Source organism: Bradyrhizobium sp. Ec3.3, assembly GCF_000472925.1.
Classification (GTDB): domain Bacteria; phylum Pseudomonadota; class Alphaproteobacteria; order Rhizobiales; family Xanthobacteraceae; genus Bradyrhizobium.
In genome coordinates, this window is record NZ_AXAS01000002.1 from 340,866 (window position 1) to 398,536 (window position 57,671).

General features: G+C 62.6%; 52 protein-coding genes (1 of these 52 only partly in view). 32 read left to right on the top strand and 20 right to left on the bottom strand.

Annotated features, from left to right (window positions below; genetic code table 11):
- Positions 1–43 precede the first annotated feature (43 nt).
- Both oxc and frc read left to right on the top strand, forming a co-directional pair.
- Positions 44–1,777 (top strand): oxalyl-CoA decarboxylase, encoded by a 1,734-nt coding sequence (gene oxc, locus YUU_RS0104065; protein WP_027521218.1) that lies wholly within the window; start codon positions 44–46, stop codon positions 1,775–1,777.
- A gap of 63 nt (positions 1,778–1,840) precedes the next feature.
- Positions 1,841–3,118, top strand: a complete 1,278-nt coding sequence (gene frc, locus YUU_RS0104070; RefSeq protein ID WP_027521219.1) for a formyl-CoA transferase — start codon at positions 1,841–1,843, stop codon at positions 3,116–3,118.
- A 295-nt stretch (positions 3,119–3,413) separates the two neighbouring features.
- On the opposite strand, the gene YUU_RS50010 is transcribed toward frc, so the two are convergent.
- The 4 genes from YUU_RS50010 to YUU_RS0104095 form a co-directional block, all read right to left on the bottom strand.
- Entirely contained in the window at positions 3,414–4,124 is a 711-nt protein-coding gene (locus YUU_RS50010; protein WP_051389614.1) for an alpha/beta fold hydrolase, read from the bottom strand.
- Between the two features lie 538 nt (positions 4,125–4,662).
- Positions 4,663–5,310: a septal ring lytic transglycosylase RlpA family protein gene (locus YUU_RS56065; protein WP_245287939.1), complete on the bottom strand. Its 648-nt coding sequence runs from the start codon at positions 5,308–5,310 to the stop codon at positions 4,663–4,665.
- 323 nt (positions 5,311–5,633) lie between these two features.
- A complete protein-coding gene (locus YUU_RS0104090) occupies positions 5,634–6,626 on the bottom strand; it encodes an ABC transporter substrate-binding protein (protein WP_027521220.1) in 993 nt (330 codons plus the stop codon).
- Positions 6,627–6,869: 243 nt separating this feature from the next.
- Positions 6,870–7,550 carry a response regulator transcription factor gene (locus tag YUU_RS0104095; protein WP_027521221.1) on the bottom strand — a complete coding sequence of 227 codons (681 nt, stop codon included), beginning with the start codon at positions 7,548–7,550 and terminating at the stop codon, positions 6,870–6,872.
- A 361-nt stretch (positions 7,551–7,911) separates the two neighbouring features.
- Between YUU_RS0104095 and YUU_RS0104100 the strand changes: the two genes are divergently transcribed.
- From YUU_RS0104100 to YUU_RS0104150, 10 genes are all read left to right on the top strand, one after another.
- Positions 7,912–8,880 (top strand): GAF domain-containing protein, encoded by a 969-nt coding sequence (locus YUU_RS0104100; protein WP_027521222.1) that lies wholly within the window; start codon positions 7,912–7,914, stop codon positions 8,878–8,880.
- Positions 8,881–9,017: 137 nt separating this feature from the next.
- Positions 9,018–10,535: an aldehyde dehydrogenase gene (gene adh / locus YUU_RS0104105; RefSeq protein ID WP_027521223.1), complete on the top strand. Its 1,518-nt coding sequence runs from the start codon at positions 9,018–9,020 to the stop codon at positions 10,533–10,535.
- 71 nt (positions 10,536–10,606) lie between these two features.
- Positions 10,607–10,966, top strand: coding sequence for a DUF779 domain-containing protein (locus YUU_RS0104110; RefSeq protein ID WP_027521224.1), 360 nt, complete (start codon positions 10,607–10,609; stop codon positions 10,964–10,966).
- Between the two features lie 40 nt (positions 10,967–11,006).
- Positions 11,007–12,956, top strand: a complete 1,950-nt coding sequence (gene acs / locus YUU_RS0104115; RefSeq protein ID WP_035661143.1) for an acetate--CoA ligase — start codon at positions 11,007–11,009, stop codon at positions 12,954–12,956.
- A 28-nt stretch (positions 12,957–12,984) separates the two neighbouring features.
- Positions 12,985–13,572 (top strand): adenylate kinase, encoded by a 588-nt coding sequence (locus YUU_RS0104120; protein ID WP_027521226.1) that lies wholly within the window; start codon positions 12,985–12,987, stop codon positions 13,570–13,572.
- Between the two features lie 48 nt (positions 13,573–13,620).
- Positions 13,621–13,959, top strand: a complete 339-nt coding sequence (locus YUU_RS50020) for a hypothetical protein (RefSeq protein ID WP_198031692.1) — start codon at positions 13,621–13,623, stop codon at positions 13,957–13,959.
- Positions 13,960–14,386: 427 nt separating this feature from the next.
- Entirely contained in the window at positions 14,387–14,689 is a 303-nt protein-coding gene (locus tag YUU_RS0104135; protein WP_027521228.1) for a DUF485 domain-containing protein, read from the top strand.
- Positions 14,686–16,377: a cation acetate symporter gene (locus YUU_RS0104140; RefSeq protein ID WP_027521229.1), complete on the top strand. Its 1,692-nt coding sequence runs from the start codon at positions 14,686–14,688 to the stop codon at positions 16,375–16,377. Before YUU_RS0104135 ends, YUU_RS0104140 begins: the two co-directional genes overlap by 4 nt.
- A gap of 106 nt (positions 16,378–16,483) precedes the next feature.
- Complete coding sequence (locus YUU_RS0104145; RefSeq protein WP_027521230.1) at positions 16,484–18,286, top strand: putative nucleotidyltransferase substrate binding domain-containing protein; 1,803 nt, start codon at positions 16,484–16,486, stop codon at positions 18,284–18,286.
- A gap of 2 nt (positions 18,287–18,288) precedes the next feature.
- Positions 18,289–18,960: a 3'-5' exonuclease gene (locus YUU_RS0104150; protein ID WP_027521231.1), complete on the top strand. Its 672-nt coding sequence runs from the start codon at positions 18,289–18,291 to the stop codon at positions 18,958–18,960.
- A 158-nt stretch (positions 18,961–19,118) separates the two neighbouring features.
- On the opposite strand, the gene rpsU is transcribed toward YUU_RS0104150, so the two are convergent.
- From rpsU to YUU_RS58350, 3 genes are all read right to left on the bottom strand, one after another.
- Positions 19,119–19,406, bottom strand: a complete 288-nt coding sequence (gene rpsU, locus YUU_RS56070; RefSeq protein ID WP_084801323.1) for a 30S ribosomal protein S21 — start codon at positions 19,404–19,406, stop codon at positions 19,119–19,121.
- A 94-nt stretch (positions 19,407–19,500) separates the two neighbouring features.
- Complete coding sequence (locus tag YUU_RS0104155; protein WP_027521232.1) at positions 19,501–19,707, bottom strand: cold-shock protein; 207 nt, start codon at positions 19,705–19,707, stop codon at positions 19,501–19,503.
- A 697-nt stretch (positions 19,708–20,404) separates the two neighbouring features.
- Entirely contained in the window at positions 20,405–20,593 is a 189-nt protein-coding gene (locus YUU_RS58350) for a hypothetical protein (RefSeq protein WP_156944081.1), read from the bottom strand.
- A gap of 82 nt (positions 20,594–20,675) precedes the next feature.
- On the opposite strand from YUU_RS58350, the gene YUU_RS0104165 reads away from it, so the two are divergent.
- Complete coding sequence (locus YUU_RS0104165) at positions 20,676–21,128, top strand: universal stress protein (RefSeq protein WP_027521233.1); 453 nt, start codon at positions 20,676–20,678, stop codon at positions 21,126–21,128.
- Between the two features lie 507 nt (positions 21,129–21,635).
- On the opposite strand, the gene YUU_RS0104170 is transcribed toward YUU_RS0104165, so the two are convergent.
- The 6 genes from YUU_RS0104170 to YUU_RS60075 all read right to left on the bottom strand — a co-directional run bounded on the left by YUU_RS0104170 (position 21,636) and on the right by YUU_RS60075 (position 27,022).
- A complete protein-coding gene (locus YUU_RS0104170; protein ID WP_035661147.1) occupies positions 21,636–22,703 on the bottom strand; it encodes an HAD family phosphatase in 1,068 nt (355 codons plus the stop codon).
- 218 nt (positions 22,704–22,921) lie between these two features.
- Positions 22,922–24,253, bottom strand: a complete 1,332-nt coding sequence (locus tag YUU_RS0104175; protein WP_027521235.1) for an Hsp70 family protein — start codon at positions 24,251–24,253, stop codon at positions 22,922–22,924.
- An 88-nt stretch (positions 24,254–24,341) separates the two neighbouring features.
- The gene (locus tag YUU_RS0104180) at positions 24,342–25,238 is read right to left on the bottom strand and encodes a YncE family protein (protein WP_027521236.1); all 897 of its coding nucleotides are present in this window, start codon (positions 25,236–25,238) and stop codon (positions 24,342–24,344) included.
- Between the two features lie 14 nt (positions 25,239–25,252).
- Positions 25,253–25,999, bottom strand: coding sequence for a sulfite exporter TauE/SafE family protein (locus tag YUU_RS0104185; RefSeq protein WP_027521237.1), 747 nt, complete (start codon positions 25,997–25,999; stop codon positions 25,253–25,255).
- Between the two features lie 72 nt (positions 26,000–26,071).
- Positions 26,072–26,764: a glutathione S-transferase family protein gene (locus tag YUU_RS0104190; RefSeq protein ID WP_027521238.1), complete on the bottom strand. Its 693-nt coding sequence runs from the start codon at positions 26,762–26,764 to the stop codon at positions 26,072–26,074.
- A gap of 33 nt (positions 26,765–26,797) precedes the next feature.
- Positions 26,798–27,022 carry a DUF1127 domain-containing protein gene (locus tag YUU_RS60075; RefSeq protein WP_198031693.1) on the bottom strand — a complete coding sequence of 75 codons (225 nt, stop codon included), beginning with the start codon at positions 27,020–27,022 and terminating at the stop codon, positions 26,798–26,800.
- A gap of 122 nt (positions 27,023–27,144) precedes the next feature.
- Between YUU_RS60075 and YUU_RS0104200 the strand changes: the two genes are divergently transcribed.
- A complete protein-coding gene (locus tag YUU_RS0104200) occupies positions 27,145–28,062 on the top strand; it encodes a transcriptional regulator GcvA (protein WP_027521239.1) in 918 nt (305 codons plus the stop codon).
- Positions 28,063–28,197: 135 nt separating this feature from the next.
- Here the strand turns inward: YUU_RS0104200 and YUU_RS0104205 are convergent, their stop codons facing one another.
- The 3 genes from YUU_RS0104205 to YUU_RS0104215 form a co-directional block, all read right to left on the bottom strand.
- Positions 28,198–29,172 carry a YncE family protein gene (locus YUU_RS0104205; RefSeq protein WP_245287942.1) on the bottom strand — a complete coding sequence of 325 codons (975 nt, stop codon included), beginning with the start codon at positions 29,170–29,172 and terminating at the stop codon, positions 28,198–28,200.
- Positions 29,173–29,383: 211 nt separating this feature from the next.
- Entirely contained in the window at positions 29,384–29,980 is a 597-nt protein-coding gene (locus YUU_RS0104210; protein WP_027521241.1) for a superoxide dismutase, read from the bottom strand.
- A 53-nt stretch (positions 29,981–30,033) separates the two neighbouring features.
- The gene (locus YUU_RS0104215; protein ID WP_027521242.1) at positions 30,034–30,930 is read right to left on the bottom strand and encodes a DUF1259 domain-containing protein; all 897 of its coding nucleotides are present in this window, start codon (positions 30,928–30,930) and stop codon (positions 30,034–30,036) included.
- Positions 30,931–31,412: 482 nt separating this feature from the next.
- Here YUU_RS0104215 and YUU_RS60080 point away from each other — a divergent pair, with 482 nt between their 5' ends.
- The 9 genes from YUU_RS60080 (at position 31,413) to YUU_RS0104260 (ending at position 39,287) form a co-directional block, all read left to right on the top strand.
- Entirely contained in the window at positions 31,413–31,550 is a 138-nt protein-coding gene (locus YUU_RS60080; RefSeq protein ID WP_198031694.1) for a hypothetical protein, read from the top strand.
- Between the two features lie 239 nt (positions 31,551–31,789).
- Entirely contained in the window at positions 31,790–33,079 is a 1,290-nt protein-coding gene (gene oxlT / locus YUU_RS0104225) for an oxalate/formate MFS antiporter (protein WP_027521243.1), read from the top strand.
- A 261-nt stretch (positions 33,080–33,340) separates the two neighbouring features.
- On the top strand, positions 33,341–34,663 hold the full coding sequence (gene oxlT, locus YUU_RS0104230) for an oxalate/formate MFS antiporter (protein WP_027521244.1): 1,323 nt from the start codon (positions 33,341–33,343) through the stop codon (positions 34,661–34,663).
- A 187-nt stretch (positions 34,664–34,850) separates the two neighbouring features.
- On the top strand, positions 34,851–35,276 hold the full coding sequence (locus tag YUU_RS0104235; protein WP_027521245.1) for a CBS domain-containing protein: 426 nt from the start codon (positions 34,851–34,853) through the stop codon (positions 35,274–35,276).
- Positions 35,277–35,386: 110 nt separating this feature from the next.
- Complete coding sequence (locus tag YUU_RS0104240; RefSeq protein ID WP_027521246.1) at positions 35,387–36,400, top strand: 2-dehydropantoate 2-reductase; 1,014 nt, start codon at positions 35,387–35,389, stop codon at positions 36,398–36,400.
- Positions 36,400–37,188, top strand: a complete 789-nt coding sequence (locus YUU_RS0104245) for a fumarylacetoacetate hydrolase family protein (protein ID WP_027521247.1) — start codon at positions 36,400–36,402, stop codon at positions 37,186–37,188. Before YUU_RS0104240 ends, YUU_RS0104245 begins: the two co-directional genes overlap by 1 nt.
- Before the next feature lie 254 nt (positions 37,189–37,442).
- Positions 37,443–37,640, top strand: coding sequence for a hypothetical protein (locus tag YUU_RS0104250; RefSeq protein ID WP_027521248.1), 198 nt, complete (start codon positions 37,443–37,445; stop codon positions 37,638–37,640).
- Positions 37,641–37,690: 50 nt separating this feature from the next.
- Positions 37,691–38,317: a hypothetical protein gene (locus tag YUU_RS0104255; protein WP_035661152.1), complete on the top strand. Its 627-nt coding sequence runs from the start codon at positions 37,691–37,693 to the stop codon at positions 38,315–38,317.
- A 265-nt stretch (positions 38,318–38,582) separates the two neighbouring features.
- Positions 38,583–39,287: a hypothetical protein gene (locus YUU_RS0104260; protein WP_027521250.1), complete on the top strand. Its 705-nt coding sequence runs from the start codon at positions 38,583–38,585 to the stop codon at positions 39,285–39,287.
- A 39-nt stretch (positions 39,288–39,326) separates the two neighbouring features.
- On the opposite strand, the gene YUU_RS0104265 is transcribed toward YUU_RS0104260, so the two are convergent.
- Complete coding sequence (locus YUU_RS0104265) at positions 39,327–39,908, bottom strand: hypothetical protein (RefSeq protein ID WP_156944082.1); 582 nt, start codon at positions 39,906–39,908, stop codon at positions 39,327–39,329.
- Positions 39,909–40,041: 133 nt separating this feature from the next.
- Positions 40,042–42,111, bottom strand: coding sequence for a hypothetical protein (locus YUU_RS0104270; RefSeq protein WP_156944083.1), 2,070 nt, complete (start codon positions 42,109–42,111; stop codon positions 40,042–40,044).
- Positions 42,112–42,562: 451 nt separating this feature from the next.
- On the opposite strand from YUU_RS0104270, the gene YUU_RS0104275 reads away from it, so the two are divergent.
- From YUU_RS0104275 to YUU_RS0104290, 4 genes are all read left to right on the top strand, one after another.
- Positions 42,563–43,558, top strand: coding sequence for a nitronate monooxygenase family protein (locus tag YUU_RS0104275; RefSeq protein ID WP_027521253.1), 996 nt, complete (start codon positions 42,563–42,565; stop codon positions 43,556–43,558).
- 56 nt (positions 43,559–43,614) lie between these two features.
- Positions 43,615–44,583: a zinc-binding dehydrogenase gene (locus YUU_RS0104280; protein WP_027521254.1), complete on the top strand. Its 969-nt coding sequence runs from the start codon at positions 43,615–43,617 to the stop codon at positions 44,581–44,583.
- A 136-nt stretch (positions 44,584–44,719) separates the two neighbouring features.
- The gene (locus tag YUU_RS0104285) at positions 44,720–46,093 is read left to right on the top strand and encodes a cation-efflux pump (protein ID WP_027521255.1); all 1,374 of its coding nucleotides are present in this window, start codon (positions 44,720–44,722) and stop codon (positions 46,091–46,093) included.
- A gap of 224 nt (positions 46,094–46,317) precedes the next feature.
- Complete coding sequence (locus YUU_RS0104290) at positions 46,318–48,648, top strand: PAS domain-containing sensor histidine kinase (protein ID WP_027521256.1); 2,331 nt, start codon at positions 46,318–46,320, stop codon at positions 48,646–48,648.
- A gap of 6 nt (positions 48,649–48,654) precedes the next feature.
- Here the strand turns inward: YUU_RS0104290 and YUU_RS0104295 are convergent, their stop codons facing one another.
- Positions 48,655–49,548, bottom strand: a complete 894-nt coding sequence (locus YUU_RS0104295) for a LysR family transcriptional regulator (protein WP_027521257.1) — start codon at positions 49,546–49,548, stop codon at positions 48,655–48,657.
- 225 nt (positions 49,549–49,773) lie between these two features.
- On the opposite strand from YUU_RS0104295, the gene YUU_RS0104300 reads away from it, so the two are divergent.
- From YUU_RS0104300 to YUU_RS0104320, 5 genes are read left to right on the top strand one after another with little or no spacing between them, the layout of a single operon-like run.
- Positions 49,774–50,250 (top strand): formate dehydrogenase subunit gamma, encoded by a 477-nt coding sequence (locus tag YUU_RS0104300; protein ID WP_027521258.1) that lies wholly within the window; start codon positions 49,774–49,776, stop codon positions 50,248–50,250.
- On the top strand, positions 50,247–51,803 hold the full coding sequence (locus YUU_RS0104305; RefSeq protein ID WP_027521259.1) for an NADH-quinone oxidoreductase subunit NuoF: 1,557 nt from the start codon (positions 50,247–50,249) through the stop codon (positions 51,801–51,803). The genes YUU_RS0104300 and YUU_RS0104305 overlap by 4 nt, the downstream gene beginning before the upstream one ends.
- A gap of 10 nt (positions 51,804–51,813) precedes the next feature.
- Complete coding sequence (fdhF, locus tag YUU_RS0104310; protein ID WP_027521260.1) at positions 51,814–54,687, top strand: formate dehydrogenase subunit alpha; 2,874 nt, start codon at positions 51,814–51,816, stop codon at positions 54,685–54,687.
- A gap of 4 nt (positions 54,688–54,691) precedes the next feature.
- On the top strand, positions 54,692–55,516 hold the full coding sequence (gene fdhD, locus YUU_RS0104315; protein WP_027521261.1) for a formate dehydrogenase accessory sulfurtransferase FdhD: 825 nt from the start codon (positions 54,692–54,694) through the stop codon (positions 55,514–55,516).
- On the top strand, positions 55,506–55,739 hold the full coding sequence (locus tag YUU_RS0104320; RefSeq protein ID WP_027521262.1) for a formate dehydrogenase subunit delta: 234 nt from the start codon (positions 55,506–55,508) through the stop codon (positions 55,737–55,739). Before fdhD ends, YUU_RS0104320 begins: the two co-directional genes overlap by 11 nt.
- Here YUU_RS0104320 and YUU_RS0104325 read toward each other — a convergent pair.
- Positions 55,714–57,671, bottom strand: the 3' portion of a protein-coding gene (locus YUU_RS0104325; RefSeq protein ID WP_027521263.1) for a bifunctional [glutamine synthetase] adenylyltransferase/[glutamine synthetase]-adenylyl-L-tyrosine phosphorylase. The gene runs 1,009 nt beyond the window's last position; the window shows 1,958 of its 2,967 coding nt (coding positions 1,010–2,967); its start codon lies beyond the right edge, outside the window; its stop codon occupies positions 55,714–55,716. The two genes, YUU_RS0104320 and YUU_RS0104325, sit on opposite strands and share 26 nt — an antisense overlap.

A 57,671-nucleotide genomic window follows, 5' to 3' on the forward strand; every position in this document is an offset into this window, starting at 1 on the left:
CCCAAAGCCTAAACGGCACCTTGAGACCAGGGAGACAAGGCCCATGCTGAATACCGCGACCAAGTCCGAAGCACCGGGCACCGAGCAGGAATTGACGGATGGTTTTCATCTCGTCATCGACGCGCTCAAGCTGAACGGCATCAACACGATCTATAATGTGCCGGGCATCCCGATCACGGATTTGGGCCGCATGGCGCAGGCCGCGGGCATCCGCGTGATCTCCTTCCGTCACGAGCAGAACGCCGGCTACGCGGCGGGCATCGCAGGTTTCCTCACCAAGAAGCCCGGCGTCTGCCTCACCGTTTCGGCCCCCGGCTTCCTCAACGGCCTTACCGCGCTGGCCCACGCCACCACCAACTGCTACCCGATGATCCTGATCTCGGGCTCCTCCGAGCGCGAGATCGTCGACCTCCAGCAGGGCGACTATGAGGAGATGGATCAGCTCGCGGTCGCAAAGCCGCTGTGTAAAGCGGCCTATCGCGTGCTGCACGCCCAGGACATCGGCATTGGTCTGGCGCGCGCGATCCGCGCCGCGGTCTCGGGTCGTCCCGGCGGCGTCTATCTCGATTTGCCGGCAAAGCTGTTCGGCCAGGTGATGAACGCCGATGCCGGCCAGAAGTCGCTCGTGAAGGTGATCGATGCTGCGCCCGCGCAGATCCCCTCGCCTGCTTCAGTGAAGCGCGCACTTGATGTTTTGAAGAGCGCAAAGCGCCCGCTGATCATCCTCGGCAAGGGCGCGGCCTACGCGCAGGCCGACGAAGAGATCAAGAGCTTCGTCGAGAAGAGCGGTGTGCCCTTCCTGCCGATGAGCATGGCCAAGGGCCTTCTCCCCGACACGCATCCGCAGTGCGCCGGCGCCGCCCGCTCGACCGTGCTGAAAGAGTCCGATGTCGTTCTGCTGATCGGCGCGCGGCTCAACTGGCTGCTCTCGCACGGCAAGGGCAAGAGCTGGGGCGAAGCGCCCAAGAAATTCATCCAGGTCGACATCGAGCCGAAGGAGATGGACTCCAACGTCGAGATCGTCGCGCCCGTCGTCGGCGACATCGGCTCCGTCGTCTCCGCCTTCAACCAGGCGATGGGCGCGGGCTGGACCGCCCCGCCGGCCGAATGGACCAATGCTGTTTCGACCAAGCGTGAAGAGAACGTCGCCAAGATGGCGCCGAAGCTCATGAACAACAAGTCGCCGATGGACTATCACGGTGCGCTCGGCGTGCTGAAGAACGTCATCAAGGAGCATCCCGACGCGATCCTCGTCAACGAAGGCGCCAACACACTCGACCTCGCCCGCGGCGTCATCGACATGTACAAGCCGCGCAAGCGTCTCGACGTCGGCACCTGGGGCGTGATGGGCATCGGCATGGGCCAGGCGATTGCGGCCGCGCTCGAGACCGGGAACCCCGTGCTCGCGGTGGAAGGCGACAGCGCCTTCGGCTTCTCCGGCATGGAGGTCGAGACCATCTGCCGCTACAACTTGCCAATCTGCGTCGTCATCTTCAACAATGATGGCATCTATCGCGGCACCGACGTCAACAGCGCCAACTCGGATCCTGCGACCACCGTGTTCGTCAAGGGCGCGCGCTACGACAAGATGATGGAAGCCTTCGGCGGCGTCGGCGTGAACGCCACCTCGCCGGACGAATTGAAGCGCGCCGTCAACGAGGCGATCAGCTCGGGCAAGCCGACGCTGATCAACGCGGTGATCGATCCGGCGGCGGGCTCGGAGAGCGGCCGCATCGGCAATCTCAATCCGCAGAGCGTTCTGCAGAAGAAGAAGTAAGCTACCCCTTCAACCCATTATTCCCTGCGGGTGCAGGGGCAGACAGAGTACGGAGCAAACACGATGACCAAGGCGCTCACGGGCGTTCGCATTCTCGACTTCACCCACGTCCAGTCGGGGCCGACCTGCACGCAATTGCTGGCATGGTTCGGCGCCGACGTGATCAAGGTGGAGCGTCCCGGTGTCGGCGACATCACCCGCGGCCAGCTGCAGGACATCCCGAACGTGGACAGCCTGTATTTCACCATGCTGAACCACAACAAGCGCTCGATCACGCTCGACACCAAGAACCCCAAGGGCAAGGAGGTTCTCACCGAGCTGATCAGGAAGTGCGATGTGCTGGTCGAGAACTTCGGCCCCGGCGTGCTCGACCGCATGGGCTTCCCCTGGGAGAAGATCCAGGCGATCAACCCCAAGATGATCGTCGCCTCGATCAAGGGCTTTGGTCCCGGGCCGTACGAGGACTGCAAGGTCTATGAGAACGTCGCGCAGTGCACCGGCGGCGCCGCCTCCACCACCGGCTTCCGCGACGGTCTGCCGCTCGTCACCGGCGCGCAGATCGGCGACACCGGCACCGGCCTGCACCTCGCAATCGGCATCCTGGCCGCACTCTACCAGCGCACCGCGACCGGCAAGGGTCAGAAGGTCACCGCCGCGATGCAGGACGGCGTGCTCAACCTCGCCCGCGTCAAGCTGCGCGACCAGCAGCGCCTCGCCCATGGTCCGCTGAAGGAATACAGCCAGTTCGGCGAAGGCATTCCGTTCGGCGATGCCGTGCCGCGCGCCGGCAACGACTCCGGCGGCGGCCAGCCCGGCCGCATCCTGAAGTGCAAGGGCTGGGAGACCGACCCGAACGCCTACATCTACTTCATCACCCAGGCCCAGGTCTGGGAGAAGATCTGCGACGTGATCGGCGAGCCGACCTGGAAGACCGATCCGAACTACGCAAAGCCCCCGGCCCGCTTGCCGCGGCTCAACGAGATCTTCGCCCGCATCGAGCAGTGGACGATGACGAAGACGAAGTTCGAGGCGATGGAGATCCTCAACAAGGACGACATCCCCTGCGGTCCTATCCTCTCGATGAAGGAGATCGCGGAAGACCAGTCGCTGCGCGCGACCGGCACCGTGGTCGAAGTCGACCACCCCACCCGCGGCAAGTACATCTCGGTCGGCAACCCGATCAAGCTGTCGGACTCACCGAGCGACGTGCAGCGCTCCCCGCTGCTCGGCGAGCACACCGACGAGATCCTGCGTTCCGTGCTCGGCTTCTCGGATCACCAGGTCGCCGACATCCACAAGTCCGGCGCGCTCGATCCGCCGCAGAGGCAGGCCGCGGAGTAAGCGGGACTACTTCGACCCGAGACGAAAGGGCCGCCTGTTCAGGCGGCCTTTTTTTTCGTGCCCTCTCTCTCGCTCGCGCGGCTTCCGCCAAAATCTGAAAAACAACCCCATGCAAAGTAGCCGAGGACCACTCGCACGCACGAACAGTACGGATTTTACGAACTCGTTTGACACGTCGGGCAAATCAGTGGCGAAAGTCGAGCATCGCAGAGTCTCCCCCGCCTGACGTCCGCTATCATCCCGACATCCGCGCAAGCGCGGACATCGCTCTGGTCCTGGTTGTGCCGGAAGCCGATCAAGGGATCGCTCCAAGGGTGCGCGCGATTACAGCAATGGCATTCGCGGTTTCGGCAGGACGGAGAGTTGGGTCGAGGTGCGTCCCTTCCGAATTGATAACTGGCCAACCGCGGCCGCGCGCCTCTACCGTTGCGTGGTCGTAGAGCTTAGACGCTTGGATGAACCCGGCGGGAATGTGATCCCATCTGGCAAGGTCGACAGTCTCGTCGAACCAACTGATATTCATCTTCGGCAGACCGCTTTCGAACCGAGCGAACGCGTTGCGATCGCTTTTCAAGATGTCGATGCCAACCAGCGATGCGCGGTGTCCGTCACCGTCGAACCATTTTGACCACACCGGGAGGGATCCATCCGCTCTCGCAAGATTTTGAATGAAAGCGCGCAGAGCTGGCCTAACCGGATATGCCGCGCCTTCTATCGGCGGGATGTCACCATCGACGATGACCACGGCCTTCGTCGGCAACTTGGTCGCCAGATCGGCGGCTAGAGCGCTGGCTGAGCTGTGGCCAATCAACACCAGCCCATTTGCAGGAGCAATTTGATTGACAAGACTGCGGCTCCACGCGCTCCATGCCGGAGGAGAGACATGATGCGCTAGAATATCCGGGACTTGTACGCGCCATCCTGAGTCACGCAGCTTTTCGGCCGTAGGCTCCCAGCTCGAGGCCCGAACCAACGGGCCTGCTATAAGGACGACATCTGTATTCAAGTTTCCCCCGTGACCGAACGTGCATCTATAGCGGACACAAGCAGACATTGCTATGAAGTCTGCAACCAAGCGGCACCGTTTCAGCAGTTCCGGCCGGACGATCCGCCGCCGGCGCTCCCGACATAACCCAGCAACAAAAGTTGAGATGACGTCTCAAATCGGTGACGTCTCGTTCGTCCTCGGGGCATGAATGGGCAACGGACGTCCGCGCCGGACCAACCAATTCACGAAGATAACAATCATGCCCAGCATTGTACACCTGCACCGCGTCCTGACGACCAGCCCCGAGAAAGTCCATCGCGCCTTCCTCTAGTCCACCTCGCGCGTGGCCTCGCCCAGGCGCCGAGCCGAGCGATCGTCGGCGATCCAGTGGCAAAACCCGATGATCGCAGAGTCCACCTGATGTCCGCTATCATCCCGACACCAGCGCAAGCGCGGACCTTGCTTTGATGCGATGTTGCGCCACGTGCCGGCGTGAACGGAGTTCCCCCAGCCACGTCGGCTGAAGGCAGGAGGCGACATTCGGTCAGGCTCTTCTCTACATTTCAGAACTGTTGGCAACGCAAGTTGCGCCGGCCGGCGCCTTGCCGCCAGAGGCGTCATCGCCGCAAAGATCAGCGGCTAGAAGACCGTCGACGACCGGTCCGGGGATCCAATAGTCCCCTGCAAGCGGCCTGACACTTACGCCAGCAATTACCCCGCGCTGCAGACTTGGATCGAAGTAGCGCATCGTCCGCTCGTTCAGGTCAATGATGCGGCCGGGCGTTAGTGGTCCCACGTCATTTATTTTGACGATTGCTTTTTTACCTACCGCCTCAACGAGGGCATATTTCGGCCTCGCGCCAAATTGGACCCCACCGAATTTCTGACGCAAACTCGTCTTGATGGCAGCCGCCCAGACGGAGGGATCATAGCGCTCGCCGGAGGCTGTGTTCGGACCGCCCTCCCGCCATCCGGGCCGGAACGGATTGTACATGGATGCTGCGCCAATGATCGCATCCCCAGAAGCGGCATTGACGACGGCACTTGAATGAACTGCACCGATTTCACTTCGAGCAACGGTAACAGACATGGCAAGCGCAACTACGGCGCCGCAAATTGCGGCGCTCGAGTGGAACACCATCATAACTCCTCGACTGATTTTTTTTCGATTGTTCGGTTCCCGATGCCGCAAAAACACGGTCACGCGAAACGCGGAGGCGTTAAACGAGCTCGTGCCAATTTTTTGCGGATTCGTGCCAATCCTGGCGACGGAACCGTTGTGGGAACCAGGGTGGTTCTCACGCAGTGTTTTGCATCTCTCCGACTAAGACAGAGATTGCGTCAGCAGCATGACTGATTGGAGCTTCTTTGACAGTACGTGAGTAGGAGCAAGCGTTGGGATCAAAAGCGGCTCTGAAAGCGAGCGTGGACCCATGTCCGATGGACGTTTGAAATCCGACCTGACAATGCGCGTCAGCCTGTTCGGCTCGGGCTATTTCCGGACTCATGCATCGCAACAAGGAAGTTCTATTGGATCACTCCGGCGGCGCGAGCGAGCAGCTCAGGAGCTGGCGCAATGCCAAGCGCTTTCGCAGTTTTGAGATTGATGACTAACTCGTATTTCGTCGGCGCCTGCACCGGAAGGTCGGCCGGTCTTTCACCTTTGAGGACACGATCGACGTACCCAGCCGAGCGTCGGACTATGTCGGCAGTATTCGGTCCATAGGAGATCAGTGCCCCTTCCGCAGCGAACTGCCGGAAGCCGTATATCGCAGGAAGTCGCCGTCGTTCCGTCAATGTAATGACCGCCCGGCGGTGATTGTTGATGAATGCGTCCGGTGCGACGATCAGAGCGCCGCCAGGCTCGCGTGCGAGCGCCGTGATGGCTGCCTCGACCTCCGCCTCGTCGTGCACAGGAGATGCGGAGAGCTCGAGGGCGAGCGATGTGCGGGCCGCTTCGAGTTCGCGTAGGAATGCCGGGTAAAAAGGCGTCGTGTCGGGATTGAAGATGAGCGCTACATGTCTGACCCCGGGAGCAATTTCCTTAATCATCTCCATCCATTTCCCAATCAATAGGAAATCGATGAAGGTGAAGCCGGTGATGTTGCCGCCCGGCCGCGACAGGCTGGTCACGAAACCCTGTCCGACCGGATCGTTGACGAGGTTGAATACGATCGGAATGGTGCTGGTCGCCTCTTTCAATGCTGCGGTGATTGGCGTCCCGCTTCCGACGATGACGTCCGGCGCCGAATGCACCAGCTCCGTCGCGTAGGCTCGGATCCGGCCCAGATCTCCGCCGGTATATCGATGCTCAATTCGAATATTGCGATTCTCGATCCACCCGAGCGCCTCGAGCCCCTTCCGAAACGCAATGACGCGGGTCAGCACTTCGCTATCATTCTCGAGGTACGGATGGAGGAACGCAACGCGACGCATGCCCGTCGCCTGCTGCGTGCACGAGGCCAACGTCCAGCCAGCGGCCGCACCTACTAAAAGTGCAATGAACTTGCGTCGTCGCATTCGTCGCCCTTCAGGTCGAGCGACACGATCTAGCATATGCTTCGAGCTCCAAGTGTAATGTGCGTCACAGCAAATATTCGCACTGATGTCGCAGATGGGTCAAAACGCGAGACACTCAATGCGAGCAACTCTAGTCCGCAATGCTCCAATATTTAGACCTCGACCGCTTTGCTTCACGAAGCGATCTCAATTCCTGGCCTGCTTGGCTCTGTGGCTCACATCCCCTGAGCCTTGGTGGCTTGCTCACACGCTCTCCTGGACCCGCATGCCGGGGCTGTCCCCGGCGAGGTTCGCGAAGTCGATCTTTGACATCTCGACGATGGCTTTGGTGCGATTCGCAATGTCCAATTTGCGAAGGATCTCCGACACGTGCACCTTGACGGTCGTTTCGCATATACGCAGTTCGTACGCGATCTGCTTGTTCTGCAAGCCGCGGTGGATCAACTCGAGGACCCGCAATTGTTGCGGGGTCAGATCGTGCAGGCGCTTCAGGAACTCCTCGAGCGAATCCTTGGATCGATCTGGCTCCGCATTGTGCCGGTAGCAGTTTGGGAGATAAATCGAACCTCGCAGCACTTCGCCGATCGCGCGTACGAGTTCTTTCTTCGAAGTGGACTTGTGGATGTAACCTGATACGCCGAGAAAGAGCGCGCTTGCCACGATCAGCGAATCCTTGTGGCACGAAATGACGACGATTGGACTCCCCGGGAAGGCTTTACGGAGACGTAGAAGACCGGACAATCCTGTCGTTCCGGGTAAGGACAGGTCGAAAAGCGTAAGCTCAATTCCGCCACAAGACAGCACATCGAGCGCTTCGTCGATCGTTGCCGCCTCTATGATCTCAGCATCGGCTACGGCCTGGCGAATGCTATTGCCCACCGCCTCCCGAAACAGTGGATGATCGTCCACGACGAGAACTCTCATGTGCGTTGATCCTGCAAAGGCAGGACAAAATGCCGGCTGTGTGCAGTTCGGTTTTGATCTAGCTCAATTCGGTGTCGCAACGCCGCCGCGCGCAAAGAGCATCCGAGCCCTGGAGCTGTGCAGCAAGAAGGTCCTGTCGCCCAAGAAAGCGCATCCGGCTTGCGATACATCAAGTCAATCGCAGTTGGGTCGGCTAAGTGCATTCTCGTACCGAGTGGCCCGTGATCTGGCGTGAAATGCGCTGATCGACCCGGGTCTTCTGGGACAGGTCTGGCGCCGCAGGGCCTCGATAAGCTGGTTTTGCAGATTGATGGAGTGAACGGGCGACGAGTCCGACAGGTGAGAATCCTCGGAGAAGCAAATGCCGGCAGATGGAACTGGCCACCACGCAGATCGGGTCCACTCCGCGATCTCGTCGAATGGTGCTGCGAAATCCGCGCTGATTGCTTCATGGCAAAGGTCGGCATGTTTCCATAAGCTTGATCCGGACGAACGAACCCCGCCGAAGAGACTAACCGATTCCGAACTAAGGAAGGTCAGGCAAGAAATCGAGCCGCTCATCCACGTCGCGCAGCCAAGCCTCGACAGGCTCCACACTGCGGTTGGAGGGACAGGTTGCTGTGTGCTGCTTGCAGATCGGAGCGGCGTTCCCGTCGAGCGGCGCGGCGCGCCTGGCGACGATCCAACGTTTCTGGATTGGGGACTATGGCCTGGTGCAGTCTGGAGCGAAGACAGCGAGGGTACGAACGGCATCGGCACCTGTCTCGTCGAGCATCGCGCACTGACGATCCATCGTGACCAACATTTCTATTCGCGCAATGCTCGATTGAGCTGCACGACTGCCCCGCTTTACGACCATGAGGGGCATCTGGTGGGGGCACTCGATGTGTCGTCATGCAGGGCGGATTTCATCGAATGCTACGTCAATCTTCTCGCGGCGGCGGTGATCGACGCCGCAGCGCGGATTGAGGCCGAATGCTTCCGTTTGGCCTATTCTCGAGCGCGGATCCAGATCGTTCCGGTCCCCGACAAGATGGGGAAAGCCTTCATCGCCGTGGACGAAGACGATCTTGTCGTGGGGGCTAGCCGCGTGGCCCGCCAGGCGCTTGGCCTCTCCCACGCCTGTCTGCAGAATCCACTGCCCGCAGCGGAGATTCTGGGTATGTCAAAGCGGCTGTCCGAAGACCTTGCGACGGCCGAGCGTCGGGTGCTGCAACGCGCGCTGACGCGGGCGGAGGGTAATGTCAAAGCCGCAGCTGAAGCGCTTGGCGTAAGCCGGGCTACACTTTACCGAAAGCTGCGGCGATCGGGCCTTCGCCCCGCCCGTTGACTCTTTGCCCTCTCGAATGTCTCAGTCTTGAGACATATGGGATGGCAATCCGTTCCAGGGGGCTGGCACGACGATCCAATATCGACAAGCCTCTCCTCAAGCGCCGCATCAAGCGTCGCAGTTTGAGGAGGACGACCATGAACAAGGTGGAGTTTTCACGGACCGCGAAAGTTCCCTTTGAAACGCGCTACGGCAACTTCATTGGCGGCAAATGGGCCGAGCCGCGCTCCGGTAAGTATTTCGAAAACAGGTCGCCGGTGAATGGCCAATTGCTTTGCGAGATCGCCCGCTCAAATGAGCAGGATGTGGAAGCCGCGCTCGATGCCGCCCACGCTGCCAAGGATGCTTGGGGACGGACCAGCGCCGCGGAACGCGCGATCATTCTCAACAAGATCGCCGATCGTATGGAAGAAAATCTCGACCTCCTCGCTTTGGCGGAAACCTGGGACAACGGCAAGCCAATCCGCGAAACGACGGCGGCCGATCTGCCGCTCGCGATCGATCATTTCCGCTACTTCGCCGGTGCCATTCGCGGACAGGAAGGCAGCATTGCCGAGATCGATCATGATACGGTTGCCTACCATTTCCACGAACCGCTTGGGGTCGTCGGCCAGATCATCCCCTGGAACTTCCCGCTTCTGATGGCCTGCTGGAAGCTCGCGCCCGCCATCGCCGCTGGCAACTGCGTGGTGCTCAAGCCTGCCGAGCAGACGCCCGCTTCGATCCTGGTCTGGATCGGATTGGTCGGCGACCTGTTGCCGCCCGGCGTCCTCAACATCGTCAACGGCTTTGGCCTCGAGGCCGGCAAGCCTCTCGCCTCCAGCCCCCGCATCTCCAAGATCGCCTTCACCGGCGAGACCACGACGGGCCGGCTGATCATGCAATACGCCGCCCAGAACCTGATCCCGGTGACACTGGAGCTTGGCGGCAAGTCGCCCAACATCTTCTTCAAGGATGTAACCGCCGAGGACGACGACTTCTTCGACAAGGCGATCGAAGGCTTTGTGATGTTTGCCCTCAACCAGGGCGAGGTTTGCACCTGCCCGAGCCGGGCGCTCATCCATGAAGGAATCTACGACAAGTTCATGGAGCGTGCGCTGAGGCGTGTCGAGGCGATCGTTCAGGGTGACCCGCTCGACCCGGCCACGATGATCGGCGCGCAGGCGTCGAGCGAACAGCTCGAAAAGATCCTTTCCTATATCGACATCGGCCGCCAGGAGGGCGCAACGGTCCTGACGGGCGGCTCGCGCAACGAACTGCCGGGCGATCTGGCCCGCGGCTATTATGTCAAGCCGACCGTGTTCAAGGGCCACAACAAGATGCGGATCTTCCAGGAGGAGATTTTCGGACCGGTGGTGTCAGTGACGACCTTCAAGGACGACGAGGAGGCATTGTCGATCGCCAACGACACGCTCTATGGCCTCGGCGCCGGCATCTGGAGTCGTGATGCGAACCGGCTCTATCGCTTCGGTCGCGCGATTCAGGCCGGGCGCGTCTGGACCAACTGCTATCACGCCTACCCCGCACATGCGGCATTCGGCGGCTACAAGCAGTCCGGTATCGGTCGCGAAACCCACAAGATGATGCTGGATCACTATCAGCAGACGAAGAACATGCTGGTGAGTTACAGCCCCAAGAAGCTGGGCTTCTTCTGAGTTCTCCCAGACTTGCCGGCGCGGTCGTAGTCGTCCGCGTCGGTCATTTTTTCAGCCTCAGGGAGTGGTCTTTGGAGGACAAGGTTTCCGCAACGCCCGCAGCGCTCCAGCTGCTCGATGAAATCGTCAGGGAGCACGGCCCTGTCCTGTTTCATCAGTCGGGAGGTTGCTGCGATGGATCCTCGCCGATGTGTTATCCCCGGAACGAATTCATCATCGGGGACACCGACGTTTTGCTCGGACATATCGGTGGGGCACCTGTCTATATCAGCGCCCCGCAGTTCGAGGCGTGGAAGCATACCGACCTCATCATCGACGTCGTTCCCGGTCGGGGCGGAATGTTCTCCCTCGATAACGGCCGCGAGAAGCGGTTTCTGACGCGTTCGCGCGTGTGTTCGGCGAGCCGTAGTGCGGCACCATCATCATCGTGAGCCTGAGTGGCGCCCCTTCGGGGCGGAGTGGAGAGATTGCATGAGCGCATTACCGAGCCCGGAAGAACTAAGCTACGGAGTACCGGAAATTTGGGCGAAGCGGGCTCATGTGGACGCGGCAAAGTACCGTGAGATGTACGCCGTCTCGATTTCTGCTCCGGATCAATTCTGGGGATATCACGGGAGTCGGATCAACTGGATCACCCCCTTCACGAAGGTGAAGAATACCAGCTTCGATCCCGGCAAGGTCTCCATCAAGTGGTTCGAGGACGGTACCACCAACGTATCGATGAATTGCATCGACCGGCACCTTGCCGCGCGCGCCGACCAGATCGCGATCATCTGGGAGGGGGACGACCCGAACGAGTCGAAGCTCATCACGTACAAGGAGCTGCACGAACACGTCTGCCGTCTCGCCAATGTACTGAAGCGCAACGGCGTGGCGAAAGGCGATACGGTCACGATATACCTGCCCATGATTCCGGAAGCTGCCTTCGCCATGCTGGCCTGTGCCCGGATCGGCGCGATTCATTCCATCGTGTTTGGAGGTTTCTCGCCGGATGCGCTTGCCGGACGGATTGAAGGATGCCGCTCGAAAATCGTCATAACGGCAGACGAAGGTCTGCGCGGCGGACGAAAAGTTCCATTGAAGGCCAACGCCGATGCGGCGGTCGCGAAGTCGTCCAACATCGTTCAGACGATGATTGTGGTCAAACGTACCGGCAGCAAGGTCGATTGGGTCGATGGCCGTGATGTCTGGTATGAAGATGAGATGGCAAAGGCGTCGGCCGCATGCGAGCCGGCCGAAATGAACGCCGAGGATCCCCTGTTCATCCTCTACACGTCGGGATCCACCGGTGCGCCCAAAGGGGTGGTCCACACGACGGGCGGATATCTCGTCTACGCATCGATGACGCATCAATACGTGTTCGACTACCACGACGGCGACGTCTACTGGTGCACGGCGGATGTCGGTTGGGTCACGGGCCACAGCTACATCGTCTACGGCCCGCTGGCCAATGGCGCGACTACCCTGATGTTCGAGGGCGTCCCCAACTACCCGTCGACGTCGCGGTTTTGGGAGGTCATCGACAAATACAAGGTCAACATCTTCTATACCGCGCCGACAGCCATCCGCTCCCTGATGGCGGCTGGTGAAGAACCGGTCAAACGGACCAGCCGCGCCTCGCTGCGCCTGCTCGGCTCGGTCGGCGAGCCGATCAATCCGGAAGCGTGGGAGTGGTATCACCGCGTGGTGGGCGAGCAGCGTTGCCCGATCGTCGACACCTGGTGGCAGACCGAGACTGGCGGCATCATGATTACGCCGCTTCCCGGCGCAACCGCCCTGAAGCCCGGTTCGGCCGCGTCGCCGTTCTTTGGAATCGGACCGGAAGTCGTGGATGCCGCTGGCACGGTGCTGGAGGGGGCCTGCGAAGGAAACCTCGTCATTGCCGATTCATGGCCCGGCCAGATGCGTACCGTTTACGGCGATCACGAACGCTTCATGCAGACCTACTTCTCGACCTATCCGGGCAAGTATTTCACCGGAGATGGATGCCGGCGCGACAGCGATGGCTACTACTGGATCACCGGCCGGGTCGACGACGTCATCAACGTCTCAGGCCATCGCATGGGGACAGCCGAAGTGGAAAGCGCGTTGGTTGCTCACAAGGATGTCTCCGAAGCTGCCGTGGTCGGCTTTCCCCACGCCATCAAGGGACAGGGTATCTATGCCTACGTGACCCTGATGGCTGACAGCGAGCCCTCGCCGACGCTGCGCCAGGAACTGATCGCCTGGGTTCGCAAGGAAATCGGCCCGATCGCCGCCCCCGACATCATCCAGTTCGCGCCGGGGCTGCCAAAGACGCGCTCCGGAAAGATCATGCGGCGAATCCTGCGCAAGATCGCGGAGAACGAGTTTGGTGCGCTTGGCGATACGTCGACGCTGGCCGATCCCTCGGTGGTCCAGGATCTGATCAAGAATCGCTAGAACCAATTAACGCAGAGGAGCTTGGCCGATGAGACTGGTTCTGTTGGGCGCACCGGGCGCGGGTAAGGGCACGCAGGCCTCAAGAATCGCGAAACGCTTCGGTGTTCCGCAGTTGTCGACCGGGGACATGCTGCGTGAAGCGGCAACCGCGGGGACTTCGCTTGGCTTGCGCGCCCGGCACATCATGGACCGTGGGGAGCTTGTGCCGGATGAGGTCGTCATTGCGGTCGTTGCGGATCGAATTGACCACGCGGACGCCGCGAACGGGTTCGTGCTCGACGGCTTTCCCCGGACCGTGCCACAGGCCGAGGCCCTCGATCGGGAACTGGCGGCCAGAGGAATCGGACTCGACGCAGTTCTTGAACTCGAGGTCAACGAGGACGTGCTCCTCGTGCGCATCAAGGGTCGTGCCGCGGAAGCGGCAAGTCAAGGCCAGTCCGCGCGCAGCGACGATAATCCGGAGACCTTCAGGACGCGGCTGAAGGCATATCGTGCTCAAACCGCTCCCGTTGCCGAATACTATCGGTCGCGGGGACTCCTCGCAGCCGTCGACGGCTTGCAGCCGATTGACGCCGTGACCGAAGAATTGACGAAGGCCCTATCAGCGTTCACCTGATTTGGAGATAGTCAGATCCCACCGCAACAAGAAACCCGGTGCGGGATAGTGTCCGATTATCGGCAACAAGGGGTATTCATGCTTGGACCATGGCTCACGATCACATTGCTCGCGCTGGAATCGAGCGAGGTCATTGGCCTACGTGTCTCAAAGCTTGCTAATGGCGGTACCGACGCGCAGCATGAGGCTTATCTCATGGTTGGCGAAAAGATTGACGCTGTCGTTGATGTTGGCGTCAGGCTTTTGTGCGGAGCGACTGCCGTCAACGTGATCAATCGGTTTCGGGAGAAGGTGGCGGCAAATGCCAGGCGTCTTTCAAATGAGCGTCTGGCTGCGTCCGGTCACGGGCATGACGTAGCAGGGAGCGGCCTCTTGGCGTCGCGCTGAAGGTTGGCCTGGACCGAATGATCAGCCACTGCGATTATCTCACCGCGAGAAGGATCATGGAAAACAGCTTTACGGGTCCTCGCGAGATAGCTCAGTTGAATATTGAGCACTACAGCAGGCTCTTGCAGACCCCACTGGACGAAAGAACGCGCGGGACCGTCGAGCGGCTCCTTGCGGAGGAAAAATCCAAGCTGGCGAACCTCCCCAAGGCAAAGGCAACAGATCGATAAAGACGCTTGCCGCACGCGTTCCAGTAACCAAGCGAAAGCACCTGTTGGGCCAATCCAGACGTCGCCGGGAGGGCATCTCACCCGGATTGGCCGAATTTTGATCTGGATCATGGAGCCCGGTCCGTCAGCAGGACAATCTAGTCCCGCCCTCACTCGTAAGGGGGGCTGTCTCAACGGGAACTCCAGGGATCATTGCTGTGAGCAAGCTCGCAAGGATTGAACGCGATCCGAATTACCAGGAGCTCGTGCGCCGACGTTCGTCGCTGGGCTGGACGCTGTCGCTGATCATGCTTGTCATCTACTTCGGCTTTATTTTGCTGGTAGCCTACGCTCCCAAGTTTCTGGGCACCCCACTTGGCAGCGGCGTGACGACGATCGGCATTCCAATCGGATTGTCCGTCATCGTGCTCGCTTTCGTGCTGACGGGCATCTACGTGCGGCAGGCGAATTCCAGCTACGACGTACTCATTCGCAAGATTGTCGAGGAGAACCCCTCATGAAAAAGGTCTCCTGGTTGCTTGTGCTCCTGCTCGCGAGCATCCCCACGCTCGCACTTGCCGCCGGCGCCGTCGAGGGTGGCTCCAAGCAGGCGATCAACTGGTCGGCGATCGGTATGTTCGTCGGGTTCGTCGGCTTGACGCTCGTCATCACCTATTGGGCCGCAAAGCGGACCGCGTCGGCTGCAGACTTCTACTCGGCCGGCGGCGGAATCACCGGCTTCCAGAACGGGCTTGCGATCGCCGGCGACTACATGTCGGCGGCTTCATTCCTCGGCATTTCCGGCCTCGTCTACACATCCGGCTACGACGGCTTGATCTACTCCGTCGGATGGCTCGTGGGTTGGCCGATCGTCACGTTTCTGATCGCCGAGCAGCTACGCAATCTCGGCAAGTTCACCTTTGCCGACGTCACGTCGTTTCGGCTCGGGCAGACCGACATCCGTATCCTGGCGGCCTGCGGCTCGCTGGTGACCGTTGCGTTCTACCTGATCGCGCAGATGGTCGGGGCAGGCAAGCTGATCCAGCTGCTGTTCGGCCTCGACTACTGGATCGCGGTCGTCCTGGTCGGCGGCCTGATGATGATCTACGTGACCTTCGGTGGAATGAAGGCAACGACCTGGGTGCAGATCATCAAGGCGGTGCTGCTGCTCTCGGGCGCAACGTTCATGGCCGGAGCCGTCCTCTACAAGTTCGGGTTCAGTCCGGAAGCCCTGTTCACCAAGGCAACCGAGGTGCATCCCAAGAAGCTCGCGATCATGGAGCCCGGCAGCCTCATTTCCAACCCGCTGTCGGCGATCTCGCTCGGCCTTGCGCTGATGTTCGGAACGGCCGGTCTGCCGCATATCCTGATGCGCTTCTTCACGGTGAAGGACGCCCAGGCTGCGCGCAAATCGGTGTTCTATGCCACGGGCTTTATCGGCTATTTCTACATCCTGACCTTCATCATCGGCTTTGGCGCGATCACGCTGGTTTCGACCGATGCGATGTTCCTGGACGGGGCCATTCTTGAACGGACCAAGAGCGGTATCGCGGCGATCAAGGGCGGCTCCAACATGGCCGCGATCCATCTCGCGAACGCCGTCGGCGGCAACCTGTTCCTTGGGTTCATTTCGGCCGTCGCCTTTGCCACCATCCTGGCGGTGGTGTCGGGATTAGCCCTGGCCGGTGCGTCGTCCATCAGCCACGATCTCTACGGCATGGTCATCAAGGGCGGGAATGCCAACGAGCAGGATGAGATCCGCGTCTCGAAGATCGCAACACTGGTCCTCGGCGTGCTGGCGATCTTCCTCGGCATCGTGTTCGAGAACCAGAATGTCGCCTTCATGGTGGGCCTTGCCTTCGCCATCGCGGCTTCCTGCAACTTCCCCGTGCTGGTGATGTCGATCTTCTGGAGAGGCCTGACGACGCGGGGCGCGCTGATCGGCGGTTTCCTCGGTCTCATCAGTGCGGTCGTCGGCGTCGTGCTGTCGCCGGCCGTCTGGGAGGTAACGCTGGGTTTCGCCAAGGGATCGGCGCCGATCAAACTGGACAATCCGGCGCTGTTCTCGATGGCTATCGCCTTTGCCGGCATCTGGCTGTTCTCCACGCTGGACCGCAGCAAGCGTGCCGCTCTCGACCGCGACGGCTTTGATGCACAATATGTTCGGTCCCAGACCGGCATCGGAGCCGCCACCGCCACGACGCACTGAACGAGGTTCCCGGGCGGGCTCTTCGGCATCGGCCGGGACCGGCCGATGCCACGTTTCGAGGGTCAATCGCCGGGGCCTGGATCGTCCGTGTCTTCGGAAGGCCGAAATGCCCAAGGCATTCGACATAAACAATCCACCATTCGATCGCCTGACGCCGAACGAGGCCGAGACGCTGCGAGCGGCGCTCGACGTCGCGTACTTCCGTCCGGGCGAGGCAATCATCCGTAGGGACGCCCCCGCAGATGCCCTCTATGTCGTCATCAAAGGCACAGTCGAGGAGCGCGGTGAAGCCGATCTGCTCGCGCTGCTTGGTCCAAAGGACACCTTCGATAGCCGTGCACTCGTTCACGACCAGAACGGGCACAAGTTTCTCGCCCGCGATGAGACGCTTTGCTATGTGATCCCCCGGAAAGTCGCCCTCAACCTGATCAGGGCCAACCCGCGATTTGCGGCATTCTTCTACCGCGAAATCTCGCAAAAGCTGGATGAGCTCGCCAACGACGAGGAGGCCAGACGTTATGGCTCGCTGATGCACGCCAAGGTTGGCGAGCTATTCCTGCACCCTCCCTCGTTTATGGCTGCGACCGACACGATTGAAGCCGCCGGTCACCTGATGCGCGAGATCAACAGCAACGCGCTGTTCGTTCGCAATGGCGAGCGGATCGGCATTATCACGGGCATGAACCTGTCCAAAGCGGTGGTGTTGCGGCGTCTGCCGATCCAGACTCCGGTGGGCGAGCTCGCGAATTTCGACATCGTGTCGATCCGCCCCGACGATTTCGTCTCCTCGGCTCTCCTGCTCATGACGAAGCACAACAAGCGGCGGCTCGCCGTGCACGACGGTGAACGGTTTGTCGGCATTCTCGAGGAAATCGATCTCCTGGGCTTCCTGGCAGGCAGTGCTCAGGTCGTTGCCGGCCGCATCGATCGAGGCGCCAGCCTGCAGGATCTCGCGAGTGCTGCACGCGAGACCGAGGCGCAAACGCGGGTTCTGCGGCGGCAAGGCGTCAAGGTCGAGGTCATCGCGGAGATCGTCTCCGACCTCAACCGGCGCCTGCTGTCCAGACTGTTCGAGATGGTCGCGCCGGCAGAGCTGCGGACCAGCGGTTGCCTGATCGTGATGGGTAGCGAGGGCCGCGGCGAGCAGACCATGCGCACTGACCAGGACAACGGTCTCATCCTCGATGGTCCGGTTGAGAGCAAATCCCTGGAGTCTTTCCGGAACGAGTTCTCCGGCGCGCTAGGACGTTTCGGGTTTCCGCCCTGCCCCGGCAACATCATGGTGAGCAATCCGGCATGGTCGAAGCCGCTCACCGATTACCTGGCAGATTTCCGTCGCTGGATCGCGCTCCCCGACGAGGCCGCGCACATGAATGTGGCCATCGTCTACGATGCACAGGCGATCGCCGGCAACGCGTCATTGCTGGACAGGGCCAAGGCGACGCTGATCGAGCTGATCCGGGGTGAACAAGCGTTCCTGGCCCACTTTGCGCGCGCAATTGACGCCTTCGAAACGCCAATCGGCCTCTTCAACAACCTGATCACATCCGAGGGTAGCGGAGACGCACTCGACCTCAAGAAAGGCGGAATCTTTCCTATCGTGCACGGCGTTCGCAGCCTGGCGCTCGAACAGGGCCTGCGCGAGACGTCCACCGACAAGCGAATCTCCCGACTATGTGATCTGGGAGTGTTGCGAGCGGATTTTGGACGCGACCTGAAACAGGCCTTCCGGTTCCTGCTGATGCTCCGGCTCGACGGCCAACTGGCCGCATCCGGCGGCGCGTCGGGCACTCTGGTGAGACCCGCGCATTTGTCCAGCATGGAACGTCATCTGCTGCGCGATGCGCTCCAGGTCGTGAAGCAGTTTCGAGAAATTGTCCGTCATCGTTTCAAGCTGGGCATGTTCTAAAGATGTTGCCACGTGCGATCAAACGATTGCTCCATCAGGCGACCCTGAGCGATCAGTCGTATCGATTCATGTTCGATCGGGCTCCGGACGATGACTTTGTCGTCATAGATTGCGAGACCACGGGTCTCAACGTGCGGACGGACGACATCGTCACCATTGCGGCCATCAGGATCCGTGGCAATCGGATTCTGACCAGCGAGCATTTCGAAGCCGTCGTCCACCCGGACAGCGAGATGGGGGCCGAAGCAATCAAGATCCACCGATTGCGTCACTCCGATGTCGAGGCCGCGCCGATCGTCTGGAAAGTACTGCCGAGTTTTCTCCGGTTCATCGGGCCGCGCCCGCTCATCGGCTACTACGTCGACTTCGACATCGCCATGCTGGACAAATACATCCTTCCGCTGGTCGGGATCGAACTGCCGAACGAGCGGATTGAAATTTCACGACTTTACTACGAGCGCAAATACGGTGATGCGCCGCCCAACACCTCGATCGATCTCTCGTTCGCCGCGATCCTCCGCGACCTCAAAATTCCTCCGCTTGCACAGCACGATGCTTTTGACGACGCCTTGATGACCGCAATGATGTTCCTGCAGCTACGCGACCTCGCCGAGCGCGGCATACGGATCGAACGCCAACGCACCAGCCCCGTTTTCAATCCGATCGGAGCATAACCTGGGCCAAGCCTTCAGCTCGATCCGCGAAAGCGGACGGTTGCCGCTGCGCATCAGCATCTGTGATGCTCACGTGCACAGAAAGCTGCCGTAGCTGCCTGTGTGAAACACGAGCGGGACGTCGCACCGTTACCAAACAGGACCCCGGCCGTGTTTCGTCATGGTTTTTTGGGGCTGGTCGGCGCAACGCTGGGACGCGCGCGGCTCTGGCGCCTATCGCCGGGTTTCTTGACCGAGGCGGCAATCAATCCTTCTCGGATAGCCTGCTTCCGAGCCAGCTTGCGAGCACGACGAACGGCTTCGGACTTTTCGCGCGCCGCTCTTTCCGAGGGCTTCTCATAGAAGCTCGCCCGCTTCATTTCTCTGAACACGCCTTCGCGCTGCATCTTCCTTTTTAGAATTCGAAGTGCTTGTTCGATATTGTTGTCGCGAACGAAGACTTGCATTTCGTCATAGCTCCTTGTCGCTGCGTCCTCTGGGGGAAGGCGCAGCCCAGTCGCCTCGGCAATTTCTGCTGGAGATCAATCGTCAGTGGACGCGTCAGACCCTCAGGTTTTCTGCGCTGCTTTTGCCACGCCTGGGGTCGACCTTGACTTCGTAGGAGACCTTTTGGCCTTCTGCCAGGCCAGAAAGGCCCGCGCGTTGGACCGCGCTGATGTGAACGAAAATATCGTTGCCGCCATCATCCGGAGCGATAAATCCAAACCCCTTTTGACCATTAAACCACTTCACCGTACCCGTCGCCATATTATCACTTCCTTGTTCTTTGCTGGTGGATCTGCTCACTGTCCGAGGCAGGACCGCGACTTTTGCTCACCCTGCCACAGCCCAACGCCATGAGCGCCAACCAGACTCGCGGCTTCAACCATGGCCGAGCCGACTTCACTTCAGGAGATGTTATGGCGCGAGATGACTTTTGCCGTCGGTGCTTAAATGTACGCCTCGATCATCGCTGCGCTCTCTGTGAGAGCGCCTTCCGCTTTAGGGGGTCTTTCGCTTGCTCCAACGCCAAAGGTCTTAGTGAGGATTCGCCGCCGTTCGTCCGTGATGATCGGCAAGCCGACCCGATCCGCACCAACGGTCCCACAACGGGCGGCCGCTACGGGACCGTTGGAGCGATGCCTATCGGGTTGCCGATATGCCCTCCCATAAAAGGCGACAGAACCGAGGCTTGCAATTGTCCCTAAAGACAATTGCCCGCCAGAGACGGCCGTCCCAGTTGCTTCGGGCACGCAAGGTCAGAATGATTCGCGCCGGGGTGGGGAAAATCCAATAAGGGACCCAATGATTTCGCGGCCCCGGATCACAAAACAGCCGTCGATGCACGTCCCGACCACGCGTTTTGCGACGAATATCTCGAGCTCGTTCCGGTCGAACGCCGGAGTGGCACTCGATGCATGGCGAGGGTCGATCATTTCTGGTAAGTACATAAACGCCGGAACACTCAGGCATCTTCTTCGATGATCAGCAGCGGCGCGTCGGGCCTCCCATGATCACCTCGATGAAAACTGAATTCTTTTTCGGGTTCCTGATCGGCTTCGTGACCGGCGTGCTGCTCTGCGTCGGGGTCATGTTTCTGATAGAACCCCACCATTTCCCCTGAAAGGCGCATACCGGCAAACAGGATGTGCATCAGCGCACAAGCTGACGAAGATCGCGGCGTGCGACCGCCTGCGAAAGCGGGGGAAATATTCGACGAGCAAGGGAGCCTCCAAATGTACGCCAATATTCTCTTGAGCACGGATGGATCGGATGTCGCGAAAAAAGGCATTGAGCATGGGATTGGTTTGGCAAAGGCCTTGAGCGCCAAAGTGACAGTCATCACCGTAACGGAACCGCTCCCGGTCGACTATGGCGGCGGACACGCCGGAGGGTGGATTCCCTCACAGGAAGAGTTTGATCGCTTTGACGCAGCCTGCAAGGAACGTGCGGGCAAAGTGCTCGATGAAGCTCGAGCTATGGCGGAGCGGATCGGGATATCCGTAGAACTCCTGCATGTTCCGAATGCGCACCCAGCTACTACGATTATCGAAACAGCAAAGTCTGGAGGCTGCGACCTAATCGTCATGGGCTCTCATGGGCGTCGCGGCCTCAGGAAGCTATTCCTGGGGAGCCAAACATCGGAGGTCCTGGCCGACGGAAGCGTGCCGGTGCTGGTCGTGCACTAAAGCGCGATGAGATTGGGATGAACCGTCATCGCGCCTTCCCGGAAAGCCGCTTCGCACTTGTCCGGATCATGCTTTGGCGGACACTGCGCGCTGGGTCCACGCGGGACGCCTGAGCGCAGGTATCCTTCGGATTTGGGGCGCGGACGGGCAGCGCTTGTCATCGGTAGCCCGCGACCGCTTTCGAACCCAAAACGGATGAAGCTTGCGGCGAGTTAATCTGCCTTACCAAGAAGATATTTGCAGCGGCGCGTGTTCTGCGGTTGTTGCACCGTGGTGTTTCCATCGAAGCGTAGCCTCCTCGCCGCACGAGGGGTCTTTAGTGGAGGAGACGCTCGGCCCGGAAGTCTCCCCGACCCTCCGGGCCGTTTTCTACTGCGCCTAGGATTTAGATCCATTCGCGCAAGGTCCATTCAGCACATCGTTAGCCTTGCCGCCCCCGTCCGCTCCTCTTCCGACAACAGACGTCGCAGCGTTCTGAGCGTGGTCAGCTAAGGCCAGAAACGGACGTCAACCGTTTCCGTCGAACCCAAAGATGCGCTTCCAGTCGTTCTTCATGCTGATAACGGTCCAGTTCTTCTTCTTCGCTTCCTCATAGAGGTCTTGACTGAACGCGCCCACTTTGGTCTCGGGAAGTCCCTGTGCTGGTCCGTACGCGTACTCGCGTTGCGCGTCGTCGTGCATGACCAGCATCATCAGCCGCGCACCGTCGCCAGCGCCCGTGTATTCAAGCATCTCCCGGTCGCCGTCCGAGTTTCCAAACGACGCTCGAGGCCGCCTGCCGATCATCAAATGGATGCCTTCGGGCTTCCCAGCCTTGTCGTCGTTCAGAAGCAACGTGGGCTCTTTGGTTAGGAACGGCGTGCCGTCCTTCTGGTATCCGAACTTCGTGCCAGCAGCCGTACCCACCACCTGCTCGGGCGGAATGCCGTAGACACGCTCGCTGTAAACACGCACAAAGTCCTGACCGCCGCCGGTCACGATGTAGGTCTTGAAGCCGTTACTGCGCAGATACTGCATCACTTCCAGCATGGGTTGGTAGATGAGGTCGGTGTAGGGTCGCTTCCAGCGTCCGTCCTTTGCGCTCGTCACCCATTTCTTTACGTCCACGTCGAAGTCGTCCACTGACATGCCGGTCAGCGTGGCGAAGAGGACTTTTTCGAGATCATGTAGCGAGAGCTTGGCGATTGCCTCGCGATTTCCCGACAGGACCGTCTTGAATGGCTCAACGTCTTTGAGCTTCGGGTCTTGTTCGACCAAGGCTGGCACCCTGTCCAAGCAGTAAACAACCTGCGAGTAGACCGGGTGCTCAACCCATAACGTGCCATCCTGGTCAAAGGTGGCGATACGCCCCTCGGGCGGCACGAATTTGGAACTGGCTTGATCGGTCGTGGAACGGACGAAATCAAGGATCGCTTTCTTCGCCGGCCCTTCGTTCCAAGAACCCAACGGTTCGTCCTGTGTCGACCGCATTTGTGCGGATGCAGAAAGGGAGAGACCGGACAGGGCCGGAACCATCGCAAATCCTGAAAGCAGCACGCGGCGATTGATGCCAGACAACGACTTGTTGGGCTTCATCTTGGACCTCCTGCGACTTGCCCGAAATAATCGAAGCGCCGCCCCCGCCGCGCCAAGAGACAGAATGACGCGATTGCGAATTGATCTAAATCAATGAATGTCGGCCTCGGGTCTTGGCAGACCTCGACCAACTTGCGGCCGCATGTCTGCTTACGACCGAAGCCGACGCGGATTGATGAACTCGAGTCTTGGGAAGCCGCGTGACCGCGGGCCGATGCTCAGGCGCCCGCTCTCGACTTGAGTCCGCCACTAGCGGCCCAGCGGTCCGGGTCGGGACTGTGCCCGATCAGGGCGAGGCCGTAGGCGATCGACTCGAACTGATCTCCCGACATCAGCCGTTCGTTGCCGAACCGCTCGGCGAACAACCGCCGGACGGCGGGCACGAAGGATGTCCCGCCGGTCAAGAACACCTTTTCCACCTCGCGCACCGTGATGCCGGCCTCGCCCAGCACCTTGTCGATGGTCGCGCTGAGCCGGGCGATATCGTCGGCAATCCAGGCTTCGAAGTTTTTCCGTGTGATGGTCGAGCCAATGTCGACCCCGCCGCGATTGAAGCGAAAATCGACCTGATCCTGGGCCGACAGCGCGACCTTGGCGTCGGACACCGCGCGGTACAGCGAAAAGCCGAGGTCGAGATCGACGATGGTGATGAAATCCTCGAGCAGAGCGGGCTTGAGCGCGGTGCGCGCAAGCTCCCGGAGCTGGCGCAGATCGCCGTTGCTCTTCATCATCGCGAGTTGATGCCAGCGCGCGAGGTTGGTGTAGTGGCCGCTGGGGATCGGCAGCACCTTGTCGAACGAGCGGAAGCTGGAGCCCTTGCCCAGCCGCGGCGAGACGACGTGGTCGACGATGCGGTAGTCGAACGTATCGCCCGCGATGCCGATGCCGGCGTGGCCGAGCGGCTCCGCCCGCAAGCTGCCCCCCGTTCGCGAGAAACGCATCACGGAGAAATCGCTCGTGCCGCCGCCGAAATCCGCAACCAATACGGTGGCATCGCGCTCCAGCCGACGGGCGAAGGAGAACGCCGCTCCCACAGGCTCGTAGACATAGCGCGCGTGGCCGGCGCCCAGGCGTTCGAACGCGGCCCGATAGCGCTGCATCGCCAGCGCTTCGTCGGGATTGCCCCCGGCAAAGCGCACAGGGCGGCCGACCGTGATGCTTGCAGCCTCGAAGCCGAATTTGTCACCGCCATGGCGCGCCAGCGTTCGCAGGAACGCCGCGAGAATATCCTCGAACTTGTAGCGCTGCCGGAACACCTGGGTGGAATTGAAGCTGCTGCTGGCAGCGAAGGTCTTGAACGACTGGAGAAAGCGGTAGATGTGGCGTCCTTCGAGAAACTGCTCGATCGCCCACGGGCCGCCTTCAGCCTGGGCTCCGCTTCCCGGCCGGTCCTCCCAGAAGCACAGGGCCGACACAAAGACGCTGTGGCGTTGTCCGCCATGATCGAAGCGGATGGCCTCGACCCGGCGATCGTCCGTCGCGAGCGCGACGACCGTGTTGCTGGTCCCAAAATCGATGCCGATCGAGACGGCGGGCGAGGCGCTCGACATGAACCACTCTGACAGATGATTGGAAAAGGGGGCAGACCATTAGCGGCTTTGAATCGCCCTGCCAAGACCCCGATCCACTGAAATGCCGTCATCCGTCGGCCAAGACCAAGACTGCGCCATGGCGCGGCGAAATCACGTAGAGCTGGTCGGGAAAGACCATCGCGGTGGTGTGCGCCCCCTTCCCGGTCGTGGTCCGTAATCGCGCACCCGTCTTCGGATCGATCGTCTCGATCACACCGGGCTCGCCGATTGCCACATGGACACGGCCGGTCGCCGGGTTGAAGAAGGTCACGTCGGGCGGGCCTGCGATAGGCCAGGCGTTGGTCACCTTTCCAGACGTGATGTCGACCTCCACCAGCTCGCCGTCATCGCAGGCGGCGTAAAGCCGGCGGCTGATGTGATCGATATCGAGACCGTGTGCACCGCCTGATGGCAATGGGCAATGCACGACGTCGCCGAGATCGGGTAGCCGGGCCGTCAGGATCATCGAGGGCTCGCGGATGCAGAGAAACACCCGCTCGGCCGCGTCGTCGGTGACGCACCAGCGCGGCCGGCCGGGCAGATCGATCGCGCGCTGCGTCACCTCATTCAGATCGATGCATTGCAGCGTCGGTCCCCGCTGCGCATCGCCGATGCAGGCGCCGATGCCGATCCCCTTACGCCCAATGATCGCTGCGCCGTTCGGCCGCGGCCCCGACGGGAAGACGCCCTTGATCTCGTAGGTCGCAGCGTCCAGCCAGGAGATCGTGGCTGCGCCGCGGTTTGTGGTCAGGATCTCGCCGTCATCGGCGACCGCACCTGCCACCCCCGGAAAGCCTGGAAGCGTTGCGATGTGCGTGTGCGCGTCGTGATCGATCACCTCGATGCAATCGCGCGCGGTGTGGGCGATGAAGACGCGGCGGGTTCTGGGATCGAAGGCGGCGTGATCGAAGTCGCTGTTCAATCCGCCGGGGATGGCGATGACGCCAAGGGTTTTCAGCGGCACGGTGTCCTCACGAGTTAGCGAAAGGCAAACGGCAGCACCGAGACGATCAGCGACAATCCCGCGAACAGCAGCAGCACCAGCACCGTCTTGCGGAAGGTATCGTCGTCGATCTTTCCAAACAGCCTGAAGCCCGACCAAAGGCCTGCGACCATGAACGGCACGCCCAGCGCATAGAGCACAAGCGTATCCCTGGTAATGGTCCCGGCTGCGGCCTGAGACAGCGAGATCACCACGAAGGCCACGAACAGCACCGGCTGAAACACAGCACGCTGCACCTCCTTGGGCCAGCCGCGCCACTGGCAGGAGATCGTCGAGATGATACCGCCGAGCCCGGTCAGGCCGCCGAGCAGCCCGTTGGAGATGCCGATCGCGATGTCCGCCCCGGTGCCGATCTTCATCGGCGCGAACACCGGCCGCGTGAGGCCACAAATCGAATAGAGCATCAGCAGGACGCCGACGCCGGACCGCAGGTGGGCCGGGTTGAGATAGGCGAGGATGCTGACGCCGATCGGTATGCCGATCACGGTGCCGAGCGTTAGCGGCCAGGCTTTCTTGAGGTCGAGCACATGCCGCAGCTTGAAGATGCCGTAGCCTTGCGTGAGCAGGCCATAGCCCGCGATCAGCGTGGCGGTCTGCATCGGCGTGATGATGTGCAGCCAGACGCCGGATACGACGAGGCCCATGGCGAAGCCGGAGAAGCCACTGACGAAGCCGCCGACGAGCGCGGCAAGCGCAAACAGCGCGAAGACAAGTCCATCCATAAGTCGCCTCCCAACGCTGCTTCGAAATCTCTTGATCCAGACCATTCGGAGCCGCGCCGACAGCGTGACGCATCAATATTTCGGCCGGTGCGAATTGGCCCATTCGCGGGCATGATCAATGGGAGCTCGAGGTGGTAGAATTGCCCGCAACTTCCTCGTTGTGGGCAGGCTTTCCATTCGCTCGCGCCACCGGCAAAAGGCGGGGAATTGCGGATACATCTTGCGGCCCTCCTCGGTCAGGCTAAACGCGAAGGTACTTGGCAGGATGAAGAAATCCGCAAGCGTGATCTCGGCACCGATCAGATATTCCCGCCCATGCGATAGCTCGCGCTCCAGGACGGCAAGCCCAAGCTCGACTTTTGGCAGCGCATGCGCCACGACCTTTTCATCGGATGCGATGCCAAGCTCGGGAAAGACGAGCCGTTCATGCGTCACATGATAGATCATGTATGGGTAGTAGTAGGAGTTGACCGCGCTGATCCACTGGTTCATGCGGGCACGGTCACCGACGTCCTGCGGCGTCAGGCGTGGCCCGGAAAACGCCTCGTCTACATAGGAGGCAATCGCACTGGTCTCGTAGATCGTAAGACCGCCGTGCTGCAGGATCGGTACACGGTTGAACGGATGCAACGCCAGATGCTCCGGCTTGCCCATCACCGCTTCAAGGTCATGAAAGGAATACGGCACGTCCTTGTGCGTCAGCACAAGCCTAACGATGTTGACGTAAGTGCTTCGCGGGAAGCCATATACAATCGGATCGGGCATTGTAGTCTCACTCGATGGGCGGTTGATCGGACGTCACCACCAGAAGGGCTTGTCGGCCTCTTGCAGTGCTTGCTCGCGAGTCATGCCGATGTCCGAGAGCCGATGGGGATCATCAGCGAGATCGCGGAGCGCCTTGCGCTGTCTGTGTCGCGCCCGCATAAGGCAAATTCGACGCCAGGCCAGGCCGGCGCCGGTGCCCCACTTTTTCTGATGAAGTAACGAACCATGGCGATCCACACGAATGGTCGAGGTTGACATCGACAAGCTCCAAAACTCATGAAATGTTGATCTGGAGCCTTTCAATAATTCCGCCGGCAGGCTGACGGCAAACCATCCTTTCTCGTCCCTGCCCTAGCTTAGCTTATGAAGTTAGTCGCACGATGCGCCCGCGCCTGCCGCCCCTCAACAACCTGAAAGCGTTCGAAGCCGCCGCACGGCACGAAAGCTTCACGCGCGCTGCCGAGGAACTCTGTGTTACGCAGGGTGCGGTAAGCCAGCAGGTCAAGGCGCTCGAACAGGGGCTCGGACTCAAGCTGTTCAATCGTGAACGCCAGCGTCTGGTCATCACGGAAGCGGGGCGCGACTATCTCACGGTCGTGCGCGACGCCCTGGACCGGATTGCAGTTGGCACCGAGCGACTTCTCCAACGTCAGAACGCCGGTGTTCTGACCGTCAGCACCTCGCCCGACTTCGCCGCCAAATGGCTCGTGCATCGTCTCGGTCATTTTGCCGAAGCGCACTCCGGCATCGATCTCCGCGTCTCGGCAACGCTGCATCATGTGGACTTCGCGCGCGAGGACGTCGACCTTGCCGTCCGGCACGGCGACGGCAACTGGCCGGGGTTCGATACCGTCCAGTTGAGCGGCGAGCGGCTTTTTGCAGTTTGCAGCCCGAAGCTGCTCTTGGGACGCCGCAGACTCAGAGAGCCCACGGACATCCTGAAGTTTCCTCTGATCCATCTGGACAGCCGGGCGGATTGGACGCATTGGCTGCGGGAGGCCGGAGTCGATGAGAGCGCGGTCACACATGGACCGCTTCTCAACCGAGCGAGCATGGTCATTGATGCCGCCATCAATGGGCAGGGCATTGCGCTGGCGCGAACGACCTTGGCCGCATGGGATCTGATCAACGGCCGGTTGATACGCCCCTTTCCGAATTCGCTTCCATTGTCGAAGACGTATTGGATTGTGTGCCCCAAAGCGACGTCGAACGTGCCGAAGATCGTGACGTTCCGAAACTGGCTTTTGGCGGAAGCGGCAGAGGATGCACGCCGCCTTAAATCGGCGCTTCGGCGATAAGGGGCGATAGGCCAACGCTGGAGCGGACCAAGCAAGCGGTCGCCGCCCGATGGCAAAGTCGGGTGCAAGGCGCTTCGGGCATTCCCGGAAACCTTCGTCGCTTTTGCACATGTGCTGCCTCCCGACAAATCGACCTCACGGCATCGGCTTGAACACCCATATGGCTGCCGACCCGGCGAAGCCCGCACGGACGGCGACAAACAGACGGTCCATCTCCGGCACAAACAGTGAAGTTCGCGCACCTGTCGCGGTCGGTATGCGCGCGGTCCCCCGATAGGTCGCGCCGTCGATTTCAAACACGTCGACATAACCCGTGCCGCAGCTCACATAGACGCGTTCACGCTTTGCATCGATGAAGAGATCGTCGACATCGCCGCAGGTTTCGGCCTTGGCGACGGGCTTGCCGTCTGTCGAGGAGAGGACAGCAAGCTCGGCCGGGCTGCGGAACACCAGAAGGACGCGGTTTCGGTTGTAATCGACGGTCATCGCGAAATTCCCGCCTTTGTCCATCGGCCAATTGGCGAGCTGTTTCCCCGAATGGCTGTCCATCACCGCGACGGCGTGGGCGTCAGGCAGGTTTACGAAGATGCGACCGGTCTCCGGCTCGATCTGGAAGCTTTCGGGGTGCGCTTTCAACGGCACATCCCGGACCTTCTTGCGGCTCGAAGCATCGACGATCGCCAATGCGCCATCGCCGTAGCCGACGATGACCCGTTGGGCAGCGGCATCGATGCGAACATTGTCAGCATCGCTTCCAAGCTCGATTTGCCCCTTCGCCTTGTAGTCGTTGCCATCGAACAGCTTCACCGAGCCATCTCGGGCATTGGCGACGAACAGGGTATCGGTCGTTGGCTCATAGCCAACGCCTTGCGGCTCATTCAACCCGGATATCGTGCACATCACGCTGCGACTTGCGAGATCGACGACGCCGACGCTGTCGTTGCCGAGCTCGGCTATGAACAACCGCTGTCGCTTCAGGTCGACTGCCAAGTGATCGATCCGTCCACGCACCTTGCCCAACAGAATCTTGGCCTCGAGTTGCAGGGGGCCGTTCTCTTCCGCTTGAGCGGACGTCGCAGCGCCGCCCAGCACGACGCCGGCCAACGCCACGACCAATTTCCTGAACCAATGGGACATCGTCGCCCCCGTTGCGTTCGAGTAGTGCACCCTCACTCAGCCTCATCGCAGGATCGGATAGGAGATCAAGCCGACGACTGCGGTTGCCGCGATCAGCAGCGGATTGCCGGCGAGACATTTTCGTCAGCGGCCGCCACCCGGATATTGCGGGTCGAGTCCCCTTTGTTCGTTCACGCGTTCCTCCTCAGGTTTCCCTCGCGTATTGTTCGTACAGCTTGGCGGCGTTGTCCCAGCGAATGGCCTCCATGTAGACGTCGACATAGCGGGCGGCCGCAGCGCCGAAGTCCATGTGATAGGCGTGCTCATACATGTCGAGCACCAGCACCGGGCGACCTCCGGCAAGCGTTGTCGTATGGTCGGCGGCCCATTGATTGATGAGCCGCCTGTCGCGCGGTGAATAGGAAAGTATCACCCAACCCGAACCACCGCCTTCCGCCTTGCCCATCGCCGCGAATTCCGTCCGCCAGCGCTCCACGCTGCCGAAGTCGCGCGCAATCGCGTCGGCGAGCGCGCCGCTCGGCCCGCCCGCACCGCCGAGGCCGTCGAAGTAGACCTCGTGCAGGATCATCGAGTTCGACGCGATCAGCTCTTCGCGCTTCAGGCCGTTGATGACGAAGTTCGGCGCCTTGGCGAAGTCGAGCTCGGCAAGCTGCGCGCCGATCGCGTTGAGCCGCTTCACCGCGCCGACGTAGTTGTTCTCGTAGTGGCTCACGAGTATTTTTTCGGAGATGCCGCTGATCGACTTTGGATCGAACGGTATCGGTTTGGCCTGGTAAGACATCGCCTGACTCCTTTGCGCTATCGCGTCCCGTCACCGGTCTTGCGACCATTGCCTCAGCTCTTCGTGCTTGCGGTCTTGTCGAGCGCGGCGCGCAGGCCCCTGGCGAGCTTGACCGCGTCGTCGTTGGCCCAGAAATGCATGAAGAACAGCCGCGGCTGCTCGTCGAGCATGTGGCTGTGCAGCGCGGTCACCTCGATGCCGTTCGACTTGAGCGCCGCAATCACCGGGTTCACCTCCTCGCCTGTCAGCACGAAATCGCCGGTGATGGCAGCCTTGCCGCCGCCGGTCGGCTGGAAGTTGATGCCGGTCGCAACTCCCAGCGGTCCGACGGGATTGAGCGGCATGCCGCCTTCGCTGATGGGATCGCGACGCGGCACGGTGAACGCGTAGACGCCACCGTTGGCCTGTCCCTTGACGCCGATGATCTGATCGAGCTGCCCCGTGTCGAGATCGACCGCGGGCGGCGGACTCGACGGCGCGGCGACGGTGAGCGGCGTCTTGCTCTCGGCGAGCGCGTCGTGGATGGACGTGGCAAGTCTAACGGGATCGCCATGTCCGGCGACATGCATGTAGAACGTCATAGGATTGGCGCGCAGCAGATGATTGTGCACGGCTGATATCTCGAGCCCACTCGCGATCATCTTAGACATCACCGGATTGATCTCGGATTCGAGCAGCACCAGATCACCCATGATCATCGCGCCGCCATGCGCGGGCTTGAACGCGATCCAGCCACCGAGCGCAAGCGCCGGCTTGATGGCCACGCCGTCGAGCGTCACGGCAAGATCGCTGCGCGGAAAGCCGTAACGATGCACGTCGCCGGCCACTGCCGGCTTTCGTCCCAGCGTGTCATCGACCCTTTGCCAGTCGATGTCCTGGGCGCGCGCGGGCAAAAGTCCGCTGATCGCCATCAACAGCAGTGCCGCACAAGAGATGATGGATTTGCGCATGATTGTTCTCCTGGTTGTGTCCTGCCCCAGGGCAACAGGCGCCGCTCCGCGGAGGCAGCGCGCCTCAACGTGCGCCGGCGCGCTCGTGGTGCCGGCAAGTCGAGATCGTTTGTCTGGTGAAATCGGGATGGGAGCTGACATGCGGCGTCCTTGCGAAGTCAGGACGCGATTCTTGGGCATGTCGCCTCACGGGGAGATCGCACATCCCCGTCAGGCGAATAAAGACCCTGTCGCCCCACGGCGTCAACCTGGGTGGAGCCGATCGGGCTTGGGGACGGCTACAGCAACGAAAACGGCCCCGTTTTGCTCCATTTTCGCAGCTTTATGCCCGAAACAGCTGCTTTAGGGGATTTCTATGCTGCAATGCGGGATGCCGAATGCTGCTATGCAAACAAACCGATTGCCGTTGGCATCTGGTATACATAGATTGCCTTTCAAGGATGAGACAGCAATACTGACCGTCTTGAGAAAGGGAACTTCCGATGTCCAAGTCCGCCGCCGTCGCGCTCCAGCCCTCCAGCTCCCTGATCAGCCGCCTCGTGGCCGCGATCGACCGCCTGCTGATGGCAAGCGCCGAGATCTCCATCCGCAACGGCGACCAGCCGCGCTTCGGCCTCTGAGACCTTCAGCGCGTCGAATTGTCGCGCCGAGTTTAAATCTCCCGAATTGCGACTTTCGATGAATGGCCCCTCTGCGCGGGGCCATTTCTATTTGCGCATACGGCTCGTTGCGCGACCTCCACACAAGCAGGTTGCGGCATAAGCGCACGGTGAGCCGTCGGGCGCTTGAAGCTTGGCATAATGAATACAAGAATGCCTCTACAGCGCTCGCAAAAAAGAGAAGCGCATCTGGAGGATTCATGACGGACATGGTGCACGCAACAACGGCCCCAACGGCCGCGCGCGTCAGCGACACCTTTCGCTGGGCTCAACTCGCGATCGGCGTCGCCGCGATGGTGATGATCGCGAACTATCAATATGGCTGGACGTTCTTCGTCCCCGACATCCAGAAAACATTCGGCTGGGATCGCGCCTCGATCCAGTGGGCGTTTACGTTGTTCGTGCTGTTCGAGACCTGGCTCGTGCCGGTCGAGGGATGGTTCGTCGACAAATACGGTCCGCGCATCGTCGTCCTCGTCGGCGGCGTGCTCTGCGCGATCGGCTGGATGATCAACGCCAAGGCCACCACGCTGAACGGTTACTATCTCGGCATGATCATCGCGGGCATCGGCGCCGGCGCCGTCTACGGCACCTGCGTCGGCAACGCGCTGAAATGGTTTCCGGATAAGCGCGGTCTTGCCGCCGGCCTCACGGCGGCCGGCTTCGGCGCCGGCTCCGCGCTCACGGTCGCGCCGATCCAGGCGATGATCAAGGACTCGGGATTCCAGTCCACCTTCCTCTATTTCGGCCTCGGCCAAGGCATCATCATCTGCATCCTCGCCTTCTTCCTGCTCGCGCCGAAGCCGGGCCAGGTGCCGAACGTGGTGCAGAATGCCGCGCTCGTGCAGAGCCGGCGCAACTATCAGCCAACGGAAGTGCTGCGCCAGCCGATCTTCTGGCTGATGTACTTCATGTTCATGATCGTCGGCGCCGGCGGCTTGATGGTGACGGCGAATCTCAAGCCGATCGCGGTCGACTGGAAGGTCGACGCCATTCCGGTCACGCTCATGGGCATGACCATGACGGCGGTGACGTTCGCAGCGACCATCGACCGCGTGCTCAACGGCCTGACGCGTCCGTTCTTCGGCTGGATCTCCGACATGATCGGCCGCGAGAACACGATGTTCATCGCCTTCGGCATGGAAGGCATCGGCATCTGGATGCTCTACCTCTGGGGCCACGATCCCGTCTGGTTCGTGTTGCTGTCGGGCTTCGTGTTCTTCGCCTGGGGTGAGATCTACTCGCTGTTCCCCTCGACCTGCACCGACACGTTCGGCGCTAAGTTCGCGACCACCAATGCGGGCCTGCTCTACACTGCGAAGGGCACGGCCGCGCTCCTTGTTCCCTTGGCCAACTATGTGCAGCAGACCTCGGGCCATTGGGACAACGTGTTCATCATCGCGGCCGGCGCCAACATCCTTGCCTCGTTGCTTGCGATCCTGGTGCTGAAACCCTGGCGCAAGACGGTCGTCGCGCAGGCGTCCGCCTAAGCCCTCACCCTTCCAATCTCGCGCACTGCGCCCGGCCCCTTTGGGGGCCGGGCGTTTCGTTTTTAGAGAATAGTTCCAACTTCACATAATCCGAAGGAACCAGCGCATTTTGCTGCGACGCACCGCAAGATAGGACTTGCATTCTGGGATATGGTATACCAAGCTCCGCGCCGCGCTTGCGACCATACGCCACAAGATTTGCGACACTCCGTCGTCTTGCCGACGCCGGGTAACAACAGGCAGCGCGTTGGGAGGTTGTTGATGATTTCCAGCACGGACGGCGCCGTCACGGCCGCGCCTCTTCGAAGTGGTTTCCGTTGGCTCCAGCTCGTGATGGGCATCGTCTGCATGGCGATGATCGCCAACCTGCAATATGGCTGGACGCTGTTCGTCGATCCGATCGATGCCAAGCATCACTGGGGCCGCGCCGCGATCCAGCTCGCCTTCACGATCTTCGTGGTGACCGAAACCTGGCTCGTGCCGATCGAGGCCTGGTTCGTCGACAAATACGGCCCGCGCATCGTGATCATGTTCGGCGGCGTGATGATCGCCCTGTCCTGGGTGCTCAACTCCTACGCTGACTCGCTCACCTTTCTCTACGCCGCCGCAGTCGTCGGCGGCATGGGCGCGGGCGCGGTGTACGGCACCTGCGTCGGCAACGCGTTGAAATGGTTCCCCGACCGTCGCGGCCTTGCCGCCGGCGCGACCGCCGCAGGCTTCGGTGCGGGCGCGGCGATCACCGTGGTGCCCATCGCCAGCATGATCGCCTCCAGCGGCTACCAGACCGCGTTCTTCACCTTCGGCATCGGCCAGGGCGTGATCGTCTTCGTGCTCGCCTTCTTCATCCAGCCGCCGTCGATCTTCGTGCCGCCGAGGAAGAAGAAGCTCAACCTGCCGCAGACCAAGATCGACTTCACCCCGCCGCAGGTGCTGCGCAGCCCAATTTTCTGGGTGATGTATGTGGTCTTCGTGATGGTTGCCTCCGGCGGCCTGATGACCGCTGCCCAGATCGCGCCGATCGCACACGACTTCAACATCGCCAACACGCCGGTCACGCTCGCCGGCTTCCAGATGGCGGCGCTGACCTTCGCGATCTCGCTCGATCGCATCTTCGACGGTTTCGGCCGTCCGTTCTTCGGCTGGGTCTCCGACAATATCGGCCGCGAGCACACCATGTTCATCGCCTTCGGCACGGCCGCCTTGATGCTGCTGACGCTGTCGGCCTATGGTCACGTGCCGATCGTGTTCGTGCTCGCGACGGCAGTGTACTTCGGCGTGTTCGGCGAGATCTACTCGCTGTTCCCGGCAACCTGCGGCGACACCTTCGGTTCGAAGTTCGCAACCACCAACAATGGCATGCTCTACACTGCGAAGGGTACCGCCTCGTTGCTGGTGCCGCTCGCAAGCGTGATCTCGGCGACCTATGGCTGGAAGGCGGTGTTCGTCGTTGCAGTCGCGCTGAACGCGACGGCGGCGCTGATGGCGGTGTTCGTGATCAAGCCGCTGCGGCGCTCCTTCATCCTCGGCAAGGAAGCCGCGACGATCGAGGCTGCAACGGGCAACGCTAAGACCGAGACGGCGTAGCGAGAGCAAACGCTTTCGCATCGGCCAAAAGGGGCGCAGTATTGCGCCCCTTTCTTTTTGCTGGTTGGCGCATGCGAAACGTCAGCATTGCTGCCGCAAGATTTTTCGGATGCGCCAAATCCAGTGCTTGACGATTGGCATAATGTATACCAGACTATTTCCAGATCGTTCACCCAGGGAGGTTGCAATGCTGGTCGGAGACATTCTGCGCAAGAAGACGTCGCGCGTCGTGACCGTGCGTATGAACGAAACGGTGGGTATTGCCGCGAAGCTGATGCGCGCCAACAACATCAGCGCGCTCGTGGTCAAGGACGTCGTCCGCTCCGAGGGCAACACCGCCGTCGGCATGTTCACCGAGCGCGACGTGGTGCGCGCCGTCGCCGAGCACGGCGCGGCCAGCGTCAACGTCAAGGTCTCGCAGCTCATCTCGGTGCAGCAGCTCGTCTCCTGCACCTCCTCCGATACGATCGAGCACGTGCGGCATCTGATGAACCGGCACCACATCCGGCACCTGCCCGTGATCGACGACTACAGCCTCGTCTCCGTCATCAGCATGCGCGACATCGCCGCCGCCGTCGACGCGATCACCGACAGCACGCCGCACGCGGCCTGACGGGCTGAACTACTTCCCCTGCGACTTCTGGCCCCGGCTCGGACCATCCGAGCCGGCCGGGACCCTTCGTGCCCAGATTCCCGATTCAGCTCCCCCTCTGCGAGGATTTCATGAAGATCTGCATCTACGGCGCCGGCGCGATCGGCGGATATCTTGGAGTGCAGCTTAAGCGCGCGGGCGCCGACGTCAGCCTCGTTGCGCGCGGCCCTCACCTCGTCGCCATGCGCGAGCGCGGCTTGAGGCTGCTCATGGATGGCGAGGAGCACGTGGTGCATCCGCGCTGCACCGACAACGCGGCCGAGCTCGGCGTGCAGGACTACGTGATCGTCACGCTGAAGGCGCATTCGATCACCGGCGTGATCGAGAAGATGCAGCCGCTGCTGGGGCCGCGTACCCGCATCGTCACCGCGGTGAACGGCATCCCCTATTGGTACTTCTACAAGCACGGCGGAAGTTACGAGAACTCCACGCTCGAGAGCATCGATGCCGGCGGCCGGCAGTGGCGGGAGCTGGGCGCCGAGCGTGCCATCGGCTGCATCGTCTATCCCGCCACCGAGATCGAGGCGCCCGGCGTGATCCGCCATGTCTACGGCAACAATTTCCCGCTCGGCGAGCCCTCGGGCGAGATCACGCCCGACGTGCAGCGCCTGGCCGACCTCTTCGTCGCTGCCGGCATGAAGGCGCCGGTGCTCGACCGCATCCGCGACGAGATCTGGCTGAAACTCTGGGGCAATGTCTGCTTCAATCCGATCAGCGCGCTGACCCATGCAACGCTCGACGTGATCTGCACCGATCCTGCGACGCGTGCGCTGTCGCGTGCGGTGATGCTGGAGACGCAGGCGATCGCCGAGACTTTCGGCGTCAAGTTCCGCGTCGACGTCGAGCGCCGCATCGAGGGCGCCCGCAAGGTCGGCGCGCACAAGACCTCGATGCTCCAGGATCTCGAGCGCGGCCGCCCGATGGAGATCGATCCGCTCGTCACTGTGGTCCAGGAGATGGGCCGCATGACCGGCATCGCTACGCCCGCGCTCGATTCCGTGCTCGCCATGGTCACCCAGCGCGCCCGGATCGCCGGCCTCTACGACGGCGTCACGACGCCTGCCCAAACCAAGGCGGTGGCGTGATGAGCGCGGCCGGCCCGACGAAATGGCTCCGCTTCCGACACGCCGGCGCGACGGGATTCGGAACGCTCACGCCAAGCGGCATCGCGGTACATGACGGCGAGATTTTCGGCCGCAACACGCCGAACGGCCGAGTGCTGGCGCTCGACGAAGTGGAGCTGCTCGCGCCGTGCGCGCCGAGCAAGATCGTCGCGCTCTGGAACAACTTTCACGCGCTCGCCGCAAAGCTCAATCAGCCCGAGCCGCCGGAGCCGCTGTATCTGTTGAAGGCAACCACCAGCATCACAACGCCGGGCGCCGTGATCCGCCGCCCCTCCTCCTATGACGGCAAGACCACGTATGAAGGCGAGCTCGGCATCGTCATCGGCAAGAGCTGCAGCCGCGTTTCGAAAGCCGAGGCCGACGCCTTCATCTTTGGCTACACCTGTGTCAACGACATCACCGCCAACGACATCCTCACCCGCGATCCTACCTTCGCGCAATGGGCCCGCGCCAAGGGCATCGACGACTACGGCCCGTTCGGCCCGGTGATCGTAACCGGTCTCGATCCCGCAAAGCTCGTCGTCCGAACCATCCTCAACGGCGTGGAGCGGCAGAACTATCCGATCTCCGACATGATCTTCAGCGCGCAGGAACTGGTCAGCAAGATCTCGCATGACATGACCCTGCTTCCGGGCGACCTCATTGCGGTGGGCACCTCCGTCGGAGTCGGCGTGATGAAGGAGCCCGTCAACACCGTGACCGTCGCGATCGACGGCATCGGCGAGCTGACCAACGAGTTTCGTCTGTAGCCGAACCGTCGTAACCCGGATGAGCGAAGCGACATCCGGGAGGCGCGCCTCCGCGGGATGGCTTGCTTGAGTTCTCGCAAAACCCATCCTGCGCTTATCACGCGCGTGTGAGGTCTCACGCACAGCAAACATATTTCTCCAACGCGCCGCGCGTTCGCCGCACTGTGGACGCATTCCGACGCGCATCTTCGAGGTGCTTGGGGAGCGCGGCGGGCTACGGCCGTGCTTTGTCTGATCTCAAAGGGGAACTACCAGTGAAGAAAATCGTGATTGCAATGGGCGCAACGCTTGCCCTGGCGACGGCCGCGAGCGCCGCGGATCTGCCGCACCGGCAGCCCGTCCCCGTCTATCCGCAGGGACCGGCTCCGATCGGCAAGATGCCGATCGGCAAATCGCCGATTGGAAAAGCTCCGATCGGCAAGGCGCCCGGCCCCATCGTGTCGCGCTACTGAAGCCTCACGCATCTCCAAAGCTGCTTTTGTCGACGGCTGAAAGGCGAAGCGTGGCAATCACACGTCAGAGATCGGGATTGCGCATCCTAGCGGGATGCGCAGTCCTTTCGCTCGTTTGCACAATCCAGTCGGCTTCTGCCCACGAGGCACGCAAGCGCATCGCTGACGCGAATGCGCTTGCGCCCCGTAACGCGCCTGCCCGGTCCAAGGCCGGTCAGGCGAAGGGCCCCTATTACGTGGACTTCAGAGCAAGGACCGCGGCAAGCTGGGGACATGCCTTCGTCTGGTACGGCAAGACCAGCGAGCGCGCCGTCGAAGTCGCAGGCCTGACGCCCGCGGGCGACACGCTCACCTATATGCTCGGCCACGTCATTCCGGTCCCGTCCGAGACGGGGGCGAGCTATGGCGACCTCGATCCGGAATATCTGACGGCAAGCTACCGCGTCTATCTGAACGAGGCCGACGCCAAGCGGGTGTTCGCCTATATCAGGAAATTGCAGGACAGTTCGCCGGTCTGGAACGCCGAGACCATGAACTGCACGGGCTTCATCGGCAACATCGCGGAGTTCATGGGACTGAAGGTCCCCATGCGCTGGCAACGCCCCGAGGAGTACGTCAGCAAACTGAAGGAAATGAACGCCGGCCGCCAGATGGTCCAGCTCGCGCCGGAGCAGTAGCGCGCGTTCATACCCACTGGGCAGGACCTCCTGCCCTTCCACGAGCCTCCTCGTCATTCCGGGACGCGCCAAGCGCAAGCCCGGAATCCATATCCGCGAGCGTTAGTTGGGTCACGAGCCGGCAAGGCGGCCGTGCATCATTCCGGGCTCGGCGCTTCGCGCCGCCCCGGAATGACGTACTTTCGGGTCTTGCGGCTCGAACCCGGGCGCCTGACAGAGCGACAAAATAGCCGCCGCTCACCGCAAGCACGTCGACGCACCAATCATGTCTTTCATCCTCGGCCTCCTATCCGGTCTCCTCGGCGCACTCGCCGGCTGGTCCGGCCTTGCCGCGCTGGTAGTGGCGCTGTCCGGGCCTGACCGCGACGGGGGCATCGCCATGGGGGCGTTCTTCAACATCGGCCCTTTCGGCGGCCTCGTCGGCTTCGGTATCGGCGTCTGGCTGTTCACGAGATTCGGCATCGTTCGCGAGAACGCGCCGCCGGATGACATGCCGGGCGCGGTGAGCCGGACGCACATCTCCTACCCCTTTGCCGTGACTGTCGTGCTGATCGTCGCGGGCCTCGCCTATTGGGGCTGGTACGAGCTGATCCGCTCGCCCTACCTTACGCACGGCTTCATGACGCTCGAGCTGCAATTCCGCCTGCCGCCCGGCAAGGCCTTGCCGCCTGACAAGACCGACGTGCAGATCTATGTCGACGAAAGCCACGGCTTCGCGCCCGTCACCTTGAGCGAAGGCTGGCACGGTCACGATGGCGACCGCCAGGTCATCCTCGCGACCGCCGCGCTGTCGTACAAGACGAGCCGGCGCGAGGTCATCCTGACTCTTCCCGACACGCCCACCGAGACCTGGCGGATCGATCTCTCCCGCGATCCCGATCCCACGCCGGGCTATTCGCCCTGGCGCCCCGGGATCGGCGGGTCGCCCGCGAAGATCGAGATGAATTTCCGCCTGACTGCCGATCGCTAGAAAATCGCGTCGCGCGCAAGACTGGCTGGGCTGCTTCCCCTAAGCTTCGGGACGGCTCTCCTCATAAACCTCTTGCTCGCTGTCCTCGGCGTCGGGAAACACGAAAGTCAGAACCCGAGTCGCGGCTTGTCCGGTCACGCGTCTGATCAATTCTCGGCGTTCGCCATAGAGCAACTTCAGGGGATCGGGAATGTCGGCGCCGGGTGGTCGCTCCCACACCTCGTTCGAAAACCCGAGCATCTCGGTGCAGTAAACGCTCATCGACACTTCCGAAAGCAGGTATTCGCGTTCGTAGTCTCGCTCCCGTTCCGGCGACGCGCCGAGACCATAGCGTCCGGCTCTCTGCTCGACGAATGCCTGAATCGTGTCCGCGAGCATCCGGTCCCCCAGCACTGCTTGTTGCAGGCGCTGCGCGAAGTCCGAGTATTGCGCCGTTTCCGCGATCTCGTCCCAGCAGACGATGGCACCGCGCGCCCGTGCACCCGATCGGAAGGATGTCCGCTGGATCAGCTTCAGGATCTGGCTGGCTTCCTGCTTCGCCTTGTGCACTGCCGACGGAATGGTCCAGTATCGGCCGGTCATTAGACGATCCAGGACAAGCAGGCGATCGGCGACCACCATCAGGTGATCATGATGCCTGAGGTCATACTTGTCGAAGAGCGTCATGAGCCCGGCGGTCGTACGGTACCTTGTGTGCGGGTAGAGACACACCGGAATGAAATATCGGTCCTCACTGGGCATTCGATTGCATCCTTCAACTGGTCGCGCCGCTGGTCGCATCGGCCGGCTTTGCCTGCCAGGCGGAAGGCTGTATCCCTCGCGAAGGGTCCGGGGCGGGAGACGGTCTCGTCGTATCGACGCTCGCTCGCATGTTGAGCTGAGCGACGAAGTCGGGGGTGCCGGAGAAGCGCTCCGCATAGGCTTCGTAGATGAGTGAATCTCCGAAGGCTGACATCAAGCCGAAGCCCCCGGCTTTTCCGCAGGCATCGCCTTCACCATCCCATCTCACGGCAGTGCCTTCGGGAAATTGCTGCCAGTGTCCCTGGCAGCGCACCGCCGAACTCTTCAGCCCTCCTCCGTTCGGCGACAGCAGACATGCCGTGCCATCGCGATGGAGATACATCGAGAACAGACGCCCCTGTCGGCTCGAAGCTTCGATGAACTGTCCCGCAAAGGACCGTCCTCTGTCCGTGTACAGCTCCGAAATCTGTACGATGATGCACAACACAAAGGCAACGAGGCCGATCTGCATCGCAACGAACAGACTCATATAGATGCTCGCAATCCCCACCTGGCGAACGGCCGGCTGGGCGAGGCTGCTCGTGAAAAATCCCGCCGCCATCATGACGAGCGCGCCGACTACGGCACGACCGAGAATCCTTGTCCACGACGGCCGCGCGTCCTGAACTGGGCTGTCGCCGAGCCACAACGCGACGCCAGCAATGACGATTGCAAGCGGCGCCCAGGGCAATGTTTGAGTGACGGCCTCGACCAGCCCCTTGCTGATGTCGCGGGCCTCCACTTTGAGCACCTGTCCGCCGACGAGCAGGGCAATGAGAACGAGCGCAATATAGCCGAGGGCGCCGCCGAGAAGGATGGGCTTCGCGTAACGCAGGATGGGACGCTCTCGATCGAAATTGTTGATGTCGAACCACTCCCGTCGACCGATGTGGACGCCGCGAATGAGCAGCGCTCCCAGGATCGCGAAGAAATAGAAGGCATCCGTCGACCAGGACCAGAAGAACTGCCCAGGCAACTCGGTCGGCACCTTCAACGCTTCGATCGTCTGCTCGTCCTTCAAAACGAAGTTCTCAAAGAGCTGCGTCGTCCAGACCGCGAACACGGACAGAATCGAGAGCGCTGCGAGCGACAACCAAACGAGCGCCTCGATGCGGCGTTCGCGGGGCGGATCCGGCCTGACCGCAAACCCGAGCTTGCTGATGATGTCGAGGCTCTCCGCGTCGTTCCTGACGCTGGACCGGACGCCGCAAGCCACGAAGGTATAAAGCCGATCTCGCAGGTTCCGGACTTCGCGGATCGCCGCCGGGTCGGGAACTGCGTCAGGATTGGAATTGGCGCGCAACCGCTCGGTCAAGTACTTGCGCACGGGCAGAGCGAGCGCAATGTGCCTGTCGTTGATGCTATCGAGCTCCTCTTTGTAGTAGTCGTAGAAGAGCGGATCGATGTTGGTGCTCGCCTGGTTATTCTCGGACAATGCGCTCAGCACACACCCGGTGTTGTACCAGACGTGCAGGAAATCGTCCTCGAAGATCAGCTTGCTCAGGTTTGCCGGCTCTTGACCGCTCTTTCCGATCTGCACGCCGAGCTTGCGGGTCTGCAGGGCGACTGCAGCGGCGCTGCAGTGGAACGGGAAGCCGCGAAGTTGGGCGACGGTTCGACGGATCGATTCAGGTATGCGAGCGACCGAATGAAGAAGCCCTCGGATGCGGCGTTCTCCTTCGTTCAGCCGCGGAATGGTCTGGAATGCTATCAGCATCAGCGCAACACCGAGCGGAAGGGTCGTATCGCTGGGCTTTGGAGCTTTTTGGCTGAGCTCCTCGGGAAGCAGGGCGTAGAAGATCTCCGGTACGGCCGACAGGATGAAGAAGACGATGAGGATCGCGAAGACATAGCCGAGCTTGGCGCGCAGGTAGCGCCTTCGCGAGGTCGAGAATTTCGGTTTGTAGCGCACGAAATATTCGGACGTGCCTTCATAGCTCGGCTCGTCGAACCGCGACCAGAAATACACCCCGATGATCATCGCACCGAAGCCTAGCGCCGCAAGCCAATGCGCATTGTGCGCGATCCATATCCAGCCAAGCATGGCGGCGCCTCCCGTCTTCGCGAGTGGAGCGATCCGCGGCAGCGCGCGCATCGCTGCAGGCAGTGTGTCGAGCCGACTTCCGAGTTCCCGCGAAGGTAGCATTTTGGATAGTTCACATTTGTGAATTGGATCACAGGGCGGCCGCAGTTCGCACGGGTCACTGTGTCGCACTCACGACCAATATTATCTTCTACCGAATTTTTGATTTTATTAAGTGCAGCGTTTCGCGAGCGTCGGGCGTTCGCCAGGACGACACCGGAGAGCGCATCTGGCGACCGCCAGCAGGAATTATCCGCCGCGCGGAACATCGCCCGTCGCTCGCATGATCGCCCTGCCCTGGTCGCACTTCCCGCGAATAGACTTTTGCCGGACCGGGCGGCATCCTGCCGCCGAAAGAAGTCGATAAGCGGCCGCGCGGCCAATCGCGCGCCCGAGGAAACAGAGGGCACCCATGCTGAAGACACGTTTCACCGATCTGGTCGGGGTCGAGCATCCGATCGTCCAGGGCGGCATGCAGTGGGTCGGGCGCGCCGAGCTCGTGGCGGCGGTGGCGAACGCCGGCGCGCTCGGCTTCATCACGGCGCTGACCCAGCCGACGCCCGAGGACCTCACCAAGGAGATTGCGCGCTGCCGCGAACTCACCGACAGGCCATTCGGCGTCAACCTCACGATCCTGCCCGCGATCAAGCCGCCGCCCTATGCCGAATATCGCGCCGCCATCATCGAGGCCGGCATCAAGGTGGTCGAGACCGCCGGCAACAAGCCGCAGGAGCATGTCGATGAGTTCAGGAAGCACGGCGTCAAGGTCGTGCACAAATGCACCAGCGTCCGCCACGCCCTGTCCGCCGAGCGCATGGGCGTCGACGCCATCTCGATCGACGGTTTTGAGTGCGCCGGCCATCCCGGCGAGGACGACACGCCGGGCCTGATCCTGATCCCGGCCGCCGCCAACAAGGTCAGGATCCCGATGATCGCCTCGGGTGGCTTCGCCGACGCTCGGGGCCTCGTGGCCGCGCTGGCGCTCGGGGCCGATGGCATCAACATGGGTACCCGCTTCATGGCGACCAGGGAGAGCCCGATCCACCAGCTCATCAAGGAGAAGATCGTCGCCAATGACGAGCGCGAGACCGAGCTGATCTTCCGCACCATGCGCAACACCTCGCGCGTCGCCAGGAACGCGATTTCCACCAAGGTCGTTGCCATGGAGAAGGAAGGCGCCCGGTTCGAGGACATCCGCGAGCTGGTGGCGGGCGCCCGCGGCAAGATGGTCTATGCGACCGGCAATTCGGACGAAGGCATCTGGTCGGCCGGCCAGGTGCAGGGCCTGATCCAGGACATCCCGAGCTGCGCCGAGCTCATCTCCCGCATCGTGCGCGAGGCGGAGGCCATCATCAGGAACCGGCTCGAAGGCATGATCGTTCAACCGGTCGCACAAGCTGCGGAATGATCGCCAGCGCGCGCTTAGCGTTGCGATTCACGTTTAGGATGAACCAGAGGTGACGCATGAAGGCCTACGTCTATGGCCCTGAGGGAGCTGCGATTTCCGACGTCGCTCAACCAACGCCTAAGGGCACGCAGGTGCTGGTCCGCGTCCGCGCCTGCGCGCTCAACCGCGCCGACACCGGCATGCGCAAGGGCCATGCCCATGGCGCGGCCGGCGGGGTCGGCACCGTACTCGGCATGGAATGGGCCGGTGAAGTCGCCGCCCTCGGGCCCGACGCGAAAGGCGTGAAGGTCGGCGACCGCATCATGGGCTCGGGCGCGGCGGCGTTCGCGGAGTACACGCTCGCCGATCACGGCCGCCTGTTCCGCGCCCCCTCGAACATGAACTTCCAGGAAGCCGCCACCCTGCCCGTCGCGCTCGCGACCATGCACAACGCCGTCGTCACCGTCGGCGGAATTCAGCCGGGCCAATCCGTTCTGATCCAGGGCGCAAGCTCCGGCGTCGGCCTGATGGCGATGCAGATTGCCAAGCTCAAGGGCGCAAGGCTCGTGATCGGTTCGTCGACGGATGCCCATCGCCGCAGCCGGCTTACCGATTACTGCGCCGATCTAGCGATCGACTCCTCCAACCCCGGCTGGGTCGACCAGGTGCTGAAGGCCACCGGCGGCGAAGGTGTCGACCTCATCGTCGACCAGGTCTCGGGCAAGGTCGCGAGCCAGAACCTTGCCGCAACCAAGGTGAAGGGCCGCATCGTCAATGTCGGCCGGCTCGGCGGCACCCATGGCGACTTCAATTTCGACCTGCATGCGGCGCGTCGCATCAACTATATCGGCGTCACCTTCCGCACTCGCACGATCGAGGAAATCCGCGAGATCTTTGAGGAGGTTCGCAAGGACATCTGGAGTGCGGTGGAAGCGCGCAAGCTGCAGCTGCCGATCGACAAGGTGTTTGCCTTCGACGACATCGACGCGGCCTTCGCGCACATGGAGGCCAACAGGCATCTCGGCAAGATCGTCGTCACGCTGTGAGGGCGTGACCGTCATTCCGGGGCGCCCGAAGGGCGAACCCGGAATCACAGAGCGGGCCCCGCTCTTGCAACTCACTTGCGACTGCACCTGTGGATCGTCGCTTGATGTTCGCGGACCGCCTGCTAAATCCCCGGCCATGAATTCTCACACCAGCAAAACCTCGGTCGCCGCGATCTCCATCTTCGCCAGCGGCGGCATGGCGGCCGCCAAATTCGTGGTCGGGATCGCGATTGGCTCGCTGGCGCTGATCTCTGAGGCGCTGCATTCCTCGATCGACCTGGTCGCAACCATCATCACCTGGGCGGTGGTGCGGGTGTCCGACAAGCCGGCCGATGACGAGCACCATTACGGCCACGGCAAGCTCGAGAGCATCTCCGCGCTCGGCGTCACTGCCCTGCTCTACGTGCTGGCCGGCGGCATCCTGGTCGAGGCCTATAGCCGCCTGCGCGAGGGCACGGCGCCGCCGACCATCTCGGCCGTGCCCTTCGTCGTGCTGGTGATCGACATCGTCGTCAATCTCTGGCGGGCGCGAGCGCTGCATCGCGCCGCGCGGGAGACGCGGAGCCAGGCACTCGCGGCCGACGCACTGCATTTTGCCTCCGACGTGATGGGCTCGTTCGCCGTCATCGCCGGCCTCATCCTCGCCGGCCTCGGCTTCTGGTGGGGCGACGCCGCGGCGGCGGCCGCCGTCGCCGTGATGATCGCGGCTCTCGGCCTGCGCATGGCAGGCTCCACGGTGCAGACGCTGGTCGACCGCGCGCCGGAGGGCGCGCTGGAGAAGGCCACTGCCGTAATCAAAAGCGTGCCCGGCGTGCTCGATGTCGAGCGCCTGCGCGTACGCATGGTCGGGGCGACCTATTTCATCGACACCATCGCAAAGGTGCCGCGGACCTATCCGATCGACCGCGTCGAGGACATCAAGCGCAACGCGCAAGCCGCCGTCGGCAAGGCGTTCGGCGACGCCGACCTTACATTCACCGCCGTCCCCGTCGCGCGCGACAACGAGACCGTGCGCGACCGCATCATGGTGATCGCGCGCAATTCGGGCCTTGCCATCCATCACGTCACCGTGCACGACCTCGGCGCCAAGCTGATCGTCGGCATCGATCTCGAGGTCGACGCCGAGATGCCGCTGGTTGCGGCCCACGACGTCGCCAACACACTGGAGCGCAACATCCAGGAGGAATTCGGCGAGGATGTGGAGGTCGACGTCCACATCGAGCCGCTCCAGCCGGAGCTGCCGTTCGGCGTCGACGCGCCGGCGGAACGGGTGCAGGCCATTGCAGCCGCGCTCACCGGCTTTGCCGCTGATAGCGATATCCACGACATTCATAATGTGCGCGTGCGCAACACCGATGCCGGCGAGATCGTCAACTTCCACTGCCGCGCCACGCCGTCGATGAGCGTGATCAAGGTGCATGAGCATGTCGACGAGATCGAGCGCGCACTACGTCGCGCCTTCCCGAGCGTGAAGCGCGTGATCAGTCACGCCGAGCCGCCGCGCGCATGAACAGGTGCGCGAAGAGTCACACGTTCCCGTTTCGGACTCGCCGCGCACGTCATATTGCGGCCGCTCGCGGCGCAAACTCTCCATTGGATAAGAATTATTTCGCGTTAACGATTCGTTGACTCTCGACAGTCCGCGAAAACTGGATTCAAATCGCTGTGATTCGGAAGCGAGCGGGGGCTTCATTCCGAATTGTGGTGCAGCAATATCTCCTGGGGGCCGAAGGCATGCCGCGCGCAGACGCCGCGAGCGCGTGCGTCCAATCCGATTCGATCAAGGGATTGGCGCAATCGATCGCGAAACCGGCCTACCACCGGCTCCTGATCGCCGAGCCGGCGCTCCGGCGCGCTGTGCCTACTCTCATCATCGCCTTCCTCATCACCATCTGTCTCGGCGCCTTCGTCCAGGTCGTCGACCAGACCCGGCAGAAGCGGCTGGTGATCAAGCACGACATTCAGGCGCTCGCCGACCTGCTCGCCGAGCGCATCGATCGTCTCGCCTCGGTGCGCATGGAACGGCAGAAGAACATCGAGCGCCTGCCGACGCTGTTGCCCGAGTTCGTTCCCTCCTGGGGCACGGCCTCGGGCCGCCACGTCATCGTCACCTCCGTCGGCACCGACCGCCGCATCCTCGCACGCATTCCCGTGGACACCGACCCGGCCGGCAACGACCGCCTGCTCGATGCGATCACCACCGCGCAGCTGGTGGCGACGCCGCCGCAACAGAACGACGTCTCCGATCTCACGCTGCCCAGCGGCAACAGCGCGGTGGCGATCTCGCGGCCGATCAAGTCGCTGCCCGGTCAAGTCACCGTGATCCAGGAGCGCAACGAGCCGATCTGGGGCTCGGATGCCGCGCTCTCGGTGACGCTGTCGGCGACCACCGGCTTCGTCGTCCTGATTCTCGGCTTCGCCTTCCACTGGCAGTCGACCCGCGCCCGCGAGGGCGACCTGATCAACGACGCCGTACGCGGCCGGATCGACACCGCGCTCAACCGCGGGCGCTGCGGCCTTTGGGACTGGGATCTTTCGCGCGGCAAAATCTTCTGGTCGCAGTCGATGTTCTCGATGCTGGGCCTCGACGGCCGTAACGAGCTCCTCACCTTCGGCGAGGTCAATGCGCTGGTGAAGTCGGACGACATCGACCTGTTCGCGATCGCCGACCAGCTGATCTCGGGCCAGATCGACCACATCGACCAGAGCTTCCGCATGCAGCACGTCGACGGCCACTGGATCTGGCTCCGCGTGCGCTGCGAGCGCACGCGCGCCACGGGCGATTCCGCCATGCACCTGATCGGCATCGCCGTCGACATCACCGAGCAGAAGAGCCTTGCCGAAAAGACGGTGGAAGCCGACCTGCGGCTGCGCGACGCCATCGAGACGATCCCGGAAGCCTTCGTGCTGTGGGACAACAGCGACCGTCTGGTGCTCTGCAACTCGCACTTCCAGCGCCTGCACAGGCTGCCGGACTCGGCCGTCATCCCCGGCACCTCCTACGAGACCGTGCTCGAGGTCGGCCGCATGCCGGAGGTGCGCACCCGCCACAACGAGACCGCCAATCAGGGACCGGGCGCCCGCACCTTCGAGGCGCAGCTCGACGACGGCAGCTGGCTGCACATCAGCGAGCGCCGTACCAAGGACGGCGGCTACGTCTCGGTCGGCACCGACATCACGCGCATCAAGGAGCACGAGCAGAAGCTCGTCGACAACGATCTGCGCCTGCGCGCCACCGTCATCGACCTGAAGCGCTCGCAAGCGGCGCTGGAGCGCCAGACCAACGAGCTCGCCGATCTCGCCGAAAAATACCAGCGCGAAAAGACCCGCGCCGAAGAAGCCAACCAGACCAAGTCGAAATTCCTCGCCAACATGAGCCACGAGCTGCGCACGCCCCTGAACGCGATCATCGGCTTCTCGGAGGTCATGGGAAGCGGCATGTTCGGCGAGCTCGGAAACGAGAAGTACCAGGAATACTGCCAGGACATCCTCACCAGCGGTCACTACCTGCTGGAGGTCATCAACGACATCCTCGATATGTCCAAGATCGAGGCCGGCCGCATGAAGCTCGACATGGAGGAGCTCGACCTGTCGCGCACGCTCGCGGAATCGCTGCGGGTGGTCTCGGGCCGCGCGCAGGACAAGAACCTGACGCTCGATGCCGACATCGACAGCATCATCTCCGTCGTCGCCGACCGCCGCGCCACCAAGCAGATCATCGTCAACCTCCTGTCCAACGCCGTGAAGTTCACGCCCGACGGCGGCCGCATCGTGGTGCGCAGCCGGCAACTCGAGGACAAGGTCGTGCTGATGATCGCCGACACCGGCATCGGCATCGCCCCGCATTCGCTGGCGCGGCTCGGCCGCCCCTTCGAGCAGGTCGAGAGCCAGCTCACAAAGACCTATCACGGCTCGGGCCTGGGGCTCGCGATCGCCCGCTCGCTCGCGCAACTGCACGGCGGCACGATGCGGCTGCGCTCGAAGATCGACGTCGGCACCATCGTGCGCGTCACGCTGCCGCGCGATGCCAACAAGGCCGCAGCCAGGATCCCCGCGGCCGCCTGACCCCGGTCAGGATTGCAGCGTCGGCGCCACCTCGCGCGCGACGTTGACGAGCGCGGCGATCAGCGGCGTCATCGGGTCGCGCTGCGGGATCACAAGGCCAATGCTGTAGTTGACCTCGGGATCGATGATCGGGATCGAGCGGACGGTGTCCTTGAGGCCGAGCGTCTCGGCAAGCTTCGCAGGCATCACGCTCGCCCAGCGCCCGGTCTTCACATGCGTGAACAGCACCAGCAGCGAGTTCGACGTCAGCGTCGGCGTCGCCTCGGCATTCACCGAGCGCAATGCGCGGTCGATGATGCGGCGGTTCTGCATGTCCGGCGTCAGGAGGCACAGCGGCACCTTGCCGACCTCCGCCCAGGTCACCGTCTCGCGGTCGCCGAACATCGCATCCGGCGCGGTCAGGAGGCGATAGCTCTCGTTGTAGAGCGGGATGGTGCGCACCTTGCCGATCGGCTCGTTCTCGATATAGGTCAGCCCCGCATCGACCTCGAGATTTTCGAGAAGTCCCAGCACCTCCGACGAGGTGGTCGACTGGATGCGGAAACGCACCTCCGGATGCTTGGCGCGGAACGGCGTCGTCAGCGAGGCCACCATGCCGAGCGCGGTCGGGATCGCCGCGATGCGGATCTCGCCGGAGAGCTTGTGCTTCAGCCCGTTGATCTCGTCGCGCATGGCGCGGGCGTCGCCGACGATGCGTCGCGCCCAGTCGAGTGCCCGCTCGCCTTCCGGCGTAAAGCCCTGGAAGCGCGAGCCGCGCTGGACCAGCATGACGCCGAGAATCTCCTCGAGTTGCTTCAGCCCGGTCGACATGGTCGGCTGGGTGACGCCGCAGGCTTCCGCCGCGCGTCCGAAATGCCGCTCCTTGGCGAGCGCCAGCAGAAGTTCAAGCTTGTCGAGCAACCGCTATTCCCCTGGGATTATGTCGTGGCATGCAAGCTATCACGATGGGCCTTCTCCAACACCCGAAAACGGGACGTTGCCGGAACAATCATTGCGATTTCGTATCACCCGATTGCGTGACCCTATCGATGCGAATTCCCGATCGCAGCATGGGACAGCTTTATTGATTTTCGAATGATTCCAAATACTCATGGGGGCAGGTCACCCTCTGGTTGAGAATGAAAAATGACGGGGATTCACGAGCCTTGGGACGAAACGCGCGGCGCTGAAATCATCGCCGAACACGCCGGACAGGAGGGCGCGACGCTGGTCATCCTCCATGCCCTGCAAGGGGCCTTCGGCTATGTCCCGGAGGCCGCGATTCCCATGGTCGCGCAGGCGCTCAACCTGTCGCGCGCCGAGGTTCATGGCGTGTTTACCTTCTACCACGATTTCCGCCACAAGCCCGCCGGCCGCCACGTCCTCAAACTCTGCCGCGCTGAGGCATGCCAGGCCGCCGGCGGCGATGCGCTGGCGGCGCGTGCCGAGGCGAGGCTCGGCGTGTCGCTCGGCAGCACCACTGCCGACGATCGCGTCACGCTGGAGCCGATCTACTGCCTCGGCCTCTGCGCGACTGCCCCGTCCGCAATGCTCGATGGCCGCCTCGTCGGCCGGCTCGATGAGAAGCGCCTCGATGCGCTGGTTGCGGAGGCGCAGCGATGAAGATGCGGATCTTTGTTCCCCGCGATGCAGCTGCCGTCGCTGTCGGCGCCGATGATGTGGCCGCGGCGCTCGAGCAGGCCGCCGAGAAGCGCGGCCTTCCAGTCGAGATCGTCAGGACGGGCTCACGCGGGCTGTGTTGGCTGGAGCCGATGGTCGAGGTGGCGACCCTCAAGGGCCGTATCGCGTACGGACCGGTCAGCCCGGAGGATGTCTCCTCCGTGTTCGACTCGATGGCGAGTAACGGAGAGCACCCCCTCCGGCTTGGCATCGCAGACGAGATTCCTTGGCTGAAGCGCCAGACCCGCCTCACCTTCGCGCGCTGCGGCGTGATCGATCCGCGCTCGCTCGCGGACTATCGCGCCCATGGCGGCTACAAGGGCCTCGAACGCGCACTGTCGCTTGGCGCGGATGCGATCCTGGCCGAGGTCGCATCGTCCGGCCTGCGCGGCCGTGGCGGCGCCGGCTTCCCGACCGGCATCAAGTGGAAGACGGTCGCGCAGGCGAACGCCGACCGCAAATTCATCGTCTGTAACGCCGACGAAGGCGATAGCGGCACGTTCGCCGACCGCATGATCATGGAGGGCGATCCCTTCCTGGTGATCGAGGGCATGACCATCGCGGCGATCACCGTCGGCGCCACCAAGGGCTACATCTACATCCGCAGCGAATATCCGCACGCCGTCGAGGCGATGAACGCGGCGATTGCGGCGGCAACGCGCGGCGGCTATCTCGGCACGAACATCGGCGGTTCCACCCAGAGCTTCGATCTCGAAGTGCGCGTCGGTGCAGGCGCCTATGTCTGCGGCGAGGAGACCTCGCTGCTGGAGAGCCTCGAAGGCCGCCGCGGCATCGTGCGCGCAAAGCCGCCGCTGCCGGCCCATCACGGCCTGTTCGGCAAGCCGACCGTCATCAACAACGTGCTGTCGTTCGCCGCCGTTCCCTTCATCCTCTCAGAAGGCGCCAAGGCCTACGCCGATTTCGGCATGGGTCGCTCGCGCGGTACGATGCCGATCCAGCTCGCCGGCAATATCCGCCATGGCGGGCTGTTCGAGACCGCATTCGGCGTCTCGCTCGGCGAGCTCGTCGACGACATCGGCGGCGGCACTTTCACCGGCCGCCCGGTCCGCGCCGTGCAGGTCGGCGGGCCGCTCGGCGCCTACTTCCCCCGCGCGCTGTTCGACACGCCGTTCGACTACGAGGCCTTTGCCGCGCGCGACGGCCTGATCGGCCATGGCGGCATCGTCGTGTTCGACGACAGTGTCGACATGCGCAAGCAGGCGCGATTTGCGATGGAGTTCTGCGCCATCGAATCCTGCGGCAAGTGCACGCCGTGCCGGATCGGTTCGACCCGCGGCGTCGAGACCATCGAGAAGATCATGCGCGGCGAGCGCGTGAGCGAAAACCTCGCGCTCGTCGAGGACCTCTGCAACACCATGAAATTCGGCTCGCTCTGCGCGCTCGGCGGCTTCACGCCCTACCCCGTGCTGAGTGCCCTGAAACATTTCCGGGAAGATTTTGGCCCGGCACCGGCCACGCTTCAGGCCGCGGAATAGGAGAACAACGATGTCTCTGATCGAGGAAATCGACTTCGGCACGCCGCGCTCGAAATCGGAAACGATGGTCACGCTGACCATCGACGGCAAGGAGATCTCGGTGCCCGAGGGCACCTCGATCATGCGCGCGGCGATGGAGGCGGGTCATCAGATCCCGAAGCTATGCGCGACCGACATGGTGGATGCATTCGGCTCCTGCCGCCTCTGTCTCGTGGAGATCGAAGGCCGCGCCGGCACGCCGGCCTCCTGCACTACGCCCGCGATGAACGGCCTCGTCGTGCACACCCAGACCGAGCGGCTGAAGAAGCTGCGCAAGGGCGTGATGGAGCTCTACATCTCCGACCATCCGCTCGACTGCCTCACCTGCGGCGCGAATGGCGATTGCGAGTTGCAGGACATGGCCGGCGCCGTCGGCCTGCGCGACGTGCGCTACGGCTATGAAGGCGAGAACCACGTCTTCGCCAAGTCCAATGGCGACGTGAATCCCGCCTGGCTGCCGAAGGACGAGTCCAATCCCTACTTCACCTACGATCCCTCCAAGTGCATCGTCTGCTCGCGCTGCGTCCGCGCCTGCGAAGAGGTGCAAGGCACCTTTGCGCTGACGATCTCGGGCCGCGGCTTCGAGAGCCGTGTCTCGCCCGGCATGAGCGAAAGCTTCCTCGGCTCCGAATGCGTCTCCTGCGGCGCCTGCGTGCAGGCCTGCCCGACCGCGACGCTGACGGAAAAGTCGGTGATCGAGATCGGCCAGCCCGAGCACTCCGTCGTCACCACCTGCGCCTATTGCGGCGTCGGCTGCGCCTTCAAGGCGGAGATGCGCGGCGAGGAAGTCGTCCGCATGGTGCCGTGGAAGGACGGCAAGGCCAATCGCGGCCATTCCTGCGTCAAGGGCCGCTTCGCCTGGGGCTACACGAACCACAAGGAACGCATCCTCAAGCCGATGATCCGCGAGCGGATCGAGGACCCCTGGCGCGAGGTGTCGTGGGACGAAGCCTTCTCGTTTGCCGCGGCCAGGATGCGCGGCATCCAGACGAAATACGGCCGCGACGCCATCGGCGGTATCACCTCCTCACGCTGCACCAATGAAGAGACCTATCTGGTGCAGAAGCTGATCCGCGCCGGCTTCGGCAACAACAATGTCGACACCTGTGCCCGCGTCTGCCACTCGCCGACCGGCTATGGCCTTGCCACCACCTTCGGCACCTCCGCAGGCACGCAGGATTTCGACTCGGTCGAAGATACCGATGTCGTCGTTGTCATCGGCGCCAACCCGGCCTCCGCCCACCCCGTGTTCGCTTCCCGCCTGAAGAAGCGGCTGCGGCAGGGTGCAAAACTCATCGTGATCGATCCGCGCCGCACCGAGATGGTGGAATCGCCTCACGTGAAGGCGCTGCATCTGCCGCTAATGCCCGGCACCAACGTCGCGGTCATGACGGCGCTGGCGCATGTCATCATCACCGAGGGGCTCGTCAACGAGGCCTTCGTGCGCGAGCGCTGCGACTGGAGCGAGTTCGAGGAATGGGCGGCGTTCGTCGCGCAGCCCAAGAACAGCCCGGAGGCGACCGCCATCCTGACCGGGGTCGATCCCAATGTGCTGCGCGAAGCGGCGCGGACCTACGCCACCGGCGGCAATGGCGCGATCTATTACGGGCTCGGCGTCACCGAGCACAGCCAGGGCTCGACCACGGTGATCGCGATCGCCAATCTCGCGATGGCGACCGGCAATATCGGCCGCCCCGGCGTCGGCGTGAACCCGCTGCGCGGCCAGAACAACGTGCAAGGCTCCTGCGACATGGGCTCGTTCCCGCACGAGCTACCCGGCTATCGCCACATCTCCGGCGACGCCGTGCGCGACCAGTTCGAGGCGATGTGGAACGTCAGGCTCAATCCCGAGCCGGGCCTGCGCATTCCCAACATGTTCGATGCTGCGGTCGAAGGCACCTTCATGGGGATCTACGTGCAGGGCGAGGACATCCTGCAGTCCGATCCCAACACGTCACACGTGGTGGCGGCGCTCTCGGCGATGGAATGCGTCATCGTCCATGACCTCTTCCTCAACGAGACCGCCAACTACGCCCATGTCTTCCTGCCCGGATCGAGCTTCCTCGAGAAGGACGGCACCTTCACCAATGCCGAGCGCCGCATCCAGCGCGTCCGCAAGGTGATGACGCCGAAGAACGGCCTTGCGGATTGGGAGGTCACCATCGGGCTTGCGAAGGCCATGGGCTTCGAGATGAACTACAAACACCCCTCCGAGATCATGGACGAGATCGCGGCGCTGACGCCGACGTTCGCCGGCGTCTCCTACGCAAGGCTCGACGAGCTCGGCTCGGTGCAGTGGCCCTGCAACGAGAAAGCGCCCGAGGGCACGCCGGTGATGCATATCGACGGCTTCGTCCGCGGCAAGGGCAAGTTCGTCGTTACCGAGTATGTCGCGACCGACGAGCGCACCGGACCGCGCTATCCGCTGCTGCTGACCACGGGGCGCATCCTCAGCCAGTACAATGTCGGCGCGCAGACCAGACGCACCGACAACGTGGTCTGGCATGCCGAGGACCGGCTGGAAATCCATCCGCACGACGCCGAGCAGCGCGGCGTGCGTGACGGCGACTGGGTGCGGCTGAAGAGCCGCGCCGGTGAGACCACGCTGCGCGCGGAAATCACCGACCGCGTCGCGCCGGGCGTGGTCTACACCACGTTCCACCATCCGGACACGCAGGCCAACGTGATCACTACCGAATATTCGGACTGGGCGACCAACTGCCCCGAATACAAGGTCACCGCCGTGCAGGTGTCACCGTCCAACGGACCGTCCGACTGGCAGAAGGCCTATGACGCGCAGGCGCGGCATTCGCGCCGTATCGCGCCCGCGGAAGCCGCGGAGTAGGCCGATGCACGTGGCGGTTCAGGCGATCGATCGGGAGAGCTGGCGCGACGGGGCGGCATCCGGCGGGACACGGCTGATCCCGGAGGAGACGCCGATCGCGCTGACCTACAATGGCGGCACCTATGCCGTCATGATGGGGACGCCGCAAAATCTCGAGGACTTCGCCGTCGGCTTCAGCCTGAGCGAAGGCATCGTGAAATCCGCCGACGACATCCAGTCGCTCGAGGTGGTTCGCCTCGATGACGGCATCGAGCTCCGGATGTGGCTGGCCTCGGAAGATGCCGGACGCATGAGCGAGCGGCGGCGCCACATCGCTGGGCCGACCGGCTGCGGCATCTGCGGCATCGAGTCGATTGCGGAAGCGGTGCGCCCCGCCGCAGTCGTGCCGCAGGGGCAAACCTTCACGCCAGAGCAGATCATGTCGGCGATGCAGGGCATTGCTCCGCTGCAAGCGATCAACATGCAGACCCGCGCCGTGCATGCCGCCGCATTCTGGTCCCCTGCCCGCGGCCTCGTCGCACTGCGCGAGGATGTCGGCCGCCATAACGCACTCGACAAGCTTGCAGGCGCGCTGGCGCGCAGCCGCACGGACGCGAGCGGCGGCCTGGTGCTGCTGACGAGCCGCGTTTCCGTGGAGATGGTGCAGAAGACGGCCGCGATCGGCGCGCCGGTGATGGTGGCGGTCTCCGCGCCCACCGCGCTTGCCGTGCGCACCGCGGAAGCCGCCGGCATCACGCTGATTGCCATCGCCCGGCAGGACGGATTTGAAGTGTTCACGCATGGCAGCCGCATAGCGAGCCTTGCCACGGAGGTTGCCGATGTCGCCTGACCGCTTGATCTACATGGCCAACCAGATCGGCAAATTCTTCCAGAGCCAGGGCCATGACAAGGCCGTGCCGGGCATCGCCGAGCACATCAGGAAGTTCTGGGATCCTCGGATGAAGCGCGCGATCTTCGCGCATCTCGACGCCGGTGGCGCAGGGCTGGAGCCTGATGTCCGCCAGGCCATCGCATCGCTGAAAGAGGCTACTGCCCTTCCAACACCGCCCTGAACACGCGCCGCACCTCGCTCTGCGTCTCCTTCACGCGGGCTTCGAGCGATGAGAAATCCGGCGCGTCGCCTGCGCGCGTCATCACCCCTTGCAGGTCGACGCCGGCCGTCTCCGGCTTGAAGCGGTCGCTGACGCAGAGGCGCAGAATCTGGGTCAGATCGTGGTAGAGCCGCGCTGCCGCGCGCAGGATCTCGGCCTCCGAGTGCGCCAGCACGCCGAGCCTTGCAGCGTTCTCCAGCACCTGCATGGTCGAGACATCGAGAATGTCAGGCTTGTCGTGCGCGTGGACGAGCTGGAGATATTGCGCGATGAAGTCGATATCGACCAGGCCGCCGGCGGCATATTTGAGGTCCCAATAGTCGGTCTCGCCCTTCTCCTGCGCGATCGCGCGGCGCATGTCGGCGACGTCGTTGGCAATAGTGACGGGATCGCGCCGCCGCGTCAGCACCTCGCGGATGACCGTCTCGATCCGCGCGCGAAATTCCGGCGAAGCCGAGACGACGCGGGCGCGCGTCAGCGCCATGTGCTCCCAGGTCCAGGCCTCGTGAGCCTGATAGTCGTCGAAGGAGGCGATGCTGGAAGCCACGGGCCCCGCGCGTCCCGACGGACGCAGCCGCATGTCGATCTCGTAGAGCACGCCGTAATTGGTCCGCGTCGTGAAGGCACTGATCAGACGCTGGGTGAAGCGCGCGAAATAATGCGCGCCCTGGAGCGACTTCGGTCCATCTGAATCTGGATTCTCGCCGTCGAAATCATAGAGCAGGATCAGGTCGAGATCGGAGGACGCCGTCATCTCGCGGCTGCCAAGCCGGCCCATGGCGATAATCGCAGTTTCCTGCCGCTTGATCCGGCCATGCTGGGCGGCGAAGCGATCTGCGACCAGTCCATGCACGGTGTGCACGATGCCCTCCGCGACGTCGGCGAAGGCAGTGCTCGCCTGTTGCGCGGAAACCGTTCCCGAAAGGATGCGCGTGCCGATCAGAAACAGGCTCTCCTGCCCGAACAGGCGTAGCCGGTCGAGGAACTCCTCGTAGGAATCCGCATCGCGCACCGTGGCCGCGAGCCGTGCCGACAGTTCCTGCCTGTCAGGCATCGCGCCGAAGAAGCGCGGATCGATCAGCCCGTCCATCAATTGCGGCTGGCGCGCCAGCATCTCGCCGAGCCGGGGCGCCGCGCCCAGCACCAGCGCCACGAGGGCAACGAGATCGCGGTTCTGGCTGAGCAGCGTGATCAGCCGCCCGCCGCGCTGCAGGGCTTGCAGGAAATGATCGAACGCCGCGACCGCGCGGTCCGGCTCCTCGGCATGGGCAAGCCCGTCGATCAGGGCCGGCACGAACTCGACAAAGGCGCTGCGGGTCGCCTCGTTACGGAACACGCGGTAGTCGCCGGTGATCCAGTCAAGCACGGTCTGTGCGACGGCGGCAGGCTTCTTGAAGCCGAGCGTCAACAGCTGCTGCAACAGGCGCGGATCGTCGGGACCCGCACCATAGTCGATCGCCGGCAGCTTGGCCGTACCGGTCGGATCGCCCTCGAACAGTTTTTCGTAGTGACCCTGGACGATGCCGAGCTGACGCAGGAGATCACGCGCAAAGGCCTCACGGCTGGCATAGCCGAAGAACCAGGCCAGGCGCTCCACGGCCTCCTTGTCGTCAGGCAAGGCGTGGGTCTGCTCGTCGGCGATCATCTGGAGACGATGCTCGACCCGGCGCAGGAATTGGTAAGCTTTGGTCAGTTCGTCGCGCGCCTCGAAGGTGATCCAGTTGCTGGCGGCGAGCACGTCGAGCGCAACAAGCGTCGGCCGTACCCGCAACTCCGGATGACGGCCTCCGGCGATCAACTGCTGGGTCTGGGCAAAGAACTCGATCTCGCGAATGCCGCCACGCCCGACCTTCACGTTATGGCCTTCGACCGCGACCTCACTCTGGCCGCGAT

Bases quoted from the DNA above. Each gene is read 5' to 3' on its own strand.
- oxc (WP_027521218.1), top strand. From the start codon at position 44: ATGCTGAATACCGCGACCAAGTCCGAAGCACCGGGCACCGAGCAGGAA.
- frc (WP_027521219.1), top strand. From the start codon at position 1,841: ATGACCAAGGCGCTCACGGGCGTTCGCATTCTCGACTTCACCCACGTC.
- YUU_RS0104090 (WP_027521220.1), bottom strand. From the start codon at position 6,626: ATGCGACGACGCAAGTTCATTGCACTTTTAGTAGGTGCGGCCGCTGGC.
- YUU_RS0104095 (WP_027521221.1), bottom strand. From the start codon at position 7,550: ATGAGAGTTCTCGTCGTGGACGATCATCCACTGTTTCGGGAGGCGGTG.
- YUU_RS0104100 (WP_027521222.1), top strand. From the start codon at position 7,912: ATGCCGGCAGATGGAACTGGCCACCACGCAGATCGGGTCCACTCCGCG.
- adh (WP_027521223.1), top strand. From the start codon at position 9,018: ATGAACAAGGTGGAGTTTTCACGGACCGCGAAAGTTCCCTTTGAAACG.
- acs (WP_035661143.1), top strand. From the start codon at position 11,007: ATGAGCGCATTACCGAGCCCGGAAGAACTAAGCTACGGAGTACCGGAA.
- YUU_RS0104120 (WP_027521226.1), top strand. From the start codon at position 12,985: ATGAGACTGGTTCTGTTGGGCGCACCGGGCGCGGGTAAGGGCACGCAG.
- YUU_RS0104140 (WP_027521229.1), top strand. From the start codon at position 14,686: ATGAAAAAGGTCTCCTGGTTGCTTGTGCTCCTGCTCGCGAGCATCCCC.
- YUU_RS0104145 (WP_027521230.1), top strand. From the start codon at position 16,484: ATGCCCAAGGCATTCGACATAAACAATCCACCATTCGATCGCCTGACG.
- YUU_RS0104150 (WP_027521231.1), top strand. From the start codon at position 18,289: ATGTTGCCACGTGCGATCAAACGATTGCTCCATCAGGCGACCCTGAGC.
- rpsU (WP_084801323.1), bottom strand. From the start codon at position 19,406: ATGCAAGTCTTCGTTCGCGACAACAATATCGAACAAGCACTTCGAATT.
- YUU_RS0104155 (WP_027521232.1), bottom strand. From the start codon at position 19,707: ATGGCGACGGGTACGGTGAAGTGGTTTAATGGTCAAAAGGGGTTTGGA.
- YUU_RS58350 (WP_156944081.1), bottom strand. From the start codon at position 20,593: ATGCACATCCTGTTTGCCGGTATGCGCCTTTCAGGGGAAATGGTGGGG.
- YUU_RS0104165 (WP_027521233.1), top strand. From the start codon at position 20,676: ATGTACGCCAATATTCTCTTGAGCACGGATGGATCGGATGTCGCGAAA.
- YUU_RS0104170 (WP_035661147.1), bottom strand. From the start codon at position 22,703: ATGAAGCCCAACAAGTCGTTGTCTGGCATCAATCGCCGCGTGCTGCTT.
- YUU_RS0104175 (WP_027521235.1), bottom strand. From the start codon at position 24,253: ATGTCGAGCGCCTCGCCCGCCGTCTCGATCGGCATCGATTTTGGGACC.
- YUU_RS0104185 (WP_027521237.1), bottom strand. From the start codon at position 25,999: ATGGATGGACTTGTCTTCGCGCTGTTTGCGCTTGCCGCGCTCGTCGGC.
- YUU_RS0104190 (WP_027521238.1), bottom strand. From the start codon at position 26,764: ATGCCCGATCCGATTGTATATGGCTTCCCGCGAAGCACTTACGTCAAC.
- YUU_RS60075 (WP_198031693.1), bottom strand. From the start codon at position 27,022: ATGTCAACCTCGACCATTCGTGTGGATCGCCATGGTTCGTTACTTCAT.
- YUU_RS0104200 (WP_027521239.1), top strand. From the start codon at position 27,145: ATGCGCCCGCGCCTGCCGCCCCTCAACAACCTGAAAGCGTTCGAAGCC.
- YUU_RS0104210 (WP_027521241.1), bottom strand. From the start codon at position 29,980: ATGTCTTACCAGGCCAAACCGATACCGTTCGATCCAAAGTCGATCAGC.
- YUU_RS0104215 (WP_027521242.1), bottom strand. From the start codon at position 30,930: ATGCGCAAATCCATCATCTCTTGTGCGGCACTGCTGTTGATGGCGATC.
- YUU_RS60080 (WP_198031694.1), top strand. From the start codon at position 31,413: ATGTCCAAGTCCGCCGCCGTCGCGCTCCAGCCCTCCAGCTCCCTGATC.
- oxlT (WP_027521243.1), top strand. From the start codon at position 31,790: ATGACGGACATGGTGCACGCAACAACGGCCCCAACGGCCGCGCGCGTC.
- oxlT (WP_027521244.1), top strand. From the start codon at position 33,341: ATGATTTCCAGCACGGACGGCGCCGTCACGGCCGCGCCTCTTCGAAGT.
- YUU_RS0104235 (WP_027521245.1), top strand. From the start codon at position 34,851: ATGCTGGTCGGAGACATTCTGCGCAAGAAGACGTCGCGCGTCGTGACC.
- YUU_RS0104240 (WP_027521246.1), top strand. From the start codon at position 35,387: ATGAAGATCTGCATCTACGGCGCCGGCGCGATCGGCGGATATCTTGGA.
- YUU_RS0104245 (WP_027521247.1), top strand. From the start codon at position 36,400: ATGAGCGCGGCCGGCCCGACGAAATGGCTCCGCTTCCGACACGCCGGC.
- YUU_RS0104260 (WP_027521250.1), top strand. From the start codon at position 38,583: ATGTCTTTCATCCTCGGCCTCCTATCCGGTCTCCTCGGCGCACTCGCC.
- YUU_RS0104265 (WP_156944082.1), bottom strand. From the start codon at position 39,908: ATGGTGGTCGCCGATCGCCTGCTTGTCCTGGATCGTCTAATGACCGGC.
- YUU_RS0104270 (WP_156944083.1), bottom strand. From the start codon at position 42,111: ATGCTTGGCTGGATATGGATCGCGCACAATGCGCATTGGCTTGCGGCG.
- YUU_RS0104275 (WP_027521253.1), top strand. From the start codon at position 42,563: ATGCTGAAGACACGTTTCACCGATCTGGTCGGGGTCGAGCATCCGATC.
- YUU_RS0104280 (WP_027521254.1), top strand. From the start codon at position 43,615: ATGAAGGCCTACGTCTATGGCCCTGAGGGAGCTGCGATTTCCGACGTC.
- YUU_RS0104285 (WP_027521255.1), top strand. From the start codon at position 44,720: ATGAATTCTCACACCAGCAAAACCTCGGTCGCCGCGATCTCCATCTTC.
- YUU_RS0104290 (WP_027521256.1), top strand. From the start codon at position 46,318: ATGCCGCGCGCAGACGCCGCGAGCGCGTGCGTCCAATCCGATTCGATC.
- YUU_RS0104300 (WP_027521258.1), top strand. From the start codon at position 49,774: ATGACGGGGATTCACGAGCCTTGGGACGAAACGCGCGGCGCTGAAATC.
- YUU_RS0104305 (WP_027521259.1), top strand. From the start codon at position 50,247: ATGAAGATGCGGATCTTTGTTCCCCGCGATGCAGCTGCCGTCGCTGTC.
- fdhF (WP_027521260.1), top strand. From the start codon at position 51,814: ATGTCTCTGATCGAGGAAATCGACTTCGGCACGCCGCGCTCGAAATCG.
- fdhD (WP_027521261.1), top strand. From the start codon at position 54,692: ATGCACGTGGCGGTTCAGGCGATCGATCGGGAGAGCTGGCGCGACGGG.
- YUU_RS0104320 (WP_027521262.1), top strand. From the start codon at position 55,506: ATGTCGCCTGACCGCTTGATCTACATGGCCAACCAGATCGGCAAATTC.